General features: G+C 68.0%; 52 protein-coding genes and 1 pseudogene (2 of these 53 cut by a window edge). 20 read left to right on the top strand and 33 right to left on the bottom strand.

What is annotated here, in order from left to right; all coding sequences use genetic code 11:
* The 8 genes from clpB to rluD form a co-directional block, all read right to left on the bottom strand.
* Nucleotides 1-265 carry the 5' portion of an ATP-dependent chaperone ClpB gene (gene clpB, locus ACFOM9_RS06185; RefSeq protein ID WP_386707685.1) on the bottom strand. It extends 2,333 nt beyond the left edge of the window, so the window shows 265 of its 2,598 coding nt (coding positions 1-265); the start codon lies at nt 263-265; its stop codon lies off the left edge, out of view.
* A gap of 165 nt (nt 266-430) precedes the next feature.
* Nucleotides 431-2,005, bottom strand: coding sequence for a hypothetical protein (locus ACFOM9_RS06180; RefSeq protein ID WP_386707682.1), 1,575 nt, complete (start codon nt 2,003-2,005; stop codon nt 431-433).
* A 117-nt stretch (nt 2,006-2,122) separates the two neighbouring features.
* Nucleotides 2,123-4,351, bottom strand: coding sequence for a TonB-dependent receptor (locus ACFOM9_RS06175; protein ID WP_386708139.1), 2,229 nt, complete (start codon nt 4,349-4,351; stop codon nt 2,123-2,125).
* A gap of 237 nt (nt 4,352-4,588) precedes the next feature.
* On the bottom strand, nt 4,589-5,125 hold the full coding sequence (gene gloA / locus ACFOM9_RS06170) for a lactoylglutathione lyase (RefSeq protein WP_386707679.1): 537 nt from the start codon (nt 5,123-5,125) through the stop codon (nt 4,589-4,591).
* 264 nt (nt 5,126-5,389) lie between these two features.
* Complete coding sequence (locus ACFOM9_RS06165; RefSeq protein ID WP_386707676.1) at nt 5,390-5,824, bottom strand: thiol-disulfide oxidoreductase DCC family protein; 435 nt, start codon at nt 5,822-5,824, stop codon at nt 5,390-5,392.
* Entirely contained in the window at nt 5,793-6,341 is a 549-nt protein-coding gene (locus tag ACFOM9_RS06160; protein ID WP_386707673.1) for a DUF4166 domain-containing protein, read from the bottom strand. The genes ACFOM9_RS06165 and ACFOM9_RS06160 overlap by 32 nt, the downstream gene beginning before the upstream one ends.
* Nucleotides 6,338-7,108, bottom strand: coding sequence for a peptidoglycan editing factor PgeF (gene pgeF, locus ACFOM9_RS06155; RefSeq protein ID WP_386708136.1), 771 nt, complete (start codon nt 7,106-7,108; stop codon nt 6,338-6,340). Before pgeF ends, ACFOM9_RS06160 begins: the two co-directional genes overlap by 4 nt.
* 118 nt (nt 7,109-7,226) lie before the next feature.
* Nucleotides 7,227-8,219 (bottom strand): 23S rRNA pseudouridine(1911/1915/1917) synthase RluD, encoded by a 993-nt coding sequence (rluD, locus tag ACFOM9_RS06150; protein ID WP_386707670.1) that lies wholly within the window; start codon nt 8,217-8,219, stop codon nt 7,227-7,229.
* Between the two features lie 91 nt (nt 8,220-8,310).
* Between rluD and ACFOM9_RS06145 the strand changes: the two genes are divergently transcribed.
* Nucleotides 8,311-9,186 carry an outer membrane protein assembly factor BamD gene (locus ACFOM9_RS06145; protein ID WP_386707667.1) on the top strand — a complete coding sequence of 292 codons (876 nt, stop codon included), beginning with the start codon at nt 8,311-8,313 and terminating at the stop codon, nt 9,184-9,186.
* Nucleotides 9,187-9,343: 157 nt separating this feature from the next.
* On the opposite strand, the gene ACFOM9_RS06140 is transcribed toward ACFOM9_RS06145, so the two are convergent.
* From ACFOM9_RS06140 to sucC, 5 genes are all read right to left on the bottom strand, one after another.
* On the bottom strand, nt 9,344-10,990 hold the full coding sequence (locus ACFOM9_RS06140) for an NAD+ synthase (protein WP_386707664.1): 1,647 nt from the start codon (nt 10,988-10,990) through the stop codon (nt 9,344-9,346).
* A 16-nt stretch (nt 10,991-11,006) separates the two neighbouring features.
* Nucleotides 11,007-11,294: a hypothetical protein gene (locus ACFOM9_RS06135; RefSeq protein WP_386707662.1), complete on the bottom strand. Its 288-nt coding sequence runs from the start codon at nt 11,292-11,294 to the stop codon at nt 11,007-11,009.
* Nucleotides 11,284-11,589: a BrnT family toxin gene (locus ACFOM9_RS06130; RefSeq protein WP_386707659.1), complete on the bottom strand. Its 306-nt coding sequence runs from the start codon at nt 11,587-11,589 to the stop codon at nt 11,284-11,286. Before ACFOM9_RS06130 ends, ACFOM9_RS06135 begins: the two co-directional genes overlap by 11 nt.
* Nucleotides 11,590-11,707: 118 nt before the next feature.
* The gene (gene sucD / locus ACFOM9_RS06125) at nt 11,708-12,583 is read right to left on the bottom strand and encodes a succinate--CoA ligase subunit alpha (protein WP_386707656.1); all 876 of its coding nucleotides are present in this window, start codon (nt 12,581-12,583) and stop codon (nt 11,708-11,710) included.
* A 121-nt stretch (nt 12,584-12,704) separates the two neighbouring features.
* Nucleotides 12,705-13,871, bottom strand: a complete 1,167-nt coding sequence (gene sucC, locus ACFOM9_RS06120; protein WP_386707653.1) for an ADP-forming succinate--CoA ligase subunit beta — start codon at nt 13,869-13,871, stop codon at nt 12,705-12,707.
* Between the two features lie 637 nt (nt 13,872-14,508).
* Between sucC and ACFOM9_RS06115 the strand changes: the two genes are divergently transcribed.
* From ACFOM9_RS06115 to ACFOM9_RS06095, 5 genes and pseudogenes are all read left to right on the top strand, one after another.
* The gene (locus ACFOM9_RS06115) at nt 14,509-16,134 is read left to right on the top strand and encodes a sensor histidine kinase (protein WP_386707651.1); all 1,626 of its coding nucleotides are present in this window, start codon (nt 14,509-14,511) and stop codon (nt 16,132-16,134) included.
* Nucleotides 16,135-16,754: 620 nt separating this feature from the next.
* Entirely contained in the window at nt 16,755-18,179 is a 1,425-nt protein-coding gene (locus ACFOM9_RS06110) for a sigma-54-dependent transcriptional regulator (protein WP_386707648.1), read from the top strand.
* Between the two features lie 765 nt (nt 18,180-18,944).
* A pseudogene (locus ACFOM9_RS06105) lies at nt 18,945-19,047 on the top strand (prepilin-type N-terminal cleavage/methylation domain-containing protein); the annotation flags it as partial.
* Between the two features lie 418 nt (nt 19,048-19,465).
* Nucleotides 19,466-19,798, top strand: coding sequence for a prepilin-type N-terminal cleavage/methylation domain-containing protein (locus ACFOM9_RS06100; protein WP_386707645.1), 333 nt, complete (start codon nt 19,466-19,468; stop codon nt 19,796-19,798).
* A gap of 65 nt (nt 19,799-19,863) precedes the next feature.
* On the top strand, nt 19,864-21,765 hold the full coding sequence (locus ACFOM9_RS06095) for a hypothetical protein (RefSeq protein WP_386707642.1): 1,902 nt from the start codon (nt 19,864-19,866) through the stop codon (nt 21,763-21,765).
* A gap of 18 nt (nt 21,766-21,783) precedes the next feature.
* On the opposite strand, the gene ACFOM9_RS06090 is transcribed toward ACFOM9_RS06095, so the two are convergent.
* From ACFOM9_RS06090 to ACFOM9_RS06080, 3 genes are read right to left on the bottom strand one after another with little or no spacing between them, the layout of a single operon-like run.
* A complete protein-coding gene (locus tag ACFOM9_RS06090) occupies nt 21,784-22,749 on the bottom strand; it encodes a hypothetical protein (RefSeq protein ID WP_386707639.1) in 966 nt (321 codons plus the stop codon).
* Nucleotides 22,716-23,351: a class I SAM-dependent methyltransferase gene (locus tag ACFOM9_RS06085; protein ID WP_386707637.1), complete on the bottom strand. Its 636-nt coding sequence runs from the start codon at nt 23,349-23,351 to the stop codon at nt 22,716-22,718. Before ACFOM9_RS06085 ends, ACFOM9_RS06090 begins: the two co-directional genes overlap by 34 nt.
* The gene (locus ACFOM9_RS06080) at nt 23,344-24,198 is read right to left on the bottom strand and encodes a glycosyltransferase family 2 protein (protein WP_386707634.1); all 855 of its coding nucleotides are present in this window, start codon (nt 24,196-24,198) and stop codon (nt 23,344-23,346) included. The genes ACFOM9_RS06085 and ACFOM9_RS06080 overlap by 8 nt, the downstream gene beginning before the upstream one ends.
* A 133-nt stretch (nt 24,199-24,331) precedes the next feature.
* Between ACFOM9_RS06080 and pilB the strand changes: the two genes are divergently transcribed.
* The 3 genes from pilB (at nt 24,332) to ACFOM9_RS06065 (ending at nt 28,478) form a co-directional block, all read left to right on the top strand.
* Nucleotides 24,332-26,059, top strand: coding sequence for a type IV-A pilus assembly ATPase PilB (pilB, locus tag ACFOM9_RS06075; protein ID WP_386707631.1), 1,728 nt, complete (start codon nt 24,332-24,334; stop codon nt 26,057-26,059).
* A gap of 270 nt (nt 26,060-26,329) precedes the next feature.
* A complete protein-coding gene (locus ACFOM9_RS06070; RefSeq protein WP_386707628.1) occupies nt 26,330-27,610 on the top strand; it encodes a type II secretion system F family protein in 1,281 nt (426 codons plus the stop codon).
* A gap of 7 nt (nt 27,611-27,617) precedes the next feature.
* On the top strand, nt 27,618-28,478 hold the full coding sequence (locus tag ACFOM9_RS06065; protein ID WP_386707625.1) for a prepilin peptidase: 861 nt from the start codon (nt 27,618-27,620) through the stop codon (nt 28,476-28,478).
* 246 nt (nt 28,479-28,724) lie between these two features.
* On the opposite strand, the gene ACFOM9_RS06060 is transcribed toward ACFOM9_RS06065, so the two are convergent.
* The 8 genes from ACFOM9_RS06060 to ACFOM9_RS06025 form a co-directional block, all read right to left on the bottom strand.
* Nucleotides 28,725-29,363: a hypothetical protein gene (locus tag ACFOM9_RS06060; protein WP_386707622.1), complete on the bottom strand. Its 639-nt coding sequence runs from the start codon at nt 29,361-29,363 to the stop codon at nt 28,725-28,727.
* A gap of 170 nt (nt 29,364-29,533) precedes the next feature.
* A complete protein-coding gene (locus tag ACFOM9_RS06055) occupies nt 29,534-29,854 on the bottom strand; it encodes a type II toxin-antitoxin system RelE/ParE family toxin (RefSeq protein ID WP_386707619.1) in 321 nt (106 codons plus the stop codon).
* A complete protein-coding gene (locus ACFOM9_RS06050; RefSeq protein ID WP_386707617.1) occupies nt 29,842-30,099 on the bottom strand; it encodes a type II toxin-antitoxin system prevent-host-death family antitoxin in 258 nt (85 codons plus the stop codon). The genes ACFOM9_RS06055 and ACFOM9_RS06050 overlap by 13 nt, the downstream gene beginning before the upstream one ends.
* 380 nt (nt 30,100-30,479) lie before the next feature.
* Nucleotides 30,480-31,490 (bottom strand): class I fructose-bisphosphate aldolase, encoded by a 1,011-nt coding sequence (locus ACFOM9_RS06045; protein ID WP_386707614.1) that lies wholly within the window; start codon nt 31,488-31,490, stop codon nt 30,480-30,482.
* 85 nt (nt 31,491-31,575) lie between these two features.
* Entirely contained in the window at nt 31,576-32,091 is a 516-nt protein-coding gene (locus ACFOM9_RS06040) for an energy transducer TonB (protein WP_386707611.1), read from the bottom strand.
* A gap of 88 nt (nt 32,092-32,179) precedes the next feature.
* Complete coding sequence (pyk, locus tag ACFOM9_RS06035) at nt 32,180-33,646, bottom strand: pyruvate kinase (RefSeq protein WP_386707608.1); 1,467 nt, start codon at nt 33,644-33,646, stop codon at nt 32,180-32,182.
* Between the two features lie 105 nt (nt 33,647-33,751).
* On the bottom strand, nt 33,752-34,006 hold the full coding sequence (locus ACFOM9_RS06030; protein ID WP_386707605.1) for a DUF6289 family protein: 255 nt from the start codon (nt 34,004-34,006) through the stop codon (nt 33,752-33,754).
* Nucleotides 34,007-34,129: 123 nt separating this feature from the next.
* On the bottom strand, nt 34,130-35,305 hold the full coding sequence (locus ACFOM9_RS06025; protein ID WP_386707602.1) for a phosphoglycerate kinase: 1,176 nt from the start codon (nt 35,303-35,305) through the stop codon (nt 34,130-34,132).
* Nucleotides 35,306-35,567: 262 nt separating this feature from the next.
* Here ACFOM9_RS06025 and ACFOM9_RS06020 point away from each other — a divergent pair, with 262 nt between their 5' ends.
* On the top strand, nt 35,568-36,002 hold the full coding sequence (locus tag ACFOM9_RS06020; RefSeq protein ID WP_386707599.1) for a CopD family copper resistance protein: 435 nt from the start codon (nt 35,568-35,570) through the stop codon (nt 36,000-36,002).
* Between the two features lie 67 nt (nt 36,003-36,069).
* Nucleotides 36,070-36,570 (top strand): thiol peroxidase, encoded by a 501-nt coding sequence (gene tpx, locus ACFOM9_RS06015; protein WP_386707597.1) that lies wholly within the window; start codon nt 36,070-36,072, stop codon nt 36,568-36,570.
* A 119-nt stretch (nt 36,571-36,689) separates the two neighbouring features.
* Here the strand turns inward: tpx and ACFOM9_RS06010 are convergent, their stop codons facing one another.
* Nucleotides 36,690-37,106 carry a group III truncated hemoglobin gene (locus tag ACFOM9_RS06010; RefSeq protein WP_386707594.1) on the bottom strand — a complete coding sequence of 139 codons (417 nt, stop codon included), beginning with the start codon at nt 37,104-37,106 and terminating at the stop codon, nt 36,690-36,692.
* A 165-nt stretch (nt 37,107-37,271) separates the two neighbouring features.
* Here ACFOM9_RS06010 and fdxA point away from each other — a divergent pair, with 165 nt between their 5' ends.
* Both fdxA and ACFOM9_RS06000 read left to right on the top strand, forming a co-directional pair.
* A complete protein-coding gene (fdxA, locus tag ACFOM9_RS06005) occupies nt 37,272-37,607 on the top strand; it encodes a ferredoxin FdxA (RefSeq protein WP_386708133.1) in 336 nt (111 codons plus the stop codon).
* Nucleotides 37,608-37,693: 86 nt separating this feature from the next.
* Complete coding sequence (locus tag ACFOM9_RS06000) at nt 37,694-39,238, top strand: glycosyltransferase family 39 protein (RefSeq protein ID WP_386707591.1); 1,545 nt, start codon at nt 37,694-37,696, stop codon at nt 39,236-39,238.
* A gap of 510 nt (nt 39,239-39,748) precedes the next feature.
* Here the strand turns inward: ACFOM9_RS06000 and gap are convergent.
* Entirely contained in the window at nt 39,749-40,750 is a 1,002-nt protein-coding gene (gap, locus tag ACFOM9_RS05995) for a type I glyceraldehyde-3-phosphate dehydrogenase (RefSeq protein WP_386707588.1), read from the bottom strand.
* 129 nt (nt 40,751-40,879) lie between these two features.
* Here gap and ACFOM9_RS05990 point away from each other — a divergent pair, with 129 nt between their 5' ends.
* Complete coding sequence (locus ACFOM9_RS05990) at nt 40,880-41,737, top strand: S1/P1 nuclease (RefSeq protein WP_386707585.1); 858 nt, start codon at nt 40,880-40,882, stop codon at nt 41,735-41,737.
* Between the two features lie 125 nt (nt 41,738-41,862).
* On the opposite strand, the gene ACFOM9_RS05985 is transcribed toward ACFOM9_RS05990, so the two are convergent.
* Nucleotides 41,863-42,414: a beta-lactamase hydrolase domain-containing protein gene (locus tag ACFOM9_RS05985; protein WP_386707582.1), complete on the bottom strand. Its 552-nt coding sequence runs from the start codon at nt 42,412-42,414 to the stop codon at nt 41,863-41,865.
* Between the two features lie 200 nt (nt 42,415-42,614).
* Between ACFOM9_RS05985 and ACFOM9_RS05980 the strand changes: the two genes are divergently transcribed.
* From ACFOM9_RS05980 to ACFOM9_RS05960, 5 genes are all read left to right on the top strand, one after another.
* Nucleotides 42,615-43,484: an MBL fold metallo-hydrolase gene (locus ACFOM9_RS05980; protein ID WP_386707579.1), complete on the top strand. Its 870-nt coding sequence runs from the start codon at nt 42,615-42,617 to the stop codon at nt 43,482-43,484.
* A 66-nt stretch (nt 43,485-43,550) separates the two neighbouring features.
* Nucleotides 43,551-44,135 carry a hypothetical protein gene (locus tag ACFOM9_RS05975; RefSeq protein ID WP_386707577.1) on the top strand — a complete coding sequence of 195 codons (585 nt, stop codon included), beginning with the start codon at nt 43,551-43,553 and terminating at the stop codon, nt 44,133-44,135.
* A 121-nt stretch (nt 44,136-44,256) separates the two neighbouring features.
* Nucleotides 44,257-45,027: a molybdate ABC transporter substrate-binding protein gene (gene modA, locus ACFOM9_RS05970; RefSeq protein ID WP_386707574.1), complete on the top strand. Its 771-nt coding sequence runs from the start codon at nt 44,257-44,259 to the stop codon at nt 45,025-45,027.
* 190 nt (nt 45,028-45,217) lie between these two features.
* Complete coding sequence (gene modB, locus ACFOM9_RS05965; protein ID WP_386707571.1) at nt 45,218-45,907, top strand: molybdate ABC transporter permease subunit; 690 nt, start codon at nt 45,218-45,220, stop codon at nt 45,905-45,907.
* Complete coding sequence (locus tag ACFOM9_RS05960; protein ID WP_386707567.1) at nt 45,907-46,536, top strand: ATP-binding cassette domain-containing protein; 630 nt, start codon at nt 45,907-45,909, stop codon at nt 46,534-46,536. The genes modB and ACFOM9_RS05960 overlap by 1 nt, the downstream gene beginning before the upstream one ends.
* Before the next feature lie 474 nt (nt 46,537-47,010).
* On the opposite strand, the gene ACFOM9_RS05955 is transcribed toward ACFOM9_RS05960, so the two are convergent.
* The 3 genes from ACFOM9_RS05955 to ACFOM9_RS05945 are packed head-to-tail and all read right to left on the bottom strand — an operon-like array spanning nt 47,011 to nt 49,217.
* Nucleotides 47,011-47,547: a hypothetical protein gene (locus ACFOM9_RS05955; RefSeq protein WP_386707564.1), complete on the bottom strand. Its 537-nt coding sequence runs from the start codon at nt 47,545-47,547 to the stop codon at nt 47,011-47,013.
* Between the two features lie 34 nt (nt 47,548-47,581).
* Nucleotides 47,582-48,859 carry a TonB family protein gene (locus ACFOM9_RS05950; protein ID WP_386707561.1) on the bottom strand — a complete coding sequence of 426 codons (1,278 nt, stop codon included), beginning with the start codon at nt 48,857-48,859 and terminating at the stop codon, nt 47,582-47,584.
* Nucleotides 48,846-49,217, bottom strand: coding sequence for a BlaI/MecI/CopY family transcriptional regulator (locus ACFOM9_RS05945; RefSeq protein ID WP_386707558.1), 372 nt, complete (start codon nt 49,215-49,217; stop codon nt 48,846-48,848). Before ACFOM9_RS05945 ends, ACFOM9_RS05950 begins: the two co-directional genes overlap by 14 nt.
* 524 nt (nt 49,218-49,741) lie before the next feature.
* Between ACFOM9_RS05945 and ACFOM9_RS05940 the strand changes: the two genes are divergently transcribed.
* Complete coding sequence (locus ACFOM9_RS05940; RefSeq protein ID WP_386707555.1) at nt 49,742-51,688, top strand: acetyl-CoA hydrolase/transferase C-terminal domain-containing protein; 1,947 nt, start codon at nt 49,742-49,744, stop codon at nt 51,686-51,688.
* A 70-nt stretch (nt 51,689-51,758) separates the two neighbouring features.
* On the opposite strand, the gene tkt is transcribed toward ACFOM9_RS05940, so the two are convergent.
* The 3 genes from tkt to ACFOM9_RS05925 all read right to left on the bottom strand — a co-directional run.
* Nucleotides 51,759-53,750 carry a transketolase gene (gene tkt, locus ACFOM9_RS05935; protein WP_386707552.1) on the bottom strand — a complete coding sequence of 664 codons (1,992 nt, stop codon included), beginning with the start codon at nt 53,748-53,750 and terminating at the stop codon, nt 51,759-51,761.
* A 250-nt stretch (nt 53,751-54,000) separates the two neighbouring features.
* Nucleotides 54,001-55,335 carry a dicarboxylate/amino acid:cation symporter gene (locus tag ACFOM9_RS05930; protein WP_386707549.1) on the bottom strand — a complete coding sequence of 445 codons (1,335 nt, stop codon included), beginning with the start codon at nt 55,333-55,335 and terminating at the stop codon, nt 54,001-54,003.
* A gap of 190 nt (nt 55,336-55,525) precedes the next feature.
* Nucleotides 55,526-55,803 carry the end of a BatD family protein gene (locus ACFOM9_RS05925; protein ID WP_386707546.1) on the bottom strand. 1,399 nt of this gene lie beyond the right edge of the window, so the window shows 278 of its 1,677 coding nt (coding positions 1,400-1,677); its start codon lies off the right edge, out of view — the gene reads right to left on this strand; it ends in the stop codon at nt 55,526-55,528.

Genomic DNA, 55,803 nt, shown 5'->3' with positions numbered 1-55,803 from the left:
GCGACAGGTCGTTGCCGACGGAAATGCTGCCTTCCTGGCCGGATACCTTCGGCAGCTTGTCGAGCGCTTCGGCCAGGCGCTCCCGCAGCACGGGCACGTTGACGCCGGCCTGCGCCAGCAGCGGCCGGGTGCCGCCGCCGGACTGGTCGAGCAGCGCCAGCAGCAGGTGGGCCGGTTCGATCAGGTTGTGGTCGCGGCCCACGGCCAGCGACTGCGCGTCAGCCAGCGCCTGCTGGAAACGCGAGGTGAGTTTGTCCATGCGCATGCTGGGGTCCTCGGAATCGGGATGGCCGGCGTGGCCGGCGATACCCCGGAAGATGAGGATGCGCGATGCGGTTTCAAGATTCGGTGAGATCAACCGCTGCGTCGCCGGCCCCGGACGGCGGCTGTCCGGCTGATACGCCTCGACGGGCCGCGACCCCGCTGCGCCCTACTTGGCCTTTTGCAGCGACAGCAGGCCCAGCACCACCGCCAGCGCAACGTAGGCGCCGACGAACTGCCCCATCACCGCCGCCGGCAATCCTTCCAACTGCCAAGGCAGGTAGATGCCGCCGCGCGGATCCACGGAATGGATCAGCCCGAACAGGGCGAGGGCAGCGGCGACGAGCAGGCAGCCGGCCGCCGCGCGCAGGCGCCCGTCGATCATCGCCACCAGCGTGGAGATCCACAGCATCGAGGTGATGATGAAGCCGTTGCCCAGCGCCAGGATCACCGCCAGTTCCGGCAGGCCGTGGCCGTCGACGGTGGTCGCGAGCCGCGCGAACTGCTCCGGCGCGATCCAGGCCGGATTGCCGGCCTTGATCGCCACGAGATAGGCCACCGACGGCAGGAAGCCCAGCACCATCGCCGCCGCGTGCTTTGGCGGCGTGGCCTGGAACGCCTGCACGGTGATGTCGATCGCCACGTAGACGATGATCGGCGCCAGCACCGCCAGCGGCAGCCACTGCACCAGCCCGGAGATCACCCCGAGCATGCCGCCGACGCCCACGAACAACCCGGTCAGCAGCGTGTACCCGCTGCGCGCGCCCATGTGCTTGTAGGCGGGCTGGCCGATGTACGGCGTGGTCTGCGCGACGCCGCCGCACACGCCCGCCACCAGCGTGGAGAACGCCTCGACCAGCAGCACGTCGCGGGTGCGGTAGTCGTCGCCCGCGGCGCGCGAGCTTTCGCTCACGTTGATACCGCCGACCACCATCAGCAGGCCGAAAGGCAGCAGCAGTGGCAGGTACGGCACGGTGGACGGCAGGCCGTCGACGAACGCCAGCGATGGCCACGGGATCGCGGCGTGCAGCGCGATCCCGCGCGGCAGCGCGAAGCCCGGCGCGCCGAGTCCGGCCAGGCCGAGCCCGTAGTACAGCGCGGTCCCGACCAGGAACGCGACCAGCACCCCGGGCAGGCGCACCGGCAGCCGACCCTTGGCGAACAGCACGTACAGCAGCAAGCCCAAGGTCACGAAGCCGACCACCGGAGAGCGGAAGGTTTCCACCAGCGGCAGGAAACCCATCAGCACCAGCGCGATGCCGGCGATCGATCCGAGCAGCGCCGCGCGCGGCGCGATCCGGGTGACCGCGTCGCCGCAGAACGACAGCACGAACTTCAGCGCGCCCATCACCACCAGCGAGGCGGCGCCAAGCTGCCAGGTGGCGATCGCCGCGGCCTGGTCGTCCATCCCGCCCTGCTTGAATGCCACGAACGCGGGCCCGAGCACCAGCAGCGCCATGCCGATGCTGGTGGGCGCGTCCAGTCCAAGCGGCATCGCCGTGACGTCGTCGCGGCCGGACTTCGCGGCCAGGCGTCGCGCCATCACCGTATAGACGAGGTTGCCAACCAGCACTCCGAGCGCTGTGCCGGGAAACATCCGCTGGAACACCACGTCGGCCGGCATCGCGAAGATCCCCACCAGGGCTGCGCTGATGAAGCCCAGGATCGACAGGTTGTCGACCACCAGGCCGAAGAAACCGTTGAGGTCTCCGGGAACGAACCAGCGGGGTTTGCTAGCAGGCATGCACGCTCCGACCAGAACCACGTGGGAGCGGCTCGAGCCGCGAGCTTTTGCTTTCCGGCACCGGCGTGCAAAAGCTCGCGGCTCCAGCCGCTCCCACGAGAACCCTGAATTTTTTCCCTAGAACTTGGCGGTGAACTCCACCCCGTAGGTCCGCGGCTCGTTGATGAACCCGGTGAGGTTGTTGAAGTCGATGCCGCCGACGATGCGCGTGGTGTCGGTGATGTTGCGCCCGAACAGCGCGACCTCGTAGTCGCCGTCGCGCCACAGATAGCCCATGCGTAGACCGCCTTCGAGCGACGCCTTGCCGCGGAATTCCTTCGACTCGTACAGGAAGAAGTTCACCTCGCTGCGGTAGGCCCAGTCGGTGTAGACGTAGAACTCGCCGCCCTCGCCCACCGGCATGCTCCAGCGCGCGGTGAGGTTGTGCACCCATTCGGGCGCCTGCGGCAGGGTGTTGCCGTCGATCACGAACAGGCCCGAGCCGGGCGCGGTCTCGGGATCGGTCACGGTGCAGCCGCCGCCGCAGCCGGGCACGGCCAGGCCGGGATCGTCGATCTCGGTGTCGTTGTAGCTGCTGCCCAGCGTCACCAGCAGACTGTCGGTGAGGTAGGCCTGCAGGTCGAGTTCGAAGCCCTGGCCGGTGGTCCGGTCGGCATTGAGCAGGGTCGCGGTATTGGACTGGCCGCCGACCGCGATCAGCTGCTGGCCATCAACCTGGTAGCGGAACACGTTGAAGCCGATGCGCGCGCGGCGGTCCCACAGGTCGGCCTTGATGCCGGCCTCCAGCGAAACCACCTCTTCCGAATCCGCGGTCGACACGCCGCCGTTGGGTGCGCCGGGCGCGGCGAACAGCAGCCGCCCCTGCACCGACGGTGCGCGGAAGCCCTTGGCCACGCGTGCGTACAGGTTGACGTCGTCGTTGAGCGCGAACACGCCGCTGAGGTCCCAGCTGACGTCGTCGACATCGGTGTCGACGGTGTACGGACCTCCGACCGGGGCGCCGAACGGCGCGGGTTCCAGCACGCTGGCGCTGAAGTCCTTCTGGTCCTTGGTGTAGCGCACGCCGCCGCGCAGCTGGAACGCATCGGTGACGTCGAAGTCGCCCGAGGCGAACACCGCCCACGCCTTGTTGCGCTGCTGCTGGATCGCATGGCCCGCCAGCGCGTTGCCGGCCAGCGAATCGAAATTGAAGCTGTCGATGGTGATGTCTTCGTCGAACCAGAACAGGCCGGCCTGCCAGTCGAAGCGGCCCAGCTCGTTGGACTCGATCCGGAATTCCTGGGTGACCTGGCGGTGGTCCGGCAGGCCATCGGCCGACTCGGATGCGAACGGAATGACGCCCGGGCCCGAATCTGGCAGGAACACCGCGCCGTAGCCGCCGTCGATGTCGCCGCGGTTGAGCGATTCGGCGGTCTCGTAGCCGGTGATCGAGTACAGCGTGTAGTCGCCGAGGTTCCAGCGCAGGCGCGCGCTGCCGCCCCAGGTTTCCAGGTCGGAGAAGTTGACGCCGTCGGTGGACACCTTGTCCCGGTCGAAGCCGTCGACGAAGTCGTTCGTGCCCGGCTTGATGATGTTGGCGCGGAACAGGCGCGCGGTGCCGTTCATGTCGCGCTTGTGCAGGTTCAGCAGCGCTTCGAACGCCTCGCCCTCGTACAGGAACTGCACGCGGGCTGCGGATTCGTCGAAGCCTTCGAAGCCCTCGTTCGGGCCCGGGTAGGTGTTGTCCACCCAGTCGTCGCGGCGCTGGTACAGCACCGACGCGCGCGCCGACCAGCGCTCGGTGAGCGGGCCGCCGACCGCGCCTTCCACGTTCCACAGGTTGTCGGTGCCGTAGGCCACGCGGGCGTAGCCGCCGAACTCCTGCGACGGCTTGGCCGATTCGAACTTGACCACGCCCGCCGGCGTGTTGCGCCCGAACAGCGTGCCCTGCGGGCCACGCAGCACTTCGATGCGCTCCAGGTCGAAGGCCGGGAAGCCCTTCAGCAGCGGGCTTTCCTGCACCACTTCGTCGTACACCAGCGAGACCGGCTGCGAGGCGTTGAGGTCGAAGTCGGTGTTGCCCAGCCCGCGGATGTAGAAGCGCGGGAACGCGCGTCCGTACGAGGATTCGATGTTGAGGCTCGGCACCCGGCCCGACAGGAAGCGGATGTCCGCGCCGCCCGAGGCGAGCACCGCGAGTTGCTCGGTGTCCACGGTGCTGATCGAGACGGGGACGTCCTGGACGTTCTCCACCCGTCGCTGGGCGGTGACCTCGACCGTATCCAGGGTCGCGGCCTGCCGCGTGGCGTCGCCCTGGGTGGATTCGGTCGTGTCCTGCGCGAACGCGGCGGCGGCCGGCAACAGCATGGCGATGGCGAACGCCAGCGCGTGCCTCGCGGGCAAGCGACCGGACGGGGGGGAGGGATGCGACATGGCGTGGAGGCTCCGCGGGAAAGGCGCGGCCGCGCAATGCGGCCTCGATGTGACCGGCATGTTGCGGCACGGCAACGCCGACGGCAACGCCCGTCGTGGCCGAGGCCGTCGGGAGCCAAAGTTCGGCCCCAGCCCGGGACAGGCGCGGGTGACGCCGTCGGGCACTGGCGGTCAGTCGGCGAGCGGCGTCGGCTGGATCAGTTCGATCCAGTAGCCGTCCGGATCCTTGATGAAGGCGATGCTGCGCATGCTGCCCTGCGACAGCGTCTTCTGGAACGGCACGCCCATCGCCTCCATTCGCGCGCACGCGGCGCGCACGTCGGGCACGCTGACGCAGATGTGGCCGAAGCCGCGCGGCTCGCTGTTGCCGTCGTGGTAGACCGGGCCGACTTGGGCTTCGGTGCCGTGGTTGTGGGTCAGTTCGAGCACGCCGCGCTGCCGCGCCAGCCATTCGCGCCGTGCTTCGTCGCCGTCTGGCATGTCGTCGAGCTCGGCCAGCACCAGGAAGTACAGCGAGAACTTCGCCTGCTCGAAATCCACCTTCCGCGCCAGCGAGAAGCCGAGCACGCGGGTGTAGAAATCCAGCGACGCATGCGGGTCGCGTACCCGCAGCATGGTGTGGTTGAAGACGAAGCCGGCGGTGGCGGCGTCGCGGATCGGGGCGACGCCTGCCACTTCGGCAAGGTCGGCGCGGGTCTGGGCAGTCATGGAGGGAACTCGGAAGGCGGGGCGTGCAGTGTCGACGCGCACGGGTCACGGCAATGTTACCGGCTGCCGGGGACGCCGTTGGTGGGGGCCGCTGCGACCGATGGATGCCGCGTAGTCGGGGCACGACTGAACCGGAGCGGCAGCAACCCTCTCTCGCCTGCTGGAGCGAATTCCCGCGTGCTGGCGGCCGAGATGAAAGCCATGAGCATGAGTTTTGGCTCTCGCAGACCGGCTGATTGTCACCAACGCCGGCCTGGATTCGATCTACAGGAATCGATCGCGGTCCGCTTCGGTGGGCAGGTAACACGCGTCCTTCCTGCCGAACCAGCGATAGCGGTTGCGTGCCAGCCAGCGATAGAGCGGATCGCGCAGTCCTCGTGGCACCACGCTCAGCGCGCGCGCAATGCGCCAGGCGCCGCCGAGCCGCGCCAGGACCGCGATGATGGCGTCGCTGTCGGTGGTGGCGCCCGCCGCGTCGAGCAGCAGGAACGACATCGGATCGTCCGGATCGAGCCCGTGCGCGGCGAGCAGCCGGCGCCCGGTATCGCCCTGCATCGCCGCGAACCGGAACCGCCGCGCGCGGTCATGGCGCAGCAGGAAGCCGACCCAGCCGCTGCACAGCGCGCAGGCGCCATCGAACACCACGATCGCGCCATCGGCGCCGGGCTCAGGCTGGCTGGTCGTTGTCGGCGGGCTCAAGCCAGCCCTCGTACTGGATCAGGCGCCCGCACAGCGGCAGCGCGGCCTCGACCTGGAAGGTGTAGCGCCCCGCATGCTCCGCTTCGCGGCAGTACACCCGGTCGAACAGCGCCGCCGGCAGCGGCAGCACGCCCAGCAGCCGCACGCCGCCGACCCGCCACCACAGCGCGTCGTCCTGCACGTGGAGCGCGAACCGGAAGCGCAGCGGGCCGAGCCGCTCCACCAGCATCCTGCCGTCGCGATGCAGGCGCGAGCGCATCGCCTGTCCGCCGAAATCGCGATGCCAGGTTTCGCTGGCCGGGCGCGCTTCGAAGGTCACCGAGGTCGCCACGTCGGCGCGCGCCGCAGGCAGGCCGGCGACCCTGGCACACAGGCGGCCCAGGGGATTGCGGCCGCGGTGGATGGTGGCGCGGCCGGCGTAGACGGCACGTCCGCGGACACCGTGCAGGGCGCGCACGCTTGGGGGCAGCGCATAGAACGAGGCCCCGAGCAGGGCCTGGAACAGGGTGGGCGTCATGTCATCCAGGCCAGGGTCGCGATGCGGCCGCTGCGGCCGTCGCGGCGATGGGAAAAGAAGCGTCGCGGATCGGAGATCGTGCATCGGTCGCCGCCGCGCACGGCCACCACGCCGGCTTCGGTCAGGCGAAGACGCGCCAGCGCGTACAGGTCGACCCGCCAATGGCCCGGGCGCGTGGCCACGAACGCCGCCTGCGCACGCGGATCGCGGGAAACAAAAGCGTCGAACACCTCTGCGCCGATCTCGTAGGCCTCCGGTCCCGCCGCCGGGCCCAGCCAGGCGACCAGGCCGGAAGCCGGCGTGCGCATCGCCGCCACCGTGGCCTCCAGCACGCCCGCCGCCAGCCCGCGCCAGCCCGCGTGCGCGGCGCCGACCTCGCTCCCGTCACGCGCGGCGAACACCACCGGCATGCAATCGGCGGTCAGGATCGCGAGCACGACGCCGGGGGCAGACGTGACCGCCGCGTCGGCCTCAGGCTCGACGTCTGCTGCGGATGTGTGTTCTGCAGATCCGGCAGCTTCGACTCGTCCCCTTGCCTGCGCAAAAGAGGGATCCACGGCATCGAAGCGCAGCACATGCGTGCCGTGCACCTGCCGCAGCCAGCGCGGCGACGATGGCAGGCCGGCGCGTTCGGCAAGTTCGACGCGGTTGCGCGCGACCGCCTCCGGGTCGTCGCCATCGGCGGCGCGCGCGTTGCCGAGGTTGAATCGGTCGAACGGCGGCTGCGAACTGCCCGCACCGCTGCGCAGGGTGGTGAAGGCGCGCATGTTCGCGGGGGCATCCCAGTCGGCGCGCAGCGCGAAGCCCTCCGCGTCGGAGGTCTCGCCCGGCTTGCGGTCTGAAACGGTGTACTCGGGAGACATCCGGCCTACCTGCGACAACGACCTATCGCCGCCCCGCCTGCGCCGCGCTGTCCTCGCGCAGCAGGCGCATGAGTTCCTGCATGTCCGGCGGCACCGGCGCGCTGCAGCGCAGCGGCTCGCCGCTGAGCGGATGGATGAATTCCAGCGTTTCGGCGTGCAGCGCCTGGCGCTTGAAGGCGCGCAGCGCGGCGATCAGTTCTTCCGACGCCGCGCGCGGCAGCCGCAGCGATCCGCCGTACAGCGGGTCGCCGACGATCGGATGCTTCAGGTGCGCCATGTGCACGCGGATCTGGTGGGTGCGGCCGGTTTCCAGGCGGCACTCCAACGCGGTGTGCGCGCGGAAGCGCTCGCGCAGGCGGTAGTGGGTGACGGCGTCGCGACCGTCGTCGCGAGCGGCCATGCGCAGGCGGTCGCGGGGATGGCGGTCGATCGCGGCGTTGGCGGTGCCGCCGCTGACCAGGGCGCCGACCACGATCGCCAGGTACTGCCGGTGCACGGCGCGCGCCGAGAGTTGCTCCACCAGCGCCGCGTGCGCCTGCAGCGTGCGCGCCACCACCATCACCCCGGAGGTGTCCTTGTCGAGCCGGTGCACGATGCCCGCGCGCGGCAGGGCCGCCAGCTTCGGGTCGCGGAACAGCAGCGCGTTGACCAGGGTGCCGTCCGGGTTGCCCGCGCCGGGATGCACCACCAGGCCGGCGGGCTTGTCGATGACGAAGACGTCGCGGTCCTCGTGCAGGATCGTAAGCGCGATATCTTCCGGCTCGGCCTCGGTCTGGGTGTCGAGTACCACGGCCAGCGTCACCTCTTCGCCGCCGCGGACCGGATCGCGCGGACGCACCTGCGCCCCGTCGAGCAGCGCGTCGCCGGACTTGATCCATTCGGCCAGGCGGGAACGCGAGAATTCGGGGAACAGGCCCGCCAGCACGGCGTCGAAGCGGCGGCCGGCATCGGCATCGGGCACGCGGGCGCTGCGCTGTTCGGGCTGGGCGCCTGCGGGCGCGGAGGAGCTGGGCATGGGGACGGTATCGGTTCAGGCGCGGACCGCGATGGCCATCACGGGCTGTTATTATCCGCCCTTCGTGCCTCCCGCGACCAATCGGCTTCCCATGACCCCACGCCTGCCCGCTTCGCGCCACATCCGCAATGTGATGCTCCTGATGCTGCTGGTGCTGTTCACCGCCTCCGGCTGCGCGCGCCTGAAGGGCATGTTCAAGGACAAGGAGGCCCTCGAGGGCCAGCCGGTCGAGGAGATCTACGCCAAGGGCCAGAAACAGATGCACGGCGGCAACTGGAACGGCGCGGTTACCACCTACAAGCGGCTGGTCGCGCAGTACCCGTACGGCGCCTACACCGAGCAGGCGCTGATGGAAACCGCCTACGCCCAGTACAAGAGCGGCAACAACGAGGAAGCGATTTCGTCGATCGACCGCTTCATCCGCACCTATCCCACCCACCGCAACATCGCCTACATGTACTACCTGCGCGGGCTGGTGAATTCCAACCGCGATACGGTGTTCCTGCAGAAGGTGTGGAAGCTCGACGCCAGCCGCCGCGACCTGGCCACGCCGATGCAGGGCTACAACGACCTCAACACCGTGGCCACCCGCTACCCGAACAGCCGCTACGCCCCCGACGCGCGCCAGCGCATGGTGGCACTTCGCAACCTGTTCGCGCGCCATGAAATGGAAGTGGGGCTGTATTACCTGCGCCGCGGGGCCAATGTCAGCGCCGTCGAACGCGCCAAGTACCTGCTGGAAACCTATCCGCAGAGCGAATTCCAGAACGACGCCGTCGCCCTGCTGGCCGAAGCCTACACCCGCCTGGGCAATGACACCCTGGCCGCGGACGCCAAGCGCGTGCTGCAGCAGAACGAACCGGGGCACCCCTACCTGACCGGGGATTGGCCGGACTATCCGTGGACGGTGCGCAAGCTCAATCCCTTCGCCGGCGAGAAGTCCGCGCTGGACAATGAAGAGAAATAGCCGAGTCGCAATGCCGCATCGAAACGCCGCCCCCGGGCGGCGTTTTTCGTTCCAGCGTGCTGGCCGCAAGGCCGGACTGCCGGGGACGCGCAGCGATTTGCTTCGGTTTTTGGCCCGCAGCCCACAGGCAAGGGCACGCTTCGCTGCTGCCCCCGCCTTATCCCCCGTAGCCGTTGCTGATCGGATAGCGCCGCTCGCGCCCGAATGCGCGCCGCGACACCTTCGGGCCCGGGGCGGCCTGGTGGCGCTTCCACTCGCTGGTGCGCACCAGCCGCAGGACGCGATCGACGGTGGTGGCGTCGAAGCCGGCAGCCACGATCTCGTCGCGCGCCTGCTCCTGGTCGACATGGCGCAGCAGGATCGCGTCGAGCACGTCGTAGGGCGGCAGTGAATCCTGGTCGAGCTGGTTCTCGCGCAGTTCCGCCGACGGCGGCCGCGCGATCACCGCCGGCGGGATCACCGGCGCCCCGGCCACGGCGTTGCGCCACTTGGCGACCGCGAACACTTCGGTCTTGTACAGGTCCTTGATCGGCGCGTAGCCGCCGCACATGTCGCCATAGATCGTCGCGTAGCCGACCGCGTACTCGCTCTTGTTGCCGGTGGTCAGCACCAGGCCGTGGAACTTGTTCGACAGCGCCATCAGCAGCGCGCCTCGGGTGCGCGACTGCAGGTTCTCCTCGGTGGTATCGGCCGGAAGGCCTTCGAACAGCTCGGCCAGCGCATCCAGGTAGCCCTGGAACGGCTTCTCGATCGGCAACGAGAGCAGCTTCACACCCAGCGCGTCGCACTGCTCCTGCGCCAGGTCGTTGGACAGCCCGGCGGTGTAGCGCGAGGGCATCCGCACCGCGGTCACGTTCTCTGCGCCCAGCGCATCGACCGCCATCGCCAGCACGACCGAAGAATCGATGCCGCCCGACAGGCCGAGCCAGGCCTTCTGGAAGCCGTTCTTGCGGCAGTAGTCGCGCGTCCCCAGCACGATCGCGCGCCACGCCAGCGCCTCGCGCCCTTCGTCGTCCTCCACCGGCCAGGCCACCGGCGTGAACGCACCGGCCTGCGCGTCGAAATCCGCGACCAGCCAGTGCGCCTCGAAGGCCCGCGCCGCGGGATGCACGTTGCCGCCCGCATCGGCCAGCAGCGACGCGCCGTCGAAGACCAGGCCGTCCTGGCCGCCGACCGTATTGAGGTAGGCGATGCCCACCCGATCGCCGTCCGCCAGCGTCTCGCGCGTGCGCGCCTCCAGCAGCGCGTCGCGCTGGGCGTGCTTGTCGCGCTCGAACGGCGAGGCGTTGGGCACCAGCACCAGCTGCGCGCCGGCTTCCACGGTCCGCGCCAGCGGCTCGGGGAACCACAGGTCCTCGCAGATCAGCACGCCGACGCCGACGCCCCCGACCTCGACCACGCAGGGCCCGCCATCGGGGTCGACGTCGAAATGGCGGCGCTCGTCGAACACCGCGTAGTTGGGCAGCTCGTGCTTGCGATACGTGGTCTCCACCGCGCCGTCGCGCAGCACGCTGACCGCGTTGTACACGATGCTGCCGGCCGACTGCGGCCAGCCGACCATCGCCACGATCCCCTCGACGCCGGCGGCGATGCGCAGCAGCGCCGCCTCGCAGTCGTTGAGGAACTGGGGCCGCGCCAGCAGGTCTTCCGGCGGGTACCCGCTCAATGCCAGTTCGGGGAACAGCACCACGTCGGCGCGGTGCTGGTCGCGCGCCTCGACGATCAGCGCCGCGATACGCTCGGCGTTGCGCGCGATGGCGCCGACGGGGAAGTCGAACTGGGCAAGGGCGATGCGGAGTTTCATCTTTCGCTCCAGAGAGTCAGGCGGCGCGCACGTCCCGCACGGCCTGTTCGACCACCTTCGGGTCGACGCCGCGCGCTTTCAGCGCTTCGGCCAGGCGCGCGGTTGCGTCCGTCGGCAGATATTCGGCTTCATCGCGGCGCAGGCACTCGCTGATGTAGGACTTGAGCAGCGTCTGGTACCCGGACATGCCTCGGATCGGCGCGATGGCCTTCATCGAGTCGACCACATCCTGCGGGATGCGCAGCGTGATCGAGGTCATCGGCCGGGCCTTCGACAGGCGGCGCTTGAGGGTGTCATTGAGCATATAAAGTCCCCTCTTGGGCAGTAGCGCGGCGCGCCTTAACCACGCGCACGACTTCCCCTTCGATCACCAGGTGCACGACGTAGAGCAGGCGTCCACCGGCATCGAATCCGATGACCGCATCGCGCGACTCATCGTTGCGCGATGCGTCCACCAGCACGAACAGCCGATCAAGGAACGCGGCGACTGCCTCCTCGAACGCCACGCCATGCTTGTGCACGTTTGCTCGCGCCTTGTCGGCGTTCCGGACAAACGTGTTTCCGTGGTACTCGAAATGCACATCCATGTCGGTTGCCATGCTGCGCCTACGTATTTACATTGTCAATACGAAACGACCGCCACGACTCCCTGCCGTGGCCCAGACAAAAGGCCGCCCGGAGGCGGCCTTTCACCGAAGCCAGGTCCTGGACCCTGCCTCAGCCGTTCAACCGCTTGGCGATCGCCGCGCCCAGGTCGCCGGGCGACTTCACCGTGGTCACGCCCGCCTTCTCCAGCGCGGCGAACTTGCCCTCGGCCGTGCCGGAGCCGCCGGAGGCGATCGCGCCGGCGTGGCCCATGCGCTTGCCCTTCGGGGCGCTGGCGCCGGCGATGAAGCCGACCACCGGCTTGGTCACGTATTCGCTGATGAACTCGGCCGCTTCTTCCTCGGCCGAACCACCGATCTCGCCGACCATGATGATGCCCTCGGTCTGCGCGTCGTCCTGGAACAGCTTCAGGCAGTCGATGAAGTTCAGGCCGTTGATCGGATCGCCGCCGATGCCGATCACCGTCGACTGGCCAAGGCCGGCGTCGGTGGTCTGCTTGACCGCTTCATAGGTCAGCGTGCCCGAGCGCGAGACGATCGCGATCTTGCCCGGCTTGTGGATGTGGCCCGGCATGATGCCGATCTTGCACTCGCCGGGGGTGATGATGCCCGGGCAGTTGGGGCCGACGAGCACGACGTCGTCGTAGCCCTTCAGCGTGTTCTTGACCCGCAGCATGTCCAGCACCGGGATGCCCTCGGTGATGCAGACGATGACCTTGATGCCGGCATCGGCCGCCTCGAGGATCGCGTCGGCCGCGTACGGCGGCGGCACGTAGATGACCGAGGCATTGGCGCCGGTGTCGGCGACCGCTTCGGCGACGGTGTTGAACACCGGCAGGCCGAGATGCTCGGTGCCGCCCTTGCCGGGGGTGACCCCGCCGACGACCTTGGTGCCGTAATCGAGCATCTGCTCGGCGTGGAAGCTGCCCTGGGTGCCGGTGAAGCCCTGGACGATGACCTTGGTGTTCTTGTTGACGAGAACGCTCATGTAGCGAAATCCTTGAATTGGTCGTGTGGGAGCAGCTTCAGCGGCGAGCTCTTCGGTATTTCGTTGGTGGCAAAAAGCTCGCGACTGAAGCCGCTCCCACAGTGATCTGTGGTTTTGGGGATCAGGCGGCCTTCGCCGCCGCGACCGCCTTCTTCGCGCCGTCGTTGATGTCGTCGGCCGGCGTGATCGCCAGGCCGCTCGACTTCAGCAGCGCCTTGCCCTCTTCGACGTTGGTGCCTTCCAGGCGCACGATCACCGGGACCTTGACGTCCACTTCCTTGACCGCGGCGATGATGCCCTCCGCGATCATGTCGCAGCGCACGATGCCGCCGAAGATGTTGACGAAGATCGCCTTCACGTCGTCGGACGACAGGATCAGCTTGAACGCCTCAGTCACGCGTTCCTTGGTCGCGCCGCCGCCGACGTCGAGGAAGTTCGCCGGCGTGCCGCCTTCGAGCTTGATCACGTCCATCGTCGCCATGGCAAGACCGGCGCCGTTGACCATGCAGCCGATGTTGCCGTCCATGGTCACGTAGTTGAGGTCGTACTGGCTGGCCTTCACTTCCGTCTCGTCTTCCTGGCGGATGTCGCGCATCGCGGCCAGGTCGGGGTGGCGGAAGGTGGCGTTGTCGTCGGAGTTGACCTTGCCGTCGAGCACGGCGAGGTCGCCGGACTTCAGGATCGCCAGCGGATTGAGCTCCACCAGCGCCAGGTCCTTCTCGTTGAACAGCTTGTACAGGCCCAGCATGATCTTGGAGAGCTGGCCGACCTGCTTGGCGGTCAGGCCCAGCGCGAACCCGAGGTCGCGGGTCTGGTAGGGCTGCAGGCCCTGGACGAAATTGACGTTGAGGGTCTGGATCGCGTCCGGGTTTTCCTCGGCGGTCTTCTCGATCTCGACGCCGCCGTCGGAGGAGGCGATGAAGGTCACCGACTGCGTGCCGCGGTCGACCAGGACCGAGAGATACAGCTCCTTGGCGATGTCGGTGGCCTGGGTCACCAGCACCGAATCGATCGGCAGCGCGACGCCGGCCGACTGGTAGGTTTCCATCTTGTGCCCGAGCATGCCCTTGGCGTACTCGCGCACCTCGTCCAGGGTGCGGGCGAGCTTGACGCCGCCGGCCTTGCCGCGGCCGCCGGCGTGGATCTGCGCCTTGACGACCCAGAAGTCGCCGCCGATTGCCTTCGCGGCGTCGACCGCCTCTTCCGGCGTGCGCGCGACGCGCCCGGCCGGGACTGCAATGCCGTAATCGGCAAACAACTGCTTCGCCTGGTATTCGTGGAAATTCATGTGGGGTCCGTGCGTGGGAGACAGGCCGGCCAGGGGCCGGACCGCGGGCGGCCGTCGCTGCCGGATCGGCAGTCGTTGGGCGCAGGCGGGCCCGCCATTCTCGCCGATGCGGCCGCCGCGGGCAAAACCGGCCTGGGTGGCAGGGGCGGCAGCGGCACCCGCAGGCCGGAGCCGTACTCCCCGACCCAGGGGTCAGGCGCGTCGCAACAGCCGGATTTCCCCGTAGGAGCGGCTTCAGCCGCGAGCTGTTGCCTTGGTCCATTCTCTGCGGGGCATTGGAGCCTCTCCCCCAACCGTCGCCTCGCGCCTCCGCTCCAGAGCAGGAGGCTGAAAAGGCGTCAGCCAAAGATTGTTGCCTTTCCCTCCCCCTGCGAAGGCAGGGGAGGTTGGGAGGGGGTGGTCACGGATCGCGGCGCTGCTGAAGACACCCCTCCCCAACCCTCCCCTGGCTTCGCAGGGGAGGGAGCCAGGAGCTCGCGGCTGAAGGCACTCCTACAAGTGCGGCTCTTCTTCGGAAGCGATCCGCAGACTTTGGCGACAGCCCGCGGCTGCAAACCGCCGCAACGGGTAAGGCCACGACGGCAGCGGCGCCATCGCCGCCCCTATACTCGACTCCACGCCCCGCCAGGACGCCCTTTTGCCGCGCAAGCAGCCGCCTCGCCCCAATGCCGCCGAAGATGCGCTGCGCCGCGAGCTGTACCTGTTCGCGCTGTACCGCACGCTCGAGGCCGCCCTGCTGGCGCTGATCGTGTTCAGCCCGATCGGCGGGCTGATCGGCGAGCCGCGCGACGTGGTCTTGGCCACCACCGTTGCCATCGCCTACCTGCCGATGTCGGTGGCGCTGCTGCTCGCCACGCGCCGCGACCGTTCCACGCTCGCCTGGCAGGCCTGCGTCGGGGTGGCGGTCGACATCGCCGTCGCGGCGCTGATTACCCACGCCATCCCCAGCGCCGCCCCGGGCGTTGCCATGATGCTGCTGTTCAACGTCGCTGCCGCAGCGTTGCTGGTGCCGCTCTGGCTGGGGATGAGCATCGCCGCCGCCGCCGCGGGCGCGATCGTGGGCGAATACGTGTGGGCTTCGCTCGCCGGCATCCCCGCCGAGCGCCCCTTCGCCGAAGTGCTGATGTTCTCGGTCAGCTTCTTCGCCATGGCCACGGTCAGCAACCTGCTCGGGCGGCAGATGCGCGAATCGCACGCGGTCGCCGACCTGCGCGCCGCCGAGGCGGCCAACCTCAACGAGGTCAACGGCCTGATCATCCGCCGCATGCGCATCGGCGTCCTGCTGGTCGACGGCAGCGGCTTCGTGCGCCTGGCCAACGAGGCGGCGCTGATGCTGCTGGGCGACATCGACCTGGTCGTCGACGGCAAGCCGCGCAACCTGCGCAACATCGCCCCGGATCTCGCCACGCGCCTGCACGACTGGCGCAAGAGCGCGGTGGTCAACGACGCCCCGCTGCTGCTGGGCAATGGCGACGAACAGGTCGAAGTCCTGCCCCGCTTCGCCCGCCTGCTCGTCGACGGCGAGACCACGCTGGTGTTCCTCGACGACACCTCGCTGCTCTCGCGCCGGGCCGAATCGCTGACCCTGGCCGCGATGGGCCGCTTCTCCGCCAGCCTCGCCCACGAGATCCGCAACCCGCTGGCGGCGATCAGCTACGCCACCCAGCTGCTCGAGGAATCGGCCAACCTCGACGACGGCGACCGCCGCCTGCTGCAGATCGTCCACCAGCAGTGCATGCGCACCAACGGCATCGTCGAAAGCGTCCTCGGCCTGGCCCGCCGCGAACGCGCGCAGCCCGAGAACCTGGACCTGGTCGCCTTCGTGCGCCGCTTCCTCGCCGACTACCTCGAGACGATCCCGCCGGACCTCGACGAGCTCAAGTTCAGCCACGGCATCGGCACGCTGCCGGTGCTGGTGGACCCCCGCCACCTGCAGCAGGTGCTCACGGTGCTGGTGCAGAACTCGCTGCGCTATGGGCGCATGCCCGGTCAGCCGGCGCGGGTGATCCTGCGGGTGGAGCGGCGCGGCGACAGCCCGGTAATCGAAGTCCTTGATCGCGGCCCCGGCATCCCCGACGCCGTGGTGGCACAGCTGTTCCGCCCCTTCTTCACCACCTCCGAGCACGGCACGGGCCTGGGCCTCTACATCGCCCGCGAACTGTGCCGCGCCAACGGCGCCAACCTCGAATACATCGCCGTCCCCGCCGGCGGCGCCTGCTTCCGCCTCACCCTCCCCGGCCCGGACGCCCTGCCGGTCCCGTAGCAGCCACGGCTTCGCGGGTCGGCGAAACCTCGGCCGCAGCGATGAAGCGCTTCGGCTGGAAGGTCGCTCCTGCAGGAGCGGCTCCAGCCGCGAGCTTTTTGCCATCCCCCTCCCCCTGCGGAGGCAGGGGGAGGCTGGGAGGGGGTTGCGTCAGCACCGGCGCAGCTCCCGGCGGGGATCGCGCGAGCCTGACGCAACCCCCTCCCCAACCCTCCCCTGCCTTCGCAGGGGAGGGAGCTCTCCTGGGAGCTCTTGCGGCAGCGCTTGTAGGAGCGGCTTCAGCCGCGAGCTCTTTCCGGCTCCCACCAAAAGTCACTGGATCCCCGCCTCCGCGGGGATGACAACGCCAATAAGAATGACAGCGCCATGGACCCGAGAAAAAGTCCCGTCGCCAGCCGCCCTGCCAGCCGCAACAATGCCGTGATCAGGCATTCCGTCCCTCGCCCACCCAATCCGGCAACGCCGCCCCCCCCCGCCGGCCCACCCCCGCACCGACAAAACCCGCAAAGCCGCACTGCAGCACAATCGCCCTGTGTCCTCAGTTCCCTGCAATGCGCGTAAAAGGCTTAAAATTGACCTCCTTGGTCACCTGGCCAATCCCCCAGTCAAGGTTTCCGTGAATGAGCGAGACGCGCAGCGCCCTGATCGTCGATGACGAACACGATATCCGCGAGCTGCTGGTCCTGACCCTGGGGCGGATGGGCCTGCGGACGGACACCGCGCCCACGCTGACCGCGGCCCGCGAGATGCTGGCCACTGTCTCCTACGACCTGTGCCTCACCGACATGCGCCTGCCCGACGGTTCCGGGCTGGAGCTGATCAGCGACATCTCCACCCGCTTCCCCAATACCCCGGTCGCGATGATCACCGCCTTCGGCAACGTCGAAGCCGCGGTCGAAGCGCTCAAGGCCGGCGCCTTCGACTTCGTCGCCAAACCGCTCGACATCAATGTCCTGCGCGGCCTGGTGCGGCAGGCGCTGGAACTCAATACCAAGCGCCAGGCCCAGCCCGAGGAGGCCAGCCGCCTGCTCGGCAACTCCGAGCCGATGGTGGCCCTGCGCCAGACCATCGCCAAGGTCGCGCGCAGCCAGGCCCCGGTGCACATCAGCGGCGAGTCCGGCACCGGCAAGGAACTGGTCGCCCGCACCATCCACGCCCAGGGCGCGCGCGCCGGCGGGCCGTTCGTGCCGGTGAACTGCGGCGCGATCCCCTCGGAGCTGATGGAAAGCGAGTTCTTCGGCCACAAGAAGGGCAGCTTCACCGGCGCCCATGCCGACAAGCCCGGCCTGTTCCAGGCGGCCGATGGCGGCACCCTGTTCCTCGACGAAGTGGCCGAACTGCCGCTGGCGATGCAGGTCAAGCTGCTGCGCGCGATCCAGGAAAAGAACATCCGCCCGGTCGGCGCCTCGGTGGAGGTGCCGGTGGACGTGCGCATCCTATCGGCGACCCACAAGGACCTGTCGGCGCTGGTCAACGAGGGCCGCTTCCGCCACGACCTGTACTACCGCATCAACGTCATCGGGCTCGACGTCCCGCCGCTGCGCGAACGCGCCGGCGACCTGCCGCTGCTGTCCGAGGCCATCCTGATGCGCCTGGCACACGCGATGAAGCGCGTCACGCCCAAGCTCTCGGCCGACGCCCTGGCCGCGCTCGAAACCTATCCGTTCCCCGGCAACGTGCGCGAGCTGGAGAACATCCTCGAACGCGCCCTGGCCCTGGCCGATGGCGACGCCATCCACGCCCAGGACCTGCGACTGCCCGCGCAGCAGGGGGCGACCCCGGCCGCGGTCGCGTCCGCCTTCGTCAGCGCCAACGCCTCGGCCGCCGGCAACCCCGGCGCCCCTAACACCCCGCCCGACCCGCGCACTCTTGGCCCGCGCGAAACCGCCAGCAGCGCCCTGCCCTCGTACATCGAAGAAATCGAACGCGCGGCCATCCAGCAGGCCCTGCAGGAAAACCGCTACAACAAAACCAAGGCCGCCGCCGCCCTCGGCATCACCTTCCGCGCCCTGCGCTACAAGCTCAAGAAGCTCGGCATCGACTAGCGGGAGCCGCTTCCGGCTGCCCTGCCGAGCTGCTGCCGGGTTCACCCGGTCTCCTTGCCACCGAGTGGGAAATTGTCGGCCCCCGGCTTCCCTACCCACCTGCCGACCTGCTCGCCGGCCCCCAGCCTTCCTGCCGGGCCGCTGTCCCGTCACACGGGCACCAGCCCACCCGGGAGGACAGGACACCACAGCCCTTCTCCCGCCTGCGGGAGAAGGTGGTGCGCAGCGACGGATGAGGGCGCGAGCGCAGCGAGCTCGCCTCACCAACCGCGGAAAGTGCGGGCGCCCAGGCTCCCGGCTTCCACGTCACCGTGATTCCGCGCCCCCGGAAGCCACCGATCCGATAGCCCGCCACGCCACCCGGTGACGCGAAGTGCCTACAAGCGCCCAACACGCCCGGTGCCGACCTCGCACGCGAGCCATCGCGCCGCCGGATCGCGCCAGCACTGACGTCCCCATCGCGCAATGACGAAAAACCGTGCTGTGACAAACGACACACTTCTGCCGAAGCGTCAAGAAACAAGTGACACTCCACGTCACCTGAGGTCAGCAGAAAGACCTTTAGCGTCACCTTCTGCTGCACCGCGCCAACGTCAATCCGTGAGCCCGATTGCAGATCGGGATGCGCAACTTCCCGGTGGCTGCATTGGCACGCGATGTGCGTATATTCCCCTGCACGTGCGGTGTCGCACGGCTGCCGAAGGACCGAAGCAGTTGGGGCCACACGGCACGTGAAGTTCTCAGACCACTCCTAGGGGATACACCATGAAGAACAACCAGCAAGGCTTCACCCTGATCGAACTGATGATCGTCGTCGCGATCATCGCCATCCTGGCCGCCATCGCGCTGCCGGCCTACAACAACTACCGCATCCGTTCGGCCAACAACGCCTGCCTGGGCGAGTCGAAGGCGTTCGCGAACGCCTGGGTCGCCGCCACCCTGTCCGACATGACCGTTCCGAATTTCGTGGCCGGCTCGTGTGCTAGCTTCACCATCGCTGGTACTACCGGCACCGGCAGCCCGGTTGATCCGGGCGACGCGACCACCTCTTGCGACATGACCTCGGGCACCTGCTCGGTCAACTAACGGTCTGGCGTAGCGCCAAACTGCAGTTGCTGAAAGCCCCTCGCAAGAGGGGCTTTTTTTGGTCGGCACACTCGCACACACACAATGCGAGAAGCGGCGCACAGTTCGATGCATAGGCGGTCGCACACCGCGCGCAGCGGCCATGATTGGCTCGGTTATTGCATCCAGTGATTCGGGATCAATAACGAGGCACGCTTCTCATGGTCAGCACACAGCGCGGCTTTACGTTGATCGAACTGATGATCGTGGTCGCGATCATCGCCATCCTGGCCGCCATCGCGCTCCCTGCCTACAATGAGTACCGCGTCCGTACGGCCGAGAACGCCTGCCTGGCGGAGACCAAGAATTACGCGGAGTTCGCATTGGTGGCGATCTACGACAATTCGACGCTGCCCATTCCAACCGTCGGCGCGTGCGATTCGATCGATCCGGCGGTTGACTTGGCCACGGACATCGCGGGAAGGCCGCGCGTCCCCGGAACGCGTGCCACCGTCTGCGACATGGATACGGCCAGCTGTTCGCTCAATCCGTAGCCATCACCTGTCCATGCGCGATGCCACTAAACCGCGCTCGATCCGTCTTCGACGATAATCCGGCCGTGTCGTCACAACAGGCAGCGCAGATGTCCCATGCCCGCAATCGGTTCCTCCTCATCGGCCTGATGATTTCCCTCATCGCCGGTCTGGCATTCACGCCTGGGCTGCCGGGTGGTTTTGTGTTCGACGATGTCCCGAACATCGAGAACAACGCCGCCATCAGAATGGAGCGGCTGGATGGGACCAGCCTGTACACGGCCATCGCGACACCCCAGATGTCCGGAAACATGCGGACACTTCCAACCCTGAGTTTCGCGCTGGATTACTGGCGCGCTGGCGGTGCGGACCCCGCCACGTTCCGGACCACAAACATCCTCATCCACGCCATCACAACGCTGGTACTGGCGTGGTTCTTCCGTGCCCTACTGCTGACTGCCGGCGTTCCCCCCGGCCGAACGCAATGGACCGCTGCAGCACTGGCACTGGCTTGGGCTCTACATCCCCTGCAGGTCTCATCAGTGCTCTACGCAGTCCAGCGGCTGCAGACGATGGGCACTTTGTTCCTGGTGCTGGCGCTGCTCGCCTACCTGAAAGCGCGAAACGCGCAGGAGGCACGCCAGCCAACGCGGACCTGGTGGATGCTGACCGCATTCTTGTGGGTACTTGCGATGAGCTGCAAGGAAGACACCGTCCTGTTGCCTGCCTACACGTTGGCACTGGAACTGACGGTCCTTGGATTCAGGAGTGCCGATGCCGACGGGCCCCGGCGCCTGCGCCGCGGCTACGCCATCGCCACGCTGGCCGGCATGGCGGCATATCTCTTCCTCGTGGCGCCCTATTTCTGGAGCACGGATGGCTACGGCGGAGAGCGTGAGTTCTCCACGCTGGAACGCCTGCTGACGCAACCCCGGGTGCTCTGCCTCTACTTGTGGCAAATCCTCGTGCCTTTGCCGGGTCACATGCCGTTCTATTACGACTGGCTCCAGCCCTCACGCGGCCTGCTGCAACCATGGACCACGCTGCCGGCCATCGCGGCGCTCCTGGCATTGCTCGCCACGGCGTGGCGCCTGCGCATGCGCTGGCCGCTGTTTTCACTGGGCGTGCTGCTGTTCTTTGCCGCCCACTTCATCACCAGCAACGTCGTCGGGGTGGAGCTCGCTTTCGAGCATCGCAACCACTTCGCCCTCATCGGCGCCGTCCTGGCCGTGGGCAGCCTGCTGTTCCACCTGTGCGACAAATTGCGCCTGCCCCATTCCGCTCTGGTCGCAGGTCCTGTGGTCGTGCTTGCAGGCCTGGCGCTTGCCACGGCATCGCGCGCGCATGACTGGCGCAGCAACCTGACACAGGCGCAAGCCAGCACCCAAAGCGCTCCCGGCTCCGGTCGGGCCTGGGTCTCACTGTGTGCCGAGTATCTGAAGGCAGGCGGCGGCCCCATTCCAGACAATCCCAATCTCGACAAGGCCATCGCCGCCTGCGAAAGGGGCGCAACGTCTGCGCCCGACATGCTCAACAGCACGGCAATGCTGGTTGCCCTCAAAAGCCTGCGGGGAGACCTCTCGGCACAAGATTGGAACCTGTTCCAGCAACGGCTCAGGACCACGTTCATGACGCGGGACAACCGGCGTGCGGTGCAGGTCCTGATGCACTACTCACGCAAAGGCGTCAAGCTGGACCAGCAGCAACTTCTCACGGCGATTTCAACCCTGACCCGGCGCATCGAGCAGACCCCATTCCAGCTGAGCAGCTACGGCTACTTCATCATGAACGACATGGGGCAGCCTGATCTGGCCTTGCCTTACTTCACGACTGCGATCCAGGCAATCCCCGCTGACGATCCGTTCCGCCGCCAGCTTGGTAGGGAGCTCCGCCAGATTGGGCGGCCGGACTTGGCCAACAGGATCGAACAAGCCGACCGATCCAAGCTCGGCGGCACGTCAGTGACACCGAACACAACTAGCGACTGAACCGAACATTTCGGGTCGCTATGTTGCTCCCCGCCTCCATTTTCGCCAAGCGACGGCAACTGCAAGCAGGATCGTTCCATCGGCCAACAAGGTCAGCACGCGAAGGACTGCAGCCAGCAACAAGGCTTCCTCGAACGAAAGCACCCCGCGCAATCCTTGGGCAAGCACAACCTCGCGTACTCCGAAGCCAGCCGGAGCGAACACGGCAAGGACCCCCGCAATGTGCGCAAGTGCGAGCACTGCCACAAAATGCGTCGCCGGAAAAGACGCGGCTTGCGGAAACAAGCCGATCACCAGCACATAGAAGGCGACGCCTATCGCCAGATGCGGAATGGCATGAAGAACCAGGAAGATGGCCGCTTGCATCGATTTCGACGCAACGCGGCTGCAGCGCAATGTGCGGGCGGTGATGGCCGCCATGACCGGCATCGCGGCGACCACCACGAGCACCGCGACAGGCATCCACCAGTACCACGCCTTGGCAAATTCCGGCGGCAACCATTGCCACGCGCCCAACTCTTCCGGGGAAAACAGCAGCAAGGCCACGCACGCACCCGCGAGGACGAACCCGGCTTGTTCCACGAAGACAGAAAGCACCAGCGCACGCATGTCGATGCGATGCCTCTGCACCAATGCCAGCTTTCCCATGAGCAGCCCGATCTTTCCGGGCAGGTAGCGTCCTGCCCAGGCCATCGCCTGCACGGGAATCCATTCGGCTGCTTGCAGCGATACGCCCTCGGCATGGGACAACCAGGCTTTCCACAGCAGCCCCAGCAGGGCCACCATCAGGATCCATGCGAGGAAGTACACGGCCGATTGCGGCACGAGCAACGAATCCATCGCCTTCGCCAGGTCCATGCCCGATCCGGACAGCGCCCAGGCGATGGCGATGATCACCGCTACGATGTATGCCTTCTTGAAGAGTGAACGGGCGCGTTCTGGAACCGAGATCATCGCCGTGGTGACAACGACAGGACCGTCCACGGCATTGGCTGCGCGACTCCCGTCACGCGGAAAAGACCATCGGCTTCGCGACGAAGCCCGTGACTCGACCAATGCTGGATGTGCCCGGGTGTGTTTCCGAGTTCACGTATGTACTTTCCGCGCAGGAGGTTCAGCGCCCGCCAGAGCGGTTCGCGCGGCGTCGAAACGACCGCCGCCTTCCGGGCCACCCGGTGCACCTCCGCCAAGGCCTGCCCCGGGTTTTCGAGATGCTCAAGCACCTCAAGCATCACCACGACGTCGACGGAGCGATCCGGCAAGGCCAGGTCGTATACGGACTGCCTCACGAAGGCCGTACCCGGATTGCGCGCGCGCGCCTTGTGAAGCAGCGTTTCGCCGACATCCGATCCGACGAAGTCCACCGCGGCGGGAAGACTCTCCCGCAAATTGAACGACGAGTATCCCGCCCCGCAGCCGATTTCCAGAACCAGGTCGCCGGGACGCACCTGCGGCAACAACAGTCGCCGCACGGCTGCATAAAAGCGATCCACCAGCCAACGTCCCGCACGTCCTTCAGCTTCGTACTTCCCGGTGAATTCAGCATCCGGGTCGTGCCCGTGCTCGCTGGCAAGCAGGTCAGTCATGTTCGACCTTGTAGGTCAGGGCCGTGATCTGCTCGGAAATCAAGCCAATGAGGAACACAATGACTGACGCGCTGAACAAGAGCGCGCTCATGTTGGTAAACCGGCCTTGGGTGACGAAGGTATACGCGTAATACGCAAGTCCGATGAGGAAGAAGGCCCCTGCCGTCGGCGCGAAAAGCTTCAGCGGTGAATACAGCGTGGCGATCTTGAAGATGATCAGGAGGAATCGAACGCCATCGCGCAGCGGGCGGATATGGCTCCTGCCAATCCGCTTGGCCACCGGGATCGGCACGTAGGCCACTGGATACGCGCTACGGAAGAACGCCATGGTGCTGGTGGTGGGATAGCTGAAACCGTTGGGCAGCAGATAGATGAACTCCCGGAACCTGCGTGCACGCACGGCACGGAAACCGGACGTGAGGTCCTTCACCTCGAACCCGGTCATGCGGCTGGCCAGCCAGTTGTAGAAGGCGTTCGCAGCACCGCGATGTACGCCTGCCTGCCCGGCCCAGTCGCGGGCGCCAACCACCAGGTCGTAGCCCTCGCCCATCTTTGCCAACAGGCCATCGATACAGGCTGGATCGTGCTGGCCGTCCGCATCCATGAATACGAGAATCTCGCCGGTGGCGGAACGCGCGCCGCGCTTGATCGCCGCGCCGTTGCCCATGGAGTACGGACTGGAGAGCACCCGTGCGCCATACGATTCGGCCACCTCGGCCGTTTCGTCGGTAGAGCCATCGTCCACCACGATCAGCTCGGCTTCGGGCTGGGCCGCGCGCAGCCGCGGAAGCGTCTGGCGCAGGCCCTCGGCCTCGTTCTTGGCAGGCAGGATGACGGATAGGCGCATGGATTCCCCTCTTGCGGCAAGAGTAGCCGGAAATCGGCGCCGACTGGAGGCCGAACCTGTAGAACTGGGGCGTGCCTCCCTTTTGGCACATCACATGCTTGCGGTAAAGTCCGGGGCATTGAGGAGCAATGACATGAGTGCAGTCCCCACAGCCAACCTGGTCGGCATCACCGGCATCGCCCGCCGCCTGGTCTTGGACGGAGCGCTGGACGAGCCCACCGCCCGCGATGCGCTCGACAAGGCCACCGCCGCGCGCAAGCCGATCGCCGGCTACCTGCGCGAGCACAAGCTAGTCACCGCCACCCAGATGGCCGCGGCCAACTCCGCCGAGTTCGGGATGCCGGTGTTCGACCCGGCGGCGATGGACGGCGCGCAGAGTGCGGTCAAGCTGGTCAAGGAAGAGCTTCTCCAGAAGCACAACGTGCTGCCGCTGTTCAAGCGCGGCGGCAAGCTGTTCGTGGGCACTGCCGACCCGACCAACACCCATGCGCTGGACGAGATCAAGTTCCACACCAACCTGGTGGTGGAGCCGATCCTGGTGGCCGAGGACGCGATCCGCCATACCCTCGAGCTGTGGCTGCAGGCCAGCGACAGCTTCGGCGATTCGCTGGAGGATACCGAGGGGCTGGAAAATCTCGACATCGAATCCGGCGACGAGGAGCCGCGCGATGGCGCGGCGGCCGAGGGAAAGCAGGACGACACGCCGATCGTCAGGTTCGTCAACAAGGTGCTGATCGACGCGATCAAGCGCGGCGCCTCGGACATCCACTTCGAGCCCTACGAGAACGACTACCGCGTGCGCCTGCGCGTGGACGGCATCCTCAAGCAGACCGCGAAGATGCCGGTGAAGCTCAACCAGCGCATCAGCGCCCGCTTGAAGGTGCTGTCGCAGCTCGACATCGCCGAGAAGCGCGTCCCGCAGGACGGGCGCATGAAGCTCAACATCAGCAAGACCAAGCAGATCGATTTTCGCGTCAGCACCTTGCCCACGCTGTTCGGCGAAAAGGTGGTGCTGCGCATCCTGGACGCCAGCGCGGCCAAGTTGGGCATCGAGAAACTGGGCTACGAGCCGGACCAGCAGAAGTTGTTCCTGGATGCGATCCAGAAGCCCTACGGCATGGTGCTGGTCACTGGCCCTACCGGCTCGGGCAAGACGGTGAGCCTGTACACCGCGCTGGGCATCCTCAACGACGAGGAGCGCAACATCTCCACCGTGGAGGACCCGGTGGAAATCCGACTGCCGGGCGTCAACCAGGTGCAGCAGAACGAGCGCCGCGGCATGACCTTTGCCGCCGCGCTGCGCAGCTTTTTGCGCCAGGATCCGGACATCATCATGGTCGGCGAGATCCGCGACCTGGAGACCGCCGAGATCGCGATCAAGGCCGCGCAGACCGGGCACATGGTGTTGTCCACGCTGCACACCAACGACGCGCCGCAGACCATCGCCCGCCTGATGAACATGGGCATCGCGCCGTACAACATCACCAGCTCCGTGTCGCTGGTGATCGCCCAGCGCCTGGCGCGGCGGCTGTGCGAGAAGTGCAAGCGCCCGGTGGACCTCCCCGACCATGCCCTGCTGGCCGAAGGCTTCACCGACGACGAGGTGCATGAGGGCTTCACCGTGTACGAAGCGGCAGGCTGCGACGACTGCACCAGCGGCTACAAGGGCCGCACCGGCCTGTACCAGGTGATGCCGATGACCGACGAGATCGCGACCATCGTGCTGCAGGGCGGGAATGCAATCGAGATCGCGGCGGCGGCGCAGCGCTCGGGCATCCGGGATCTGCGGCAGTCGGCGCTGGCGAAGGTGAAGGCCGGGGTGACCAGCCTGGCGGAGATCAATCGCGTGACCAAGGATTAGGTGTTTCGGGGTGCGAGTTCCGGGTGTGGCTAAGCGCGGGCGGCCTTGCGGTGCCAGGGGACGGGAATCGACGGGTCGCGGCTTCTGCCGCTCCTACGGGGAAGCCCGGTTCCGCGAGCCGCAGGGGTGTAGAAGGAGCGCTTTGAGCGTGGAAGCGCTGGAATAGGGCAGCCGTCACATGGCGCGGCTTCACTTGCGCCCGCAACCCGCTACCATCGCAGGCTGGGGCTCCGGCGATGCCGGAATCTGGGGACCAAGGGGAAATACAGCATGGCCGTGACACGTTCAGCCGCCAAGACCGCCGCCGCCCGCGATGCCGCCAGGCCGGTGCGCGATGGCGTGACTTTGCAGATGTTCGTCTGGGAGGGCACCGACAAGCGCGGCAAGAAGATGAAGGGCGAGGCGCAGTCGCGCAGCGTCAACATGCTGCGCGCCGAGTTGCGCCGCCAGGGCATCCAGCCGCGCGTGGTGAAGCTCAAGGGCAAGCCGCTGTTCGGCGCCGCCGGCAAGCCGGTGTCGGCAAAGGATGTGGCGATCTTCAGCCGCCAGATCGCGACGATGATGAAGTCCGGCGTGCCGATCGTGATGGCGCTGGAGATCATCGGCAACGGCCAGAAGAACCCGCGGATGAAGAAGCTGGTCGACCAGGTGCGCCTCGATATCGAGGGCGGCTCGTCGATCTACGAGGCCATGAGCAAGCATCCGGTGCAGTTCGACGAGCTGTACCGCAACCTTGTACGCGCGGGCGAATCCTCCGGTGCGCTGGAAACCGTGCTCGAGACCATCGCCGACTACAAGGAAAGCATCGAGACCATCAAGGGCAAAATCAAGAAGGCGATGTTCTATCCTCTGGCGGTCATCGCGGTGGCTATCCTGGTCTGCGGCGTGCTGATGGTGTACGTGGTGCCGATCTTCAAGGAGCAGTTCGCAAGCTTCGGTGCCGACCTACCCGCCTTCACCAGCCTGGTCTTCGGCATCTCCGACATACTGGTAACTTGGTGGTGGGCGATCCTGGGCGTATTGCTGATTGGGTTCTTCAGCTTCATGTACACGTATAAGCGCTCGCCCAAATTGCAGGATGGCGTCGACCGGGTGCTGCTGAAGATCCCGGTAATTGGCCAGGTGCTGCACAACTCGTCCATCGCACGCTTCGCCCGCACCTTGGGCGTGACCTTCAAGGCCGGCGTGCCCTTGGTGGAGGCGATGGAGAGCGTCGCCGGCGCCACCGGCAACCGCGTCTACACCAACGCCGTCAACGACATGCGCAACGACGTGGCGGTGGGCTACCAGCTCAACGTGGCGATGAAGCAGGTCAACCTGTTCCCCAACATGGTCGTGCAGATGACGGCGATCGGCGAAGAGGCCGGCGCGCTGGATGCCATGCTGTTCAAGGTGGCCGAGTTCTACGAGCAGGAAGTGAACAACTCGGTGGACGCGATCACCAGCCTGATCGAGCCCTTCATCATGGTGATCATCGGCGGCCTGGTGGGCTCGATCGTGATCGCGATGTACCTGCCGATCTTCAAGATCGCCCTGACCGTGATGGGCTGAGCGCCCGATGGCGTTCCTCGACCAGAACCCGGGGCTCGGCTATCCGCTGGCCGCCGGCATGGGCTTGCTGGTGGGCAGCTTCCTCAACGTGGTGATCCTGCGCCTGCCGCGGCGGCTGGAGTGGGACTGGAAGCGCGACAGCCGCGAGATTCTCGGCGAGCCGGACCTGTACGACCCGCCGCCGCCGGGCATCGTGGTGGAACGCTCGCACTGCCCGCACTGCGGACACCAGCTGAGCTGGTACGAGAACATCCCGGTGCTCAGCTGGCTGGCGCTGCGCGGCAAGTGCCGCGCCTGCCATGCGCCCATCTCGCCGCAGTACCCGCTGGTGGAACTGCTGACCATGCTGCTGGTGGTGGCCTGCGTGTGGCGGTTCGGTTTCGGCTGGCAAGGGTTCGGCGCGATCGTGCTGACCTGCGTGCTGATCGCGCTGTCGGGCATCGACCTGCGCACCCAGCTGCTGCCCGACCAGCTGACGCTGCCGCTGATGTGGCTGGGGCTGATCGCCTCGGTCGACAACCTGTACATGCCGGCCAAGCCCGCGCTGGTGGGCGCGGTCATCGGCTACCTGAGCCTGTGGTCGGTGTGGTGGCTGTTCAAGCAGATCACCGGCAAGGAAGGCATGGGCCACGGCGACTTCAAGCTGCTGGCGGCGCTCGGCGCGTGGATCGGGCTGCAGGGCATCTTGCCGACCATCCTGCTGTCGTCGCTGGTCGGCGCGATCGTGGGCTCGATCTGGCTGGGAATGAAGGGCCGCGACCGCGCGACGCCGATTCCGTTCGGCCCCTACCTCGCGGTCGCCGGCTGGATCGTCTTCATGTGGGGCGAGCAGATCATCGGCGCGTACCGGCACTACGCCGGGATCTGACGTGGCGCGCGGTTGCGGCTGGCTGGCTGCTGGATACCTTCATCAGCCGCGCTAATAACTCCGACGCGACGCGTGGCCCCAGATCCGCCGCGCGCCTCGTGCGCCACCGGGCGATCGCCGGTGGGCGGACTCGATCATGTGAGTTGACCGATGACGCCCGGCTCGGTTGCGGAGTGCGTCAAGTGGCGGCGCGTCGCCCGGCTTCGCCGGCGGGCACTGCTGGGGGCGAGCAATCGACGTGAGCCGTCAGCGGCCGTCGAGCAGCCACAGCAATAACGCTGCGAAGACCACGACCAGCATGATCGTCAGCCAGCCGCGGCTGCCGGTATCGCCGGCGACCACGGTGGGGACGCGCCGGGGCTGGTTCGGCAGCGCGCCCGGCTTCAATGCCCCTTTGACCGGCGCCGCGCCGCGACGGACATGATCCACCGCTTCCTTCGCGGTCTTCAGGTCGAGATGCGGATTGGCCTGGCGCAGGAGCGCGATCGCGTTGACAAACTCGCCGCGCGCGACCGCTGCCGCAGCCGCGGGCGGGAACACGAACCCGCCTGCTTGCGCTGGCCCCGGGCCCGTCGTCTGGGCCTTGGCGTGCGCCTGGACCAGGTCGTGGGCGTCCTTCAGTCCCAGGCCGGTCGCCTGGCGCACTTGCTTGACCGCGCCGACCACGTCGCCGCGCGCGAATGCGGCGGCGGCTTCGGGCGGGAGCTGGATGCCGTTGGGCGACATGTGCGGTGCCGGGGTGGGTTTCGCGGACAGCTTACGGCACCGGAAACGCCTTCGTCTGACGTCCATCGGGGCTGGGTCCGGCAACTGACTCGGCGATCCTGAGAGACTCTGGATTCCCGCTTTGGCGGGAATGACGTGTGAAAGTGCATGGACCGTCATCGCCGCGAAAGCGGGGATCGCGTGGCTTGACCCCAAAAGCCTGCCCTCGAAGCGGTTTTTATCGGGGGTGGGGATCCAGTATGGCTCGGCGATCGTGAAAGACTCTGGCGCCGCTTTGGCGGGAATGAGGCAAGAACGTTTCTTGCGGAGGGCCAGGCTACGACAGGTGCCTAGGTCTTCGTCGGCTTGGCGCGGGGCGCAAGCCGTTGCTTGCGAAGCAAGCGCTCGGAGCGCATGACGTGAAGGACAAAGACCTTCTGGCCGTCATGGCGATGGAACACCCGGCAAGGCGACTCCACGATCTGCCGGTAACGCGAACGCTTGAGCTCCGCGGGTCGGCTGCCGCTGTCGGGGTGCTCTGCCAACTGCTCGACATGACGGAAGATGCGACGCACCAGATCCGCAGCCGCTGCAGGACTCTCGATGGCGATGTAATCCGCAACGGCGTCCAGGTCGGCCAATGCCGGCTCCGTCCAGATTATTTCAGCCATCGGGCGAGGCGCGTCCTGGCCTGGGCATGCGAAACCACGCGACCCTCCGCGACGGCAAGCTCGCCGCGGGCAATCCCCTCCAGGACGGCCATGCGCTGCTGCAGAAGCTCGTAGCTCTCGACGTCAACGAGATAGGCGCTGGGCAAGCCGTGCTGCGTGATGAGAATGGGCGTCTTGTCACGCTCGATGTCCGAGAGCAACTCGGTGGCCTGGCGCTTGAGGGTGGTGACGAGCTCGGTCCGCATGAAGTGACACTACAGTATCACTTCTCGACGCACAACAAGGAGGCGCCAATCGAGGTGTGTCGCTTTGCTCTGCCCATCTTTCATGTGCTCTGCGCGGCGCCGTGCCAACGTCGGGCAGGAGCTGGATTGAATTGGCGACACCGTGGTCACTTTCAGGATTTTCGGTGAGCCACGGCGACAGATCGGCGGCGCGCGATCGTGGACCGCCTGGCGCGGGACAAACAAAGAGCTCGCGGCTGAAGCCGCTCCCACAGGAGTGGCGGCCCCTCTGCGAAATGCCCTTGTGGGAGCGGCTTCAGCCGCGAGCTTTCCTGGCTTCCAAAAGCACAACGCCGGCACGAGGCCGGCGCTGCACGCACGCTTGGAATGGTGGCGAACGATCAGCCGGCGCGATCCCACTTGCCCAACGCGGCCATGCCGTTGTCGCGGGCGCGGGCGAAGACGGTGTTCTGCGCGCTCGCGAAATTGTTCACCAGGTCCTTCGACCAAAGTTGCAGCGCAGCCGACTGCATCGCACGGCCGTAGGAGAACGACAGCGGCCACGGGTTCGGGCCGAGGCGGTTCATCGCATCCAGGTGCGCGGTGGCGTCATCGTCGCTCTGGCCGCCGGAGAGGAACACGATGCCCGGCAGGATCGCCGGCACGGTCGACTTCAGGCACATCAGGGTGGCTTCGGCGACTTCGTCGACGCTGGCCTGTTCGTCGCAGCCCTTGCCCGGGACGACCATCGATGCCTTGAGGATGGTGCCCTCGAGGGCGACGTTCTGCTGGTACAGCGCGTCGAACAGCGAGCGCAGGGTGACCTCGGTGACCTCGAAGCAGGTTTCGATGTCGTGCTCGCCGTCCATCAGCACTTCCGGCTCCACCATCGGCACCAGGCCCTGCTCCTGGCACAGCGCCGCGTAGCGCGCCAGCGCGTGGCTGTTGGCCTCGATGCAGGTGCCCGACGGAACATCGTCGCCAATGTTGATCACCGCGCGCCACTTGGCGAAGCGGGCGCCGAGCTTGTAATACTCCTCGAGCCGCGCGCGCAGGCCGTCGAGGCCCTCGGTCACCACCTCGCCCGGGAAGCCGGCCAGCGCGTGGGTACCCTTGTCGACCTTGATGCCGGGGATCATGCCGTTGTCAGACATGTACTTCGCGAACGGCACGCCGTCCTTCGTCGACTGGCGGATCGTCTCGTCGAACATGATCGCGCCGCTGATGTGCTGGTTGAGGTTGGGCGTCGTCAGCAGCATCTCGCGATACGCGCGGCGGTTCTCCTCGGTGTTCTCAATCCCGACCCCCGCGAAGCGCTTGGCGATGGTGCCGGTGGATTCGTCGATGGCGATGATGCCCTTGCCCGGCGCGACCATGGCCAGGGCGGTTTCGGCAAGCTGTTCGATACTCATGTCGGAAGGCTCATGGGGCGGCGGAAAGACCCGCGATTATAGCCCGTGGCCGCGCGCGTTGGCCGTGCACCGCATGGGTCCGGCTTCAGGATTGGCCCTCTGCGCCGGCCCGCATGAAGGCGCCCAGGTCATCAATCCGGCATTGGGCGCCCGCGCCCACGCCAAAGACCGCGTACTCGGCCGCGAAGCCGGGCAGGCGGCCGGGGTTCTCCGGGCCGGGCACGTAGCGCCGCTGCGCGATCATCTGCACGAGTGCCGCAGCCATCTGCCGCGCCACGTTCCGGGACGGAAGCGATGCGCGGGATCGCAGGATGCGATAGGCGTCGGGAAACCCATCTGGCTTGATCACGTATCCCACAGTGACGCAGCCCTCGATGCCGGCTTTTACCAAGCTCCTGGGGTAGGCCGGGGCACGCTGTTCGCCAGCGTCTTCGAGCCGCCAGTAGCGACCGCCATCGTTGCTTTCCACGACCAGCGCCGGCCCCGCCCCGATGCCTGGCTGTTCCAGGACTGCATCTGGCTCATCGGCAAACGCCGGAACGGCCACCAGCGCCAGCAACGACAGCAGGCACGCGCAGATGCGCGGGGTCGGGTTCTTCATTGGAGTGCGTTTCCTGCTTACCGATAGCCGTCGTGGCAGTCTGGTTTGGGCCGGGTCCCTGCGCAAGCCGCTACGACGAGCGTCGCGCTCAAAGCTCCCCCAACCCCTCCGCGCGCCCGTCCTCGCCCACCTTCAGCAAACGCAGCGTGTTGGTCGCGCCGCGATGTTCCATGTGGTCGCCGCTGGTGAACATGATGTGGTCGCCGGCGTCGAGCAGGCCGGCGCGGTGCAGCGCCTGCACAGCGTCGCGCGCCGCTTCGCGGGTGGCCAGGCCGCGGCTGTCGAAGTCGATCGGGAACACGTCGCGCATCAGCGCCATCTGCCGGCGCGACCCGTCATGCCGCGACAGCGCGTAGATGGGAACGCTGGACCGGAACCGCGAGAGGAAGCGCGCGGTGCCGCCGGACTCGGTCATCGCCACGATCGCGCGCACCGCCATGTGCTCGGACAGGAACATCGCGGCCATCGCGATCGCCTGGTCGGCGCGCTGCATGTCGCGCGTGGCCTTGCCGAAATCGATGTCGGCCTCGAACTGCTTCTCGGCGCCGATGCAGATCCGCGCCATTGCCTCGACCGCCCGCACCGGGTAGTTGCCGGCCGCGCTTTCCGCCGACAGCATCACCGCATCGGTGCCGTCGATCACCGCGTTGGCGACGTCCAGCACCTCGGCGCGCGTCGGGATCGGGCTGTCGACCATCGACTGCAACATCTGGGTGGCGGTGATCACCACCCGGTTCTGCGCCAGCGACTCGCGGATGATCTTCTTCTGCAGGCCGGGCAGTTCGGCATCGCCGATTTCCACGCCCAGGTCGCCGCGGGCGACCATCACCACGTCGCTGGCCTCGACGATTTCCTCGAGGTTCTCGATCGCCTCTGCGCGCTCGATCTTCGACACCAGCGCGGCGTGGCTGCCGTGCGAGCGGGCGATTGTGCGCGCCTCTTCCATGTCGGCGGCGTTGCGGCAGAAAGACACCGCGATGAAGTCCGCGCCCATGCCGGCGGCGACGCCGATCAGTTCGCGGTCGCGGTCGGTGAGCGCGCCCAGCGACAGGCCGCCGCCGAGTCGGTTGAGCCCTTTGCGATTGGACAGCACGCTGTCGTTGATCACGCTGGTCACGATGCGCTGGCCTTCGATGCGTTCGACCGTCAGCTGCACGACGCCGTCGTCGAGCAGCAGCACGTCGCCGGGCCGCAGGTCCTGCGGCAGGGCGAGGTAGCTCACGCCGACCTGGGTTTCGTCGCCGGGGGGCGCGTCATCGCTGGCCAGCAGGTCGAAGCGCGCGCCCGCGCGCAGCACGACGCGGCCTTCTGCGAAGGTTTCGACGCGGATCTTGGGGCCCGGCAGGTCGGCCAGGATGCCGACTTCCACGCCCACCCGCGCGGCCGCATCGCGCACGGCCTGCGCCCGCGCCAGCTGCGAGGCCGGGTCGCCATGGGAAAAGTTGAGCCGCACCACGTCGACCCCGGCGCGCAGCAGCGCGTCGAGCACGCCGGGCGCATCGGTGGCCGGACCAAGGGTGGCGAGGATGCGGGTGCGGCGGCGGTGTTCGGACATGGGCTCGGATTGTCTGGGCGGTTGCCTCCATCCTAGCCCAGCATCGGCGCGGAACGCGGGACACCCGCCGTAGCAGAGGTCCCGCGCGGCGCGCGCCTGGACGCGCTACATGATGCAGCCGTTGTAGGCCCTGGAGTTGGACGTCACCACGCCCCAGCCGGGATCGCCGCAGCCCCACATGCGAAGACCGACGACCGTGCCGGCATCGTCGTGACACCACCGAGCCCGGGTAGCAGCAACCGGCGTCGCCCTTTGCGCCCGCCGTGCTTGCGGCGACGGCAATGACCGCGCCGAGCGCGACCAGCCTCGCGTTGCGCAGCCAAGATCGCGTTCCAGATCTGCCCATGACACACCCTCCATCCTGCGCGGCGGATCGCCGCGCAGCGGACGCTAGCAGCGGGGCCGGCGCGTGATGTAAGAGGCGCGTGAGGCCATCGTTGGACTGTGACCACGCGCGTATTCATGGGCTCGACGCAATCGCAGTCAGCCGCCGCGCTGTGCCAGGGCGGCCACCGCCGGCAAGGTCTTGCCTTCGAGAAATTCGAGGAACGCACCGCCACCGGTCGAGATATAGGACACGTCATCGGCGATGCCGTACTTGTCCACCGCGGCCAGGGTGTCACCGCCGCCGGCGATGGAAAATGCGCCGGACGCGGCGATCGCGCGCGCCAGGGTCTCGGTGCCCTTGCCGAAGGCGTCGAACTCGAACACGCCGACCGGGCCGTTCCAGACCACGGTGCCGGCGTCGGCGATCATCCGCGCGTAGCGCTGCGCGGTGTCCGGGCCGATGTCGAGCACCATGTCCTCGCCGTCGATCGCGTCCACGGCCTTCACCGTGGCCGGCGCATCGGCCTTGAACTCCGGCGCGACCACGACGTCCGTCGGCACGGGAATGTCGGCGCCGCGCGCCTTCGCGTCGGCCATGATCTTGCGCGCGGTTTCGACCAGGTCGGTCTCGACCAGCGACTTGCCAACGCCGTGGCCTTCGGCGGCGATGAAGGTGTTGGCGATGCCGCCGCCGACGATCAGCTGGTCCACCTTGCCGACCAGCGACGACAGCAATTCGAGCTTGGTGCTGACCTTGGAGCCGGCGACGATCGCCAGCAAGGGTCGCGCCGGGTGGTCGAGCGCCTTGGCCAGCGCGTCGAGTTCGCCCATCAGCAGCGGACCGCCCGCGGCCTGCTTCGCGAAGCGGATCACCCCATGAGTGGACGCCTGGGCGCGGTGCGCGGTGCCGAAGGCGTCCATGACGAACACGTCGCACAGCGCGGCGTAGCGCTTGGCCAGCGCTTCGTCGTCAGCCTTCTCGCCGTCGTTCATGCGGCAGTTCTCGAGCAGCACCAGCTGGCCGGGGGCGACGTCGACGCCGTCGAGGTAGTCGCGCACCAGCGGCACGTCGCGGCCGAGCAGCTCCGAGAGGCGCGCGGCCACCGGGGCCAGCGAATCGGCTTCGCTCCACGCGCCCTCCTTCGGCCGCCCCAGGTGCGACATCACCATCACAGCGGCGCCGGCGTCGAGCGCGGCGCGCAGGGTCGGCAGCGAGGCGGTGATGCGCTGGTCGGACGTGACCTTGCCGCCGTCGACGGGAACGTTGAGGTCCTGTCGGATCAGCACGCGCTTGCCGGACAGGTCGAGGTCGCTCATTCGCTGGATGGTCATGGGGTGTTCGTCGCTCGAAGGATGGAGGCAAGGTCGGTGGCCGGAGGGCACCGCCGCGCGAAGGCAATCAGCGCGGTGTCATTGTCCGGGTCCCCGGAATGGCTGGCAAACCGGCGCCATGGGAGCGAGGCCGCGTCCCGATCCACACGGTCGAGCCTGGCCTCGCCTGACTCTCGGCCGCACTTCCGCAAGCCCGCGAAGGCGTGGTTGTGTTTGACGCAGGTCAATGCGGCGACTGGTCGCGCCGCGCACGCTCGCAGGGATGGCCAACTGGTACCCGCTGTTCCTGCTGCTGCACCTGGCCTGCGCGATCGTGTTCGTGGGCGCGGTGGCATTCGAGGTGCTGGTACTCGAAGCGCTGCACCGGCAGTTCGATCACGACATCATGCGGCGGATCGAGGCAGCAGTGATGGCGCGGGCCCGCCGCTTCATGCCTTTCGTGGTCTTGCTGCTGTTCCTGAGCGGGTTTGCGCTGTTCGACATCCGCTGCAACGGCCTCGCCTGCCTCGGATCGCGTTTCGGCTGGCTGCTGTCGATCAAGGTGGGCCTGGCGTTTGCCGTGCTCGCGGTGTTCGTCACCGCGGTCCGCGCGGCTATGCGTGGGACAATGGATCCGTGCCGGTTCCGGCGCACGCACCACGTCGTGCTGTGCCTGATGGCCGGCATCGTGGTGCTCGCCAAGCTGATGTTCTATTGACGCCGACGCCACGCGCGACGAGCGCCGGGTCGTCTTCCTTCCCTTTCCTGCTTCCAGGAGTTACGCCATGTCCCAGGTCACCTTCCACGGCAATCCCGTCACCGTCGACGGCCACTTCCCCGTCGCCGGCGAGCAGGCGCGTCCGTTCACGCTGGTCGCCAAGGATCTGTCCGACGTGACGCTGGCGTCGTTCTCCGGCAAGCGCAAGCTGCTCAACATCTTCCCCAGCGTGGACACTGGCGTGTGCGCCACCGCGCTGCGCAGGTTCAACGAACTGGCATCCAAGCCGGACAACGTCGTGGTGCTCGGCATCTCCGCCGACCTGCCGTTCGCGCAGGCGCGCTTCTGCGGCGCCGAGGGCCTGGAGCGCGTGGTGATGCTGTCAACGATGCGCGGGCGCGAGTTCCTCGAAAGCTACGGCGTTGCGATCGCCGATGGCCCGCTGGGCGGCCTGGCCGCGCGCGCCGTGGTGGTGCTCGATGCCGACGACCGCATCGTCCATGCGCAGCTGGTGGGCGAGATCGGCGAGGAGCCGGACTACGACGCGGCGCTCGCGGCGCTGGCCTGAGCGCGCCACCCGAATCGGGCGGGCATCCTCTTCTTCGCTGCCGTGCGGGTCGGGATCCATTGATGCCGGCGTGGGAAAAGCTCGCGGCTGAAGCCGCTCCCACAAGAGCAGCGCTGCGCTCAGCCGCCGCGCAGCGACACTGCCGGGCCGAACGGCGAGCGCGTTTCGCCCGGCTCCGGCAGGCCCAGGCCGTAGCGCAGGCTGCGGCCGATGCGCCCTGCGTATTCGTGCAGCAGTTCGGCGTGTTCGGGCGCCAGCATCTCATCGGCAGTGGCGCGCCACAGTTCGAGCCATTCCACGAAGTGCTCGGTGGTGATCGGATGCGACCGGTGCGCAGCCATCGGGTTGCCGCGATAGGTGCCGGCGCGCAGCACCACCGAGGTCCAGAACGACACCAGCAGCGCCTTGTGTTCGTCCCAGTCGTCGACCGCGGCGTTGAACACCGGGCCGAGCGTGGGGTGGACCTGGATCCGGTCGTAGAAACGGTCGACGAGGGCCGTGATCTGGTCGTGGGTGGGAGGCGCGGGTGCTGGCATGGCGGGAAGATGCGGCCGCGGCGGGGAATCGCAAGCGGCGGCGCGCGAGGCAGGACGGCGGGAGCCGATTGTCCCTCGCCCGGGCCCGTCTCACCTTGATCCAGGTCAGGGCGGCGCGTGATCGCGCACGCCACACTGTGCACGTCCGTCTACGCGCCGCGCATCGTGACCCACGTCGTCACCGAAAACTGCATCAACTGCAAGCACACCGACTGCGTCGAGGTGTGCCCGGTCGACTGCTTCCACGAAGGCCCGAACTTCCTGGTCATCGACCCGGAAAGCTGCATCGACTGCACCCTGTGCGTGGCCGAATGCCCGGTGGGCGCGATCTATCCCGAGGACGACGTCCCCGCGGGCCAGGAGCAGTTCCTGGCGATCAACGCCGAACTGGCGCCGCTGTGGCCGGTGATCGACCGCAAGAAGCCGGCCATGCCCGATGCCAAGCAGTGGGACGGCGTGCCGGACAAGCTCAAGCTGCTGATCCGCTCGGCCGGCCTCTGACCTCGCGCCGGGCACGAGGTCCGGCAGTCGGAAGCGCCACCACGGGCGCGTAAGCTCGGCGCAGGGACTTGCGGGGGCACCTTCCGATGGCGACGCCACATTTCAGGCTCTGGCACGGCGCACTGTCGCGTCCGGCGCTGGGCCTGCTGCTTGCGCTGGCGCTGGCCCGCCTGCTGCTGCACCTGCTGACCAACGGCCAGTACGGCTTCCATCGCGACGAGCTCGCGCTGCTCGACGACGCGCATCACCTCGCCTGGGGATACGTGGCCTATCCCCCGCTGGTGCCATTCCTCGCCCACGTGTCGATGCAGCTGTTCGGCGATTCGCTCACCGCGTTCCGCGCGCCCTCGGCGCTGGCGCAGGCGCTGGCGATGCTGTTCGGCGGCCTGATCGCGCGCGAACTGGGCGGGCACCGCTTCGCGCAGGCGCTGGCGGCGATCGCGGTTGCCTGCGTTCCGTTCTCGCTGCTCGCCGGCTCGATGCTGCAGTACACCAGCCCCGACTACCTGTGGTGGGTGCTGGCGGCATGGCTGCTGCTGAAGCTGGCCAATGGCGACAACGATCCCTCCGCAAACCGGTGGTGGTGGCTGGGCCTCGGCGCCGTGATCGGACTGGGGATGATGACGCGCTACACGATGCTGTTCTGCGCGGCCGGCATCGTCGTGGCGATCCTGGCCACGCCGCTGCGGCGGCAGCTGGCCAGCCCTTGGCCGTGGGCGGGCGTGGCAGTGTCGCTGCTGGTGTTCGCGCCCAACGCGTGGTGGCAGTGGCAGCACGACTTCATCTACCTCGATTTCGTTCAGCACATCCACGCCCGCGACGTGCGCATCGGGCGCACCGGCGATTTCCTCGGCGGGCAGCTGATGCTCGGCGCGGGACCGCTGCTGGCATGGCTGTGGCTGGTCGGACTGGCGTGGCTGGCCTTCGCCGCATCGGCGCGGCAGTGGCGCGGGCTGGCCTGGCTGTACGCGATGGCGCTGCTCCTGTTCTGGCTCGCCAGTGCGCGCGACTACTACCTGGCGCCGGCGTATCCGATGCTGCTGGCGGCGGGCGCAGTGCTGGTGGAGCGCGGCATCGCACGCCTGCGCCCGCGCGCGGCGATGGCGGCGCGCGGCGCGATCGCGCTGCTGCTATTTGGCGCACTCTCGGCGGCGGCCGCAGTGGCGTTGCCGGTGGCACCGATCGGTTCGCCAGGCTGGCAGTTCAGCCGTGGGCTGCATGACAACTTCGCCGAGCAGGTCGGCTGGCCGGAGCTGGTCGCCCAGGTGGCCGCGGTGTACCACGCACTCCCCGAGGCCGAGCGCGCCCAGACCGCGATCTACGCCAACAACTATGGCGAAGCCGGCGCAATCAACCGCTACGGCCCGGCCCACGGGTTGCCGGTGGCGATCAGCGGCATCAACTCGTACTGGGCGCGCGGCTACGGCGACGCGCCGCCGGCGACGGTGATCGTGCTGGGCGACGATGCGAAAGGCATTGCCGACACGCCCGCCACCTGCACGCTGGCCGCGCGCCTGCGCATCCCGCACGGCGTGGAGAACGAGGAAAGCGGACATCCGGACATCTACGTCTGCCGCGACCTCAGGTTCGACTGGGCCAAGGCGTGGCCGCTGATGCGGAGCTTCGGCTGACTGGTGGAACGCGGTCGCGTGCCAGGGTTCGCGGCAAAAGGGGATCGAACGGGGCGCATGGGCTGGCGGCGTTCGATTCCCCTCGGTGACCGGGTTCGGCCGGATCCGGCGTGCCCTCATCCGCCCTTCGGGCACCTTCTCCCGTAAACGGGAGAAGGGCTTGGGGGTGCGAGGCGCTGCGCTACGTGACTTGCCAGTCGTGTCGCCCGCGGACGAGAACGAATGCGTTAATCCTTCTCCCGCCAGCGGGGGAAGGTGGTGCGCAGCGCCGGATGAGGGCGCGAGCAGCTTTTGCTTCTTCCCGGCAACCCCAAGCGAGCCTGGGGTCCGGCATCACCGCACTCGAACCCCTCGCCCGCTGGAACTTCCCCGGCAACTGGCAACGCCTGACCCGTCCGGCCCCGCGCGCCGACCGAAGAATCCCACGGCTCGCGCGCACGCGCGCATCCCAACAAAGAAAAAGCCCCGCAACCGCGGGGCTCCTTCAGTCGGCAACGAAGCGTCGCGGCGTTACTTCGCGATCACCCGCACCATTTCCAGGCACTTGTTCGAATAGCCCCACTCGTTGTCGTACCAGCTCACCAGCTTGACGAAGGTGGAGTCGAGCGCGATGCCGGCCTCGGCGTCGAAGATCGAGGTACGGGTATCGCCGCGGAAATCGGTGGCGACCACCTTGTCCTCCGTGTAACCCAGGATGCCCTTGAGCGCGCCTTCGCTCTGCGCCTTCATCTCAGCCTTGATCTCGTCGTAGCTGGCCGGGTTGTCCAGTTCCACGGTCAGGTCGACCACCGAGACGTCGGAGGTGGGCACGCGGAAGCTCATGCCGGTGAGCTTCTTGTTGAGCTCGGGAATCACCACGCCCACGGCCTTCGCCGCGCCGGTGCTCGACGGGATGATGTTCTCCAGGATGCCGCGGCCGCCGCGCCAGTCCTTGTTGGACGGGCCGTCGACGGTCTTCTGGGTGGCGGTGGCGGCGTGCACGGTGGTCATCAGGCCGCGCTTGATGCCCCACTTGTCGTGCAGCACCTTGGCGATCGGGGCCAGGCAGTTGGTGGTGCACGAGGCGTTGGAGATGATGGCCTCGCCCTTGTAGGTCTTGTCGTTGACGCCGTAGACGAACATCGGCGTGTCGTCCTTGGACGGGGCGGACAGGATCACCTTCTTCGCGCCGGCGTCGAGGTGCTTCTGCGCGGTTTCCTTGGTCAGGAACAGGCCGGTGGACTCGATCACCACGTCGGCGCCGACCTCGCTCCACTTCAGGTTGGCCGGGTCCCGCTCCTGGGTCAGGCGGATGCGCTTGCCGTTCACCACCAGGGTGCCGCCGTCGATCGAGACTTCGCCCTTGAAGCGGCCGTGCACGGAGTCGTACTGCAGCATGTAGGCCAGGTAATCGGGTTCGAGCAGGTCGTTGATGGCCACGATCTCGATGTCGTCCGCGAAGTTCTGCACTGCCGACCGCAGCACGTTGCGCCCGATGCGGCCGAAACCGTTGATACCAACCTTGATCGCCATGTCACGCTCCTGCAAGGAAAGACGGGGAAATAACGGGGAAAAGACGGACGGAAAGGAATAAAGCACGCTATTTTAGCCGTTTCCCGCCCGCGCTTTCAGCCCCGCCGAGTCCCTTACGCCATGAAAACGATGCCACGCCTGCTTCTCGCCGCTTTCCTGCTGCTGCTGGCGCCCGCCGCGCTGGGCTGGGCGCAGCTGGGCCACCGCCTGGTCGGCGAACTGGCGCAGCGCCACCTCACGCCCGGGGCCCGCGCGGAAGTCGCGCGGCTGCTGGCAGGCGAGTCGGATCCGACCCTGGGCGGCGTCGCCGCCTGGGCGGACACGCTGCGCGACGAGGATCCGCCGCGCTTCAAGGCCACATCGAAGTGGCACTACGTCAACACCGCGCCTGGCGCCGACTGCATCTACGACGCCGCCCGCGACTGCCCGGACGGCAACTGCGTGGTGGGCGCGATCGAACGGCAGCTGGCGATCCTCGGCGACCGCGACCAGCCGGCGGCCGCGCGCCGCGACGCGCTGAAATTCGTCGTGCACTTCGTCGGCGACGTGCACCAGCCCCTGCACGCCACCAACCACACCGATGGCGGCGGCAACGGCTACCAGATCAGCCTGCGAACCGACCTTGCGCCCGAGGCCTACGCCCGCAAGCACTACGCCGACGGCGTGATGGGCACCAACCTGCACTCAGTGTGGGACTACTACATCCTCGGCACCGCCGGCTTCGGGGCCGATCGCAAGGCGGTGACGCCGTACGCCGACCGCCTCGACACCCTGCCCTGGCCGCCGATGACCGAGGCCGGCCACAGCGCCCCGGAAGCCTGGGCCGGCGAGTCCTGCCGCCTGGTCGACGCGCGCGGGCTGTATCCCGCCGACACGCACAAGCTCGACCAGGCCTACCTGGACGAATACCGCCCGCTGGCCGAGCAGCGCGTGCGCCAGGCGGCGTACCGGCTGGCGCAGCTGCTCAACGAGACGCTGGGGCGTTGAACGTCGCCTCGTCGCTCACCAATCCCGTGCCAGCGTAGGAGCGGCGGAAGCCGCGACCGCCTGCAATCCCGAGTCGCGGCTCGCGCCGCCCAACGGACATAGGCGACCTGGTCGCCTGGGGGCAGCTACGGATCGCCAGCCGGCAATCCAAGCACGGCGCGCGCCCGCGGTTCGGTGCTGGTCATGCCGGCTTCGCGGCCAAGTTCGAGCGCCCGCGCCGGCGCCATGCCGCCTTCCCGCGCGGCCGCGATCGCGAGCAGCGCGCCAGCACGGTTGCCGGAGGCGCAGTGCACCAGCACCTTGCCCGGCGCGGCGTCGATTGCCTGCCACAGCGTGCGCGCGGCATCGGGCGTCAGGTCCTGCGGGCCGGCTATCGGGATGTGCCGGTAGGCCAGGCCCGCCGCCTGCACTTCGGCGGCTTCGTCGCGGCCGGGGCGCTCGGCATCCGGGCGCAGGTCGATCACGGTGGTGACGCCGTGCGCGGCGATGCTCGCCCAGTCGTCCGCGTTTGGCTGACCGGCGCTGTAGACGCGCGGCATCGGCTGACGATCAAGGATGGACGGCCTGGCGTCCGCTGCCGCGTCCACCGGCGTTTCAGGCGGCGCGGCGGCGAACGTGGGCGTCGCGAACAGCAGCGTGAGCAGGCAGGACGCGGCGGGTGCGATATGCGGGGCCAAGGCGTGCTCCTCGTGGTGTGGTGGGATGGTAGTCCCATCGAGGCGGGCCTTGGCGGCGAGTTCATGCGGAGCGATCACGCCGCGTGGCCGGCTGACACGATGCCCATGAACGCAGGTCGGAGGACCGGCCCCCGCGACTGCTCCCCCTGCATGCACCGCCACGCTGCGCGATACTGGCCTCCTGCCTCCGAAAGCCCGCCATGCGCCCCGAAGTCCTGCCCTTCCGCCACGCCAGCACCGGCACCTGGAGCTACCTGGTGCTCGATCCCGGCGCGGGCGAGGCGGCGCTGGTCGATCCGGTGCTGGACTACGACGCCGCGTCCGGCCGCATCTCCACGTCGTCGGCGCTGGCACTGGTGGACGCCACCCGCGCACGCGGCGCGAACGTGCGCTGGCTGCTGGAAACCCACGCCCACGCCGACCACGTTTCGGCCGCGCACTGGCTGAAGACCACGCACTTCCCCGATGCGCGGATCGCCATCGGTGCCGGCATCCGCACGGTCCAGTCCACGTTCCGCCCGATCTTCAACCTCGGCGAGCAGTTCCCGGTGGACGGTTCGCAGTTCGACCAGCTGTTTGCCGACGGCGACGCCTTCGCCATCGGCGGGATCGAAGCGCATGTAATCGCGGTGCCCGGCCATACCAGCGACAGCGTCGCGTATCGCATCGGTGACGCCTTGTTCACAGGCGATTCGCTGTTCATGCCCGACGGTGGGACTGCACGCTGCGATTTCCCCGGCGGCAGCGCGTCGGTGCTCTACCGTTCCATCCGGCGCCTGTACGAGGCCCTGCCCGACGACACGCGCGTGTTCGTCTGCCACGACTATGGCCCCGGCGGTCGCGAACCGGCCTGCGAGACGACAATCGGCGAACAGAAGCGCGCCAACATCCACGTCCGCAGCGACACTGCCGAGGACGACTACGTGCGCCTGCGCGAAGCGCGCGACGCCACGCTGGCGATGCCGGCGCTGATCATCCCCTCGGTGCAGGCCAACATCCGCGCCGGCGCGCTGCCCGACGCGGAGAACAACGGCATCCGGTACTTCAAGGTTCCGCTTGATACGTTGTAGCGCCCGAGCGCGGCGGCGTGCCGGCAGTCACCATCGTGCCCACGACCGCGTCTGCAAGGAAATCCCATGGCCACGCCACGCCTGTTGATCGCAATCGCGAACGTCCTGCTGCTCTCCGCCTGCGCCACCGGCCCGGCGCGCACGCAGGCGACAGCGGCCGGCGACGATGCGCCGGCGGAGGTCGCCAGTCCGGCGGATGTGACGGCGGTGCACGACGGCCACCTGCACGCCGCGCCGCCGCAGGCGCCCGCACTGGCCTCGCCGGTGGTGGTGCCTCTCGACGCCGCGTCGCTTGCCGCCCTGCCACGCGACGCGGTCACCGCCAACGTCCAGGGCGAAACGCTGAAGTGCGAGGGCGTCGCGCTGGCCGCATTGATGCGGGCTGCCGGCGCGATGCCTGCCGAACCGCTGCACGGCGCCCAGCTGGGCCGATACGTGCTGGTCGTTGGACGCGGCGGCGATCGCGTGCTCTTCTCGCTGTCGGAATTCGATCCCACGCTCGGCAACCGCAGCGCGTTCGTCGTTGACCGCTGCAACGGCCAGCAGCTGGACGGCACGACCGGGCCACTGCGCCTGGTGGTGCCTGACGATGCGCGCCCCGAACGCTGGGTGCGGCAGGTGCAGGCGATCACCGTGATCGTTGCGCCGTGATGGTTCACGACGGACGAGGAGTTCGCGGCTGAAGCCGCTCCCACGGATTGTAGCCGCCGCTCTTGTGGGAGCGGCTTCAGCCGCGAGTTCTTCGCATCCACCACCAAGACACGGAAGGCCCATGGCCGCTCGATTCCTGCTCACCCTTTTGCTGGCCTTCACCGCCTGTCTCGCCCCAGCGCGCGCCGCAGACGCGCCGTTGACCGTTTTCGCCGCCGCCAGCCTCAAGGAATCGATGGACGAAGCCGCGCTCGTCTTCCGGCGCGAAACCGGGCAGCAGGTGCGCGTGTCCTACGCCGGCAGTTCGGCGCTGGCGCGGCAGATCGAGCGCGGTGCGCCCGCGGACGTGTTCGTCTCCGCCGACGTGGACTGGATGGACGTGCTGCAGTCGCAGGGCTTGATCGACGCCCACACGCGCAGCGCGCTGCTCGGCAACACGCTGGTGCTGGTGGCGCCGAAGCACAGCGCGGCGCACGCGATCACCCTGGACCAAAGCGCCGACCTTCTGCCGCTCCTCGGCGAACGCGGCAGGATCGCGCTGGCCCTGGTCGACAGCGTGCCGGCCGGTCGCTACGCCAAGGCCGCGTTCGACTCGCTGGGCATGTGGGACGACCTGCGATCGCGCACCGCCGAGGCGGAAAACGTCCGCGCCGCGCTGCTGCTGGTTGCCCGCGGCGAAACTCCGCTGGGGGTGGTGTACGGCAGTGATGCACGCGCCGAGCCGCGGGTGAAGGTGCTCGGCACGTTTCCGGAACCCGCGCACCCGCCGATCGTGTATCCGGTGGCGAAGGTGAAGTCGAGCACGCATCCGCAGGCGGCGGTGTTCGTGCGCTGGCTTCGCACACCGCAAGCCATGCGCATCTTCCGGGAGCGCGGCTTCAGCGTGCGGTGAGCATGGCCAGATGTTGGTCGCATGGGCGTGCGTGCTTCGGGGAGCGCTCCGGGTCCTCAGGCCGGCACGCCCATAAATCCCTAAACTCGCAAGCTCATCAGCCCGCACGAAGGATCGGCCCGGTGCTTGCGAGGGCGAAACCGTTGAAAGTCGCGGCGCTCAAACCATCCCGCTTGACGTGGCCCCACGCATGTTCGACTTCACGCCCGCCGAACTCACCGCCATCGCACTGAGCCTGAAGGTCGCCACGGTCGCGGCGCTGGCGAGCCTGCCGCTGGGCATCGCCACCGGCTGGCTGCTGGCCCGCAAGCGCTTCTTCGGCAAGGCGCTGGTCGATGCGCTGGTCCACCTGCCGCTGGTGCTGCCGCCGGTCGTGGTCGGCTACGTGCTGCTGGTGGCGCTGGGCAACAACGGCGTGATCGGCAGCTTGCTCATGCAGCATTTCGGCATCGGCTTCGCGTTCCGCTGGACCGGTGCGGCGCTGGCGAGCGCGGTGATGGGCTTCCCGCTGATGGTGCGCACGATCCGGCTGTCGATCGAGGCTACCGACCGCCGCCTCGAACAGGCCGCGGCCACGCTCGGTGCGACCCCGTGGCGCGTGTTCCGCAGCGTGACGCTGCCGCTGGCGTGGCCAGGCATCGTCGCCGGTGCGGTGCTGGCGTTCGCCAAGGCACTGGGCGAGTTCGGCGCCACGATCACTTTCGTGTCCGCGATCCCCGGCGAGACGCAGACCATCTCCTCGGCGATCTACGGCCTGCTGCAGGTGCCCGGCGGCGACGCCGGCATCTGGCGGCTGGCGCTGGTGGCCGTCGGCATTTCGCTATTGGCGCTGCTGGCATCCGAATGGCTGGTGCGCCGCCAGCGCGGCGAGACGCACTGATGCTGGCGCTCGACATCGTGCTGGAACGCGGTGCGCGCAACGGCGGCGGTTTCCGTCGCCACGTCAGCATCCGCGACGACGCGCGCGTCATCGCGCTTGCCGGGCGTTCCGGCGCTGGCAAGACCTCGGTGCTGCACGCGATCGCGGGCCTGCTGACGCCGTGCGAGGGGCGGATCGAGGTCGACGGCCGCTGCCTGTTCGATTCGGTCGCCGGGATCGATGTCCCCGTGCACGCGCGCCACGTCGGCTACATGTTCCAGGACGCGCGCCTGTTCCCGCACCTGGATGTCCGCGGCAACCTGGGCTACGGCCGACGCGGCCAGGGCGCCGCCACGTTCGGATTCGACGACGTCGTCGCCCTGCTCGGCATCGGCGCCCTGCTCGAGCGCCGCACCACCCACCTGTCCGGTGGCGAAGCGCAACGCGTCGCGCTCGGCCGCGCCCTGCTGTCGCAGCCGCGCATCCTGCTGCTGGACGAACCGCTGACCAACCTCGACCAGGCCCGGCGCGAGGAGCTGATCCCCTATCTGCAGCGGGTGCGCGACGAAACAGCGCTGCCGATCGTCTACGTCAGCCACTCGGCCGATGAAGTCGAACGGCTGACACGGGCGGTGCATACGCTGGATTGACCTGGCTGGATTGGCATCGCCCACTCCCAGCGTCGGCGGGCCAGAGTTCGCCCCGCTCTGCACGACTTTAACCATGAGCGGGGTCCATGGATCCCCGCGTGACCAGACATACGTCTGTTGAAAGCCGCGGGGATGACGAGTGAGAACGACATCGCTTCGGCGCGACCCTCGTGGTTCTGCGGTGACTCTCGATGTTGCTGTTGCTGTTGTTGCGCGTGACTTTGACCTTCGGGGCCCCTCCGAAGCGGCGGAGCGGGCGGGCTAAACCCCGCAGGGGCGCCGCACATGGATGTGCGGCGTTTTCCGCGAGGGCAGGATGCCCTCTCGGAAAATTCCCGCCGGCTCCGCGAACCCGGTGCGCAGCGCCGGGCGCGAAGGCGGGGTGTGTTTTCTTTGCGCCAGGTTTCTTTGCACAAGCAAAGAAAGGTGGCTCGCGCCGTCACGGCGCGAAAGCTTTTGATGTGCAGCCAAAGATCAGCGCGTGTTCGCACCAGCCTCCTTCCGCACCACGCCCACCCGTCGCCTCCCCTCGCGACTGCTGAAACTGAAGGCATATTCCAGCCGCACCGGGACCCGCCGCACCGTGACGTCGGGCCCCGTGCAATCGCCAGAGTCGCGCCTGGCAAGCAGTTGCGGCGGAAACTCGCAGATCATCGCCGGCGTGAATTCCCAACCCAGCATCGCTTCAACCACCGCCTGCGCGTAGGCCCGCGCCTGCACCTCCCCGGTCTGCGCGCATTCGGGCGTCGCGTCGAACGGCATGACGCGGCTGACGTCGCCGTCCTCCGACAGCCAGATTTCCGCGCACACCGTGACATCAATCGCGCCCGCATCTTCGGCAAGCTCCGGGAACGCCGGTTCCGGCGCGGCCAGCGACACCGGCATCACGAAGAACTGCGTCGATTCCACCGCGTGGCGCGCGCCAGTCTGCGGCAGCAGCATCCGATGATCGATGCGGGCGCTGCGGCTGGCACAGCCTGTGGCGGCAACGACCAGTACCAGCGCGGCCATCACCTGGGCGCACCGGGCCGGTGCGCGCATCACCTCAGGCCTTGCCGCCGGCCGGCGCGCCGGCCGGCTTGTCCATCTCGAAAGTCACCGGCACCCGGATGCGGCCAGCCACCGGCTTGCCGTTTTCCATGGCCGGCTCGAACTTCCAGCCCTTTACCGCGTCCAGCGTGACCTGGTCGAACACGCCCGCCGGCTCGGACCTCTCGACGCGCGCGTCGGCCACGCTGCCATCGGCGGCGACGTCGATGAGCATGACGACCTTGCCCGTGGTCTTGCTGGCAGCGGCCCCCGCCGGATACTTGGGCGGCGTCGTGGTCTTCGACTGGATGTCCACGCGCGTCGCCGCATGTGCGCGGCCGCCGGCCTGCGCGACAACCGGCCGCGCCTGCGGATGCGGGACGGACTGCGCGGTGGTGTCTGCGATGCGTTCGGCCGGGCGCGCCGCCCAGGCCGCGTAGGCCGTCCCGGCGATCACGGAGCCGGCGAGAATCAGTCCAACCGTGGTCCGGCGCGCGCCGGGGCTTGGGTGCTTGAGCATGGCAATCCTCTCCTTCAACGGGTGGCCGCCGAACCAGTGGCAGGCCAGGGGCGCCGGCATCGCCGACAGTTGGGTTTTCACCATCGCCTCGCCATACGCGCGGCGCGACTGCGGATGGCGCGCGATGACGGTTTCGTCGCAGGCCAGTTCCTGGTCGCGGCGGAAGCGATCAGCGGCGATCCAGAACAAGGGGTTGAACCAGTACGCGCAGCGCAATCCAGCCATCAGCGCATTGCCGGCCACGTCAGCGCGGGCGCGGTGGATGCGTTCGTGGGCGAGGATCAGCGCGCGTTCGGCGGCGCTGTAACGCAGATCGAAATCGGCCGGCAGCACGATCCTGCCCCGCAGGCCCACCACCGCCGGCAGGCCGGCACTGCTCTCGGCGTGCAGCAACCCGTCGCGGTCGATGCGCAGCGTGCCGAGGCCGCGATGGAAGCGCCATTGCGCGGCGAGCTGCGACATTGCCGCCGCGACGGCGCCCGCGCACCAGATCGCCAGCCACCAGGGCACCAGCGCACCACCGGTTGCAGGCATGGCAACCATTGTGCCGGCGGCCAGCGCATCGCTAACCGCGCCTGAAAAAGACACGTGCACCACCGGCGCCGGAATCGACGCGGCCAGCACGGCCATCGGCACCAGCGACCACAGCAGGTACGCCACATTCGCGCCGAACATGGCCCGCAGCGGCCGGCGCAGCAGCAGCACCAGCACGATCACGGCGCTGCTGGCGCAGGTGCTTTCCAGCAGCCAGCGGAACACGTCAGCCTGCGTCATCGTCAATCTCCTCCAGCAGGCGGCGCAGCTCGGCGATATCGGCCTCGCTCAACCGGCCGCGCTGGCTGAAATGCGCCACCAGCGGGGCCACGCGCCCATCGAACAGGCGCTGCAGCAAGCCCTCGCTCTGCTGCGCCACCCAGGCCTCGCGGGCCAGAACCGGCGAATACAGGTATCGGCGGCCCTCCCGGGTCGCCTCGATCGCGCCCTTGTTGAGCAGACGGTTGAGCAGGGTCTTCACGGTCGGCTCGGCCCAGTCGGTGCTGGACGCAAGGGCGGCAACCACTTCTTCGGCGCTGCGCGGGTGGCGTTCCCACAGGACCTGCATGACCTGCGCTTCGGCATCGGTGACGGACATTCGTTTACACCTGTAATTTGTATCGATTACAGACGTAAATTCGAGCGATGTCAAGAGCCTGGTATTCGGGAGGAACGTCGGAGCGGCTTGGCCGGGCCGACCCCGGGCGTAACGCGATTCGTGCCAATGACGGGGCCAAGACGCATCAGGACACGGTGGCCCGGCGCGCGGCGCGCCGTCTTCGGTAGCGGGACGCGGGAGCGATGCGCCCCTAGCCGACCGAAAGCCGAGCTTTCGATCCCAGGGGATGGCAAGCCATCGTCTGCGACGCGCGCCCATCTCCCGCCCTCCGCCTATCGCCCGTGACCTCTCGTGCCTCACCTCTCGCTTTTCTCATCCGCTGCTCCGTTGTTCCTTGTTTCTTCTCCTTCCGCTTGCCCTGCTCGCCTGCCGCAAAGCCCTTCCTGAGATCCCAGGTTGGCGAGACATCCTTCCAACCCCCGGATTGCCGGCTCCGTCGTTTTCGATCGCACGACGTAGTGGCCCCGCTCGCTCCTTAACGTCGGCCGCCGTACCCTGCCGCGATGACCGAATTCCTCGATTCGCTGGATCTCGCCGTCGACCGCATGCTCGCCCGCCTTCCCGGGCCGCTGGTCGTCGGCGCCCCGCTGGGCATCGGCAAGCCGCACCGGTTGCTCAATGCGCTCTACGGTCGCGTCGAACGCGATCCGTCGCGCACGCTGCAGCTCTACACGGCGCTGTCGCTCGATCCACCCCCGCCCGGGAAGGGACTGGAAGGCCGCTTCCTCGCTCCGTTCGTCGCGCGCCATTTCGGCGAGGACTTCCCTCGGCTGGCTTACGTCGCCGCGCAGAAGCGCGACGCGCTGCCGGCCAACATCACGGTCGAAGAGTTCTACGTGCAATCGGGCGCGCTGCTGGGTTCGTCGCAGGCGCAGCGCCACTACGCGAGCCTGGATTACACCCATGTCGCGCGCGCGCTGGCAGACCGCGGCGTGAACTGCATCGTGCAAAAGGTCGCCGCCAATGCCGAAGGCACGCAGCTTTCCCTGTCGTCGAACACCGACCTGACCTTCGACGCGCTCGACGCCCTCGCTGCCGCTGGCGCGCCGCGTCCGCTGATGGTGGCGGAGATCGATCCGCTGCTGCCGTGGCTCGGCGGACCGGCCGCGGTCGCGCTCGACTTCTTCGATATCGTGGTCGCGCCACCGGCGCCGTTTCCGAAGCTGTTCGCGCTGCCTCGGCAGCCGGTCGGTGACGCCGAACACGCGATCGGCCTGTACGCCAGCGCGCTGGTTCGCGACGGCGGCACGCTACAGGTCGGCATCGGCGCGCTGTCGGACGCGCTGTGCCATGCGCTGGTGCTGCGCCACGCCGACAACGCGGGGTACCGGCGCGTGCTGCAGGCGCTCGATCCGGAACTCGAGCGGCACCCCGCCGTCATCGCCAGCGGCGGGCTGGAGCCGTTCGAGCAAGGCCTGTACGGCTGCAGCGAGATGATCAACGAAGGGTTCAAGCTGCTGGTCGAACGCGGGGTGATGCGGCGCCGCGTAGTCGACAAGCTGCCGCTGATGCAGCGCGTGAACGACGGCAGCGCCAGCGACCTGGACCGCGAGCTGGTCGACCGCGACGGCGAGTTCCTGCACGGCGCGTTCTACCTCGGATCGCAGGATTTCTACGACTGGCTGCGCGACCTGGACGACGAGGCGCGCAGTGGCATCGGCATGCGCCCGGTCAGCGAGGTCAACCAGCTGTACGGCGGCGACGAGATGCTCGAGCGCGCGCAGCGCCGCGACGCGCGCTTCTTCAACACCTGCATGATGGCCACCGCACTGGGCGCGGCGGTGTCCGACGGACTCGAGGACGGGCGCATCGTGTCCGGCGTCGGCGGCCAGTACAACTTCGTGGCGATGGCGCACGCCCTGCCCGACGCACGCTCGGTGCTGCTGCTGCGCGCGATGCGCGAAGCCGGCGGAAGCACGCTGTCCAACATCCGCTGGAACTACGGACACTGCACCATCCCGCGCCACCTGCGCGACCTCTACATCGACGAATACGGCATCGCCGACCTGCGCGGCAGGAACGACGAAGACTGCGTGATCGCGATGGCCGGCATCTCCGACGCGCGCCACCAGCGAGCGCTGCTGGAGACCGCGAAGCGCGACCGCAAGCTGCGCCCCGACTTCACGCCTCCCCAGGCGTGGTCGCGCAATACGCCGCAGCGCCTGCGCGAGGCGCTCGCGCCGTTCCGAAGCGACGGCACGCTGCCGGACTACCCGCTGGGCAGCGACTTCACCGAGGTCGAGCAGCGCCTGCTCAAGGCGCTGGGCTGGTTGAAGGCCAGCACCGGCAGTTTGGGTGGCAAGGCGCGCACGATCGTCGGCGCCCTGCTGTCATCCGGCGCCCGCGACAACGAGGCGATGGAACGGATGGGCCTGTCGGCGCCAAAAGGCGCCGCGGAATGGCTGCAGGCGAAGCTGCTGCGCCACGCGCTGGAAGTAGCGAAGCCGTAACTTGCGGCTACGCAGCGAGGGAAGGCCCGATGCACGCAACCATGTGCGAGATTGCCGGTGGCGTCAGCGACTACTTCAGCGAACGCGCGACCTCGACCACGTGCTCGACGGTGAATCCGAAGTGCGGCATCAGCGCTTCGATGGGCCCGCTGGCGCCGAACGTGTCGATGCCGACCACGGCGCCGTCCAGGCCCACGTACTTGCGCCAGAAATCGGTGACGCCTGCCTCCACGGCCACGCGCTTGCGGCAGGCGTCGGGCAGCACGGTTTCGCGATACGCGGCCGGCTGGCGGTCGAACACGTCGGTGCTGGGCATCGACACCACGCGCACCTTGTCGCCCAGCTGCCCGGCGGCCTGCATCGCCAGATCCACTTCCGAACCGGTCGCCACCAAGATCAGCTCCGGCGCGCCGTCGCTGTCGCGCAGCACGTAACCGCCGCGCACGATGTCCGCCACCTGCGCTTCGCTGCGCGGCTGGTGGGCAAGGTTCTGGCGCGAAAACACCAGGCAGCTCGGCCCGTCCCGGCGTTCGATCGCCGCGCGCCACGACACCGCGGACTCCACCGCGTCGCATGGGCGCCAGACATCGTTCTTCGGGATATGACGCAGGCTCGCCAGGTGTTCGATCGGCTGGTGCGTGGGGCCGTCCTCGCCCAGGCCGATCGAATCGTGGGTATAGACGTGGATCGCGTGCGCGCCCATCAGCGCGCTCATGCGCACGGCGTTGCGCGCGTAGTCGCTGAACACCAGGAACGTGGCGTCGTACGGAATGAAACCGCCGTGCACGGCCAGGCCGTTGCTGATCGCGGTCATCGCGAATTCGCGCACGCCGTAATACACGTAGTTGGCGCCGGCGTCGTCGCTGGCCACCGACTTGCTGCCGCTCCACAGGGTCAGGTTGGAGCTGGCCAGGTCGGCCGAGCCGCCGATCAGTTCGGGCAGGTGCGGCGCGAAGGCCTCGATCGCCATCTGCGAGGCCTTGCGCGAAGCGACCACCTTGCCTTCGGCCTGCAGCTTCGCGATGTAGGCATCGGCCACCGCGGCGAAGTCTTCAGGCAGTTCGGCGTGCGTGCGGCGCACCAGTTCCTCGGCCAGCTCCGGATGGCGCGTGGCGTACTGGTCGAACATCCGGTTCCACTGCTCCTCGCGCACCAGGCCCGCGTTGCCGGCGCGCCAGCCGTCGCGGATCTCCTGCGGGATCTCGAACGGACCGTGGTTCCAGCCCAGCGCCTTGCGCGTGGCCTCGACCTCGTCCTTGCCCAGCGCGGCGCCGTGCGAGGCTTCCTTGCCCGCCTTGCTCGGCGAGCCGAAGCCGATCGTGGTGCGGCAGCAGACCAGTACCGGCTTGTCGTCGTGTGCCAGCGCCTGCTCGATCGCGGCCTTGATCGCGTCGGCATCGTGGCCGTCGACGTCGCGGAGCACGCGCCAGCCGTAGGCTTCGAAGCGCGCCGGGGTGTCGTCGGTGAACCAGCCTTCGACCTCGCCGTCGATCGAGATGTGGTTGTCGTCCCAGAACGCGACCAGCTTGCCCAGCCCCAGGGTCCCGGCCAGCGATGCGGCTTCGTGCGAAATGCCTTCCATCATGCAGCCGTCGCCCATGAACACCCAGGTGCGATGGTCGACCACCGCGAACTCGGGGCGGTTGAAGCGCTGCGCCAGCACCTTCTCGGCCAGCGCCATGCCCACGGCGTTGGCGAAGCCCTGCCCGAGCGGCCCGGTGGTGGTTTCCACGCCCGGGGTCATGAAGTTCTCGGGATGGCCGGGGGTCTGCGATTCCAGCTGGCGGAAGCGCTTGATCTGCTCGATCGGCAGGTCGTAGCCCGACAGGTGCAGCAGCGCGTACTGCAACATCGAACCGTGCCCGTTGGAAAGCACGAAGCGGTCGCGGTTGAACCACTTCGGGTTGTTGGGGTTGTGGCCCAGGTAATCGTTCCAGAGCACCTCGGCGATGTCGGCCATGCCCATCGGCATGCCCGGATGGCCGGAATTGGCGGCCTGCACGGCGTCGATGGCGAGGAAGCGGATGGCGTTGGCGAGGTCGCGGCGGCTGGGCGTCGTCATGGGCGGCAATTCACGAGGGGCGGCGCCCGGCGATTCGCGGGCGGCCCATTGTCCCACGCTGCCGTGGCGAAGCAAAAATCCCGCGCTCGCGGGGAGCGCTCGAATTTCCGTCGACTAAGACGGGGATGCCGGGGGGACATTCACCCGAAAGCCGTCGTCTGCCTCGGTCGTCAGCGCGTGGCAGGGCCTGAGATCAACCGCCCCCGAAGCGGACAGAGCGCTCTGACAAGGCGCCAGAGCGCGACCCGCGCTACGCCATGGAGTCCTGCGCGGCGGCTTCGTCGAGCATCGTGGTTTCCGGTTCGCCCTTCGACACCATGGCCGCGATGCCCAGGTCGCCGGTCACGTTGACCACCGTGCGCGACATGTCGAGGAAGTGGTTCACGCCCAGGATCAGACCGATGCCTTCGGGCGGCACGCCCACCATCGCACAGATCAGCGCCACCACCGGCAGCGAACCCGATGGCACGCCCGCGGTTCCGATGCCGCCCAGGATGCAGACCAGCATCACCATCACCTGCTGGCCGATCGACAGTTCCACGCCGAAGAACTGGGCGAGGAAGATCACGGTCACGCCCTCGAACAGCGCGGTGCCGTTCTGGTTGGCGGTGGCACCGATGGTCAGCACGAACCGCGACACGCGCTTGGGCAGGCCCAGCTCGTCGTCGGCCACGCGCAGCGCGGTCGGCAGCGTGGCGTTGCTCGATGCGGTCGAGAACGCCATCAGCATCGCTTCCTGCACGCCCCTGAAGAACTTCACCGGCGAATAGCCGCCGATGAACCTCAGCGCCAGCGAGTACACCACCACCATGTGGATCACCAGCGCGCCGAACACCACCAGCACGTACGCGCCCAGCCGTACCAGAAGCTCCCAGCCGAAGAGCACGGCAAGGTTGAACATGAAGCAGAACACCGCATACGGCGCGAGCTTGATCACCAGGCCGATCAGGGTCATCGAGACTTCGAACAGGCCTTCGATCCCCCGGCGCAGCGTTTCGATCGCAGGCGTTGCCTTGCTGAGCACGATGCCGATGCCGAACATCAGCGCGAAGAACATCAGCGCGAGGATCGACGCATTACTCGATGCCGCGCCCACCACGTTGTCCGGCACGATCGACAGCAGCATCTCGATGCCGCTGGCCTGGCCCTTGCTGTCCTGCACGATGGCCTGCGCGCGCTCGGCGCCCTCGTTGAGCAGCTGCTGAGCGAGCACCGGGTCCACGCCCGCCCCCGGCTGGAACACGTTGACCATCACCAGGCCCAGCACCACCGCGATGCCCGACAGCAGGATCGTGTAGGCCAGCGTGCGCCAGCCGATGCGGCCGAGCGAGCGAATGTCGCCCATTTCCGATACGCCGACCACCAGAGCCGAGAACAGCAGCGGCACGATCAGCATGAAGATCAGGGTCAGGAACAGGGTCGCGAAGGGCTGCGTCGCGTAGCGGGTGACGTTCTGGATCCACGTCGCATCGGCGCCGACCGTGTAGTGCACGATCATCCCGGCGAGCAGGCCAAGGAAGAAGCCGATCCCGATCTTCCAGTGCAGCGGCATGGCCGCCTTGGCGGGCGTCGTCGGGTCGGTCATGGGCTTTTTTGCTCGTGGCGCGGGAAGGCCGGGAGCTTAGCAAACCGGGTCTCGGGTCACCGGCGGCGCAGTGGCATCGCTTTTTTCAGGGCCGGGACGCCCGGCGCGGGGCCCGGCCGGATCGCCGGTTTCGACCATGCCGGCCTCTACCCTGCCCGCTTCACACTTGCGGGCTTCACTCCTGCCGGCTTCAAGCTCGCGGGTTTGTGCCTGGCGGATACAGCGGCGCCAGCGGTTCCTCCGTTTGCGTCCTCCCACGCCCGCGCCAGCGCGGGCCAGCCGCGAACGCAGCGCGCAGGGCGGCCCGGGCCGCCGGGCCATCCCCATCGCCCCAGCGCGCACGCTGCAGGGCGGCGACGGCATCGCGTTGCGCGGCATCGTCCAGGCGCTCCCGAACCGCGTCGAGATCGGCGGCGGGTGGATCGGCCATCGCGCACAACACGTCGGCCACATCGCCGAAGTCGCCGC

The organism is Luteimonas notoginsengisoli (genome assembly GCF_042648885.1).
GTDB classification, from domain to species: domain Bacteria; phylum Pseudomonadota; class Gammaproteobacteria; order Xanthomonadales; family Xanthomonadaceae; genus Luteimonas; species Luteimonas notoginsengisoli.
Note: the sequence above shows the minus strand (reverse complement) of the source record. Positions and strands in the feature narration are given on the sequence as shown.

What these genes read in the sequence shown, in the direction of transcription:
- ACFOM9_RS06180 (WP_386707682.1), bottom strand. Translation starts at nt 2,005, where the DNA reads ATGCCTGCTAGCAAACCCCGCTGGTTCGTTCCCGGAGACCTCAACGGT.
- ACFOM9_RS06175 (WP_386708139.1), bottom strand. Translation starts at nt 4,351, where the DNA reads ATGCTGTTGCCGGCCGCCGCCGCGTTCGCGCAGGACACGACCGAATCC.
- gloA (WP_386707679.1), bottom strand. Translation starts at nt 5,125, where the DNA reads ATGACTGCCCAGACCCGCGCCGACCTTGCCGAAGTGGCAGGCGTCGCC.
- ACFOM9_RS06160 (WP_386707673.1), bottom strand. Translation starts at nt 6,341, where the DNA reads ATGACGCCCACCCTGTTCCAGGCCCTGCTCGGGGCCTCGTTCTATGCG.
- pgeF (WP_386708136.1), bottom strand. Translation starts at nt 7,108, where the DNA reads ATGCGCGCCTTCACCACCCTGCGCAGCGGTGCGGGCAGTTCGCAGCCG.
- rluD (WP_386707670.1), bottom strand. Translation starts at nt 8,219, where the DNA reads ATGCCCAGCTCCTCCGCGCCCGCAGGCGCCCAGCCCGAACAGCGCAGC.
- ACFOM9_RS06145 (WP_386707667.1), top strand. Translation starts at nt 8,311, where the DNA reads ATGACCCCACGCCTGCCCGCTTCGCGCCACATCCGCAATGTGATGCTC.
- ACFOM9_RS06140 (WP_386707664.1), bottom strand. Translation starts at nt 10,990, where the DNA reads ATGAAACTCCGCATCGCCCTTGCCCAGTTCGACTTCCCCGTCGGCGCC.
- ACFOM9_RS06135 (WP_386707662.1), bottom strand. Translation starts at nt 11,294, where the DNA reads ATGCTCAATGACACCCTCAAGCGCCGCCTGTCGAAGGCCCGGCCGATG.
- ACFOM9_RS06130 (WP_386707659.1), bottom strand. Translation starts at nt 11,589, where the DNA reads ATGGCAACCGACATGGATGTGCATTTCGAGTACCACGGAAACACGTTT.
- sucD (WP_386707656.1), bottom strand. Translation starts at nt 12,583, where the DNA reads ATGAGCGTTCTCGTCAACAAGAACACCAAGGTCATCGTCCAGGGCTTC.
- sucC (WP_386707653.1), bottom strand. Translation starts at nt 13,871, where the DNA reads ATGAATTTCCACGAATACCAGGCGAAGCAGTTGTTTGCCGATTACGGC.
- ACFOM9_RS06110 (WP_386707648.1), top strand. Translation starts at nt 16,755, where the DNA reads ATGAGCGAGACGCGCAGCGCCCTGATCGTCGATGACGAACACGATATC.
- ACFOM9_RS06100 (WP_386707645.1), top strand. Translation starts at nt 19,466, where the DNA reads ATGGTCAGCACACAGCGCGGCTTTACGTTGATCGAACTGATGATCGTG.
- ACFOM9_RS06085 (WP_386707637.1), bottom strand. Translation starts at nt 23,351, where the DNA reads ATGACTGACCTGCTTGCCAGCGAGCACGGGCACGACCCGGATGCTGAA.
- ACFOM9_RS06080 (WP_386707634.1), bottom strand. Translation starts at nt 24,198, where the DNA reads ATGCGCCTATCCGTCATCCTGCCTGCCAAGAACGAGGCCGAGGGCCTG.
- pilB (WP_386707631.1), top strand. Translation starts at nt 24,332, where the DNA reads ATGAGTGCAGTCCCCACAGCCAACCTGGTCGGCATCACCGGCATCGCC.
- ACFOM9_RS06070 (WP_386707628.1), top strand. Translation starts at nt 26,330, where the DNA reads ATGGCCGTGACACGTTCAGCCGCCAAGACCGCCGCCGCCCGCGATGCC.
- ACFOM9_RS06065 (WP_386707625.1), top strand. Translation starts at nt 27,618, where the DNA reads ATGGCGTTCCTCGACCAGAACCCGGGGCTCGGCTATCCGCTGGCCGCC.
- ACFOM9_RS06060 (WP_386707622.1), bottom strand. Translation starts at nt 29,363, where the DNA reads ATGACGGTCCATGCACTTTCACACGTCATTCCCGCCAAAGCGGGAATC.
- ACFOM9_RS06055 (WP_386707619.1), bottom strand. Translation starts at nt 29,854, where the DNA reads ATGGCTGAAATAATCTGGACGGAGCCGGCATTGGCCGACCTGGACGCC.
- ACFOM9_RS06050 (WP_386707617.1), bottom strand. Translation starts at nt 30,099, where the DNA reads ATGCGGACCGAGCTCGTCACCACCCTCAAGCGCCAGGCCACCGAGTTG.
- ACFOM9_RS06045 (WP_386707614.1), bottom strand. Translation starts at nt 31,490, where the DNA reads ATGAGTATCGAACAGCTTGCCGAAACCGCCCTGGCCATGGTCGCGCCG.
- ACFOM9_RS06040 (WP_386707611.1), bottom strand. Translation starts at nt 32,091, where the DNA reads ATGAAGAACCCGACCCCGCGCATCTGCGCGTGCCTGCTGTCGTTGCTG.
- pyk (WP_386707608.1), bottom strand. Translation starts at nt 33,646, where the DNA reads ATGTCCGAACACCGCCGCCGCACCCGCATCCTCGCCACCCTTGGTCCG.
- ACFOM9_RS06030 (WP_386707605.1), bottom strand. Translation starts at nt 34,006, where the DNA reads ATGGAGGGTGTGTCATGGGCAGATCTGGAACGCGATCTTGGCTGCGCA.
- ACFOM9_RS06025 (WP_386707602.1), bottom strand. Translation starts at nt 35,305, where the DNA reads ATGACCATCCAGCGAATGAGCGACCTCGACCTGTCCGGCAAGCGCGTG.
- ACFOM9_RS06020 (WP_386707599.1), top strand. Translation starts at nt 35,568, where the DNA reads ATGGCCAACTGGTACCCGCTGTTCCTGCTGCTGCACCTGGCCTGCGCG.
- tpx (WP_386707597.1), top strand. Translation starts at nt 36,070, where the DNA reads ATGTCCCAGGTCACCTTCCACGGCAATCCCGTCACCGTCGACGGCCAC.
- ACFOM9_RS06010 (WP_386707594.1), bottom strand. Translation starts at nt 37,106, where the DNA reads ATGCCAGCACCCGCGCCTCCCACCCACGACCAGATCACGGCCCTCGTC.
- ACFOM9_RS06000 (WP_386707591.1), top strand. Translation starts at nt 37,694, where the DNA reads ATGGCGACGCCACATTTCAGGCTCTGGCACGGCGCACTGTCGCGTCCG.
- gap (WP_386707588.1), bottom strand. Translation starts at nt 40,750, where the DNA reads ATGGCGATCAAGGTTGGTATCAACGGTTTCGGCCGCATCGGGCGCAAC.
- ACFOM9_RS05990 (WP_386707585.1), top strand. Translation starts at nt 40,880, where the DNA reads ATGCCACGCCTGCTTCTCGCCGCTTTCCTGCTGCTGCTGGCGCCCGCC.
- ACFOM9_RS05980 (WP_386707579.1), top strand. Translation starts at nt 42,615, where the DNA reads ATGCGCCCCGAAGTCCTGCCCTTCCGCCACGCCAGCACCGGCACCTGG.
- ACFOM9_RS05975 (WP_386707577.1), top strand. Translation starts at nt 43,551, where the DNA reads ATGGCCACGCCACGCCTGTTGATCGCAATCGCGAACGTCCTGCTGCTC.
- modA (WP_386707574.1), top strand. Translation starts at nt 44,257, where the DNA reads ATGGCCGCTCGATTCCTGCTCACCCTTTTGCTGGCCTTCACCGCCTGT.
- modB (WP_386707571.1), top strand. Translation starts at nt 45,218, where the DNA reads ATGTTCGACTTCACGCCCGCCGAACTCACCGCCATCGCACTGAGCCTG.
- ACFOM9_RS05960 (WP_386707567.1), top strand. Translation starts at nt 45,907, where the DNA reads ATGCTGGCGCTCGACATCGTGCTGGAACGCGGTGCGCGCAACGGCGGC.
- ACFOM9_RS05955 (WP_386707564.1), bottom strand. Translation starts at nt 47,547, where the DNA reads ATGGCCGCGCTGGTACTGGTCGTTGCCGCCACAGGCTGTGCCAGCCGC.
- ACFOM9_RS05950 (WP_386707561.1), bottom strand. Translation starts at nt 48,859, where the DNA reads ATGACGCAGGCTGACGTGTTCCGCTGGCTGCTGGAAAGCACCTGCGCC.
- ACFOM9_RS05945 (WP_386707558.1), bottom strand. Translation starts at nt 49,217, where the DNA reads ATGTCCGTCACCGATGCCGAAGCGCAGGTCATGCAGGTCCTGTGGGAA.
- ACFOM9_RS05940 (WP_386707555.1), top strand. Translation starts at nt 49,742, where the DNA reads ATGACCGAATTCCTCGATTCGCTGGATCTCGCCGTCGACCGCATGCTC.
- tkt (WP_386707552.1), bottom strand. Translation starts at nt 53,750, where the DNA reads ATGACGACGCCCAGCCGCCGCGACCTCGCCAACGCCATCCGCTTCCTC.
- ACFOM9_RS05930 (WP_386707549.1), bottom strand. Translation starts at nt 55,335, where the DNA reads ATGACCGACCCGACGACGCCCGCCAAGGCGGCCATGCCGCTGCACTGG.